Origin of the sequence: Sneathiella sedimenti (assembly GCF_017313765.1) — a bacterium.
Taxonomy (GTDB): domain Bacteria; phylum Pseudomonadota; class Alphaproteobacteria; order Sneathiellales; family Sneathiellaceae; genus Sneathiella; species Sneathiella sedimenti.
The window spans coordinates 1,026,333-1,075,515 of record NZ_JAFLNC010000001.1 but is presented as its reverse complement, the minus strand read 5'-3'; the positions used below and the strand labels follow the sequence as shown (position 1 = coordinate 1,075,515).

The following is a 49,183-nucleotide window of genomic DNA, read 5'->3' as shown; positions in this document are numbered from 1 at the left end:
GTCGCTTCTTTCGGATCTCGCGCGCAAACAGGGGGCCAAATCTATTCCACCGATAGCGGACCGTTTCATGACAAATGTCGATGCCTCGTTCATGAAGAAGGTCTTCAACATTGCGGAGTGAAAGGGGAAACCTGACATACATCTTCACCGCAAGGCGGATGATCTCGGGTGAGGTTTTGAAATAGCGAAACGAGTTCTGTTTTGTCATACCCGGACGCTAGTCGACGAGCAAATGCCCATCAACCAATTTTTCTTCTGACAGTGCCGAGAGCAGGGAAATACTGCGCCGCGACGTGTTTCTGCGACAGCGCTTGAAGGACGATTGATTAACACACTGACCCGTCTTCTCCCAAACTCGCAGGAGGGGACACTCGATCTTATAAATCGTATCGAGATTCATGCAAAGCATGTCGATGTGTTTTTGCCACTCAAGCTTGTTGGCAAGATCAGGGAAAGCCATCATGCTGGGGAAAAGGCAGCGCCCGATCTGGCGGAACCGGGCCAGATGCGGCTGACCCTGCCCTGGCGAATGCAGACGCGCGGCGGAAAGACCGACATCCTCGCTGGCGACAGAAACACACCGCAACCGGATCCCTCCCTGATCCGGGCCTTGCGCAGCGCTCAGGCGATGCTGGAGCGCGGGCCAAAGAATAGACCAGTCCTGCAATCGGCGCCTACCTCTCCCTGGCGGCGCAATCTTGTCCGGCTCGCCTTTCTGGCTCCTGATATCCAGCACATCATTCTGAACGGGCGTCAGCCGGACCCTCTGACCCTGGCGCTTCTGATGAAGGACGAGATTCCGCTGATGTGGTCCGACTAGCGGCGTAAATACGGGATCGAAACAGCGGGTTGAAATCAGATTAAGCCGCAAAAGAGATTTCCTTACATCACCTGTTAACAGGCTTAAAACGCCCTGTTAATCGCAATAACAGGCCCTGTTATCTCGTTAAATCACCCTGTTATGACGAATAACAGGAAAGTGGTAAAACTGACCCGTAAGGCATTATTTTTACGTCATAAAATATTTTCTTTCCCGTGAGCCAGTAGAGAATTTACCCTGTTAACAGGTGTTTTTATAAAAAATTCCCTGTTAACACTCTGTTCGAGTAAAACTCACCCTACCATCAGACCGCCGAAGACTGGCCAGCAATTTGCCCCTGAGGAACCGCCATCTGACGGTCCGGAGACGATGCCAGGATTGAGATTGGCCGCGAATAAGCGCCCTGTTACGGGCGGTTGCGCAGCCAGATAGAAAGAGAGACAGATTGTCAGGGGTGGGTGGCGGAGGGAGGGGGATTCGAACCCCCGATACGGTTCCCCGTATACACACTTTCCAGGCGTGCGCCTTCAGCCACTCGGCCACCCCTCCGCAGGGTGCGCCCTGTACAATCGAAGGCGCGCGGCGAATATACTTGAGAGTCGCGAGAATGCAAGGGTGCAAACCGCATTCGCGCCAATTAAATTACGCCCCAATGACTTTCTGGTGAAGAGCCGAGAGAAACTTTGAACTCGCCGCGCTTTATCCGTAACATGGCCCAGTCAAGCAACGGAGTAGGCGATAACGTGATCATTGGACGTATTCTCGGCTGGATCCTGACGGGCGGCGCTTTTCTGGTGCTGGGCCATGATTTTCTGCAGTATCTGGATAGCCAGACCTGGCATTCCATCCTGCTCGGAGAGCTCTGGTTCACGATCAATCCCGAGGGGCTGAACCTGACCCAGGCTATTGTCCAGCGCTATATATGGCCGACACTTTGGGATCCGGTCATTCTCAGCCTCTTGCTCTGGCCAGCCTGCCTGGTATTTCTGGCACCCGGCCTGCTACTGCTTCTCCTTTTCCGCAAAAGGCGCAAGCCAGAGGGACGCGGCCTCTCCTCCTAGTCGTCACCCATTTTAAGCGCGGCCAGAAAGGCTTCCTGCGGGATATCCACATTGCCAACGGACCGCATCCGCTTCTTGCCCTTCTTCTGCTTTTCCAGAAGTTTTTTCTTGCGGGTGATATCACCACCGTAACATTTAGCCGTCACGTCTTTTCGAAGCGCAGAGATTGTTTCGCGCGCCACGACCTTGCCGCCGATGGCCGCCTGCAGCGCGATCTTAAACAGCTGACGCGGGATGAGGTCTTTCAACCGCTCACACAGCTGACGCCCGCGGGCTTCCGCCTGATCACGATGAACAATCATGGCCAGCGCATCGACGGGTTCGGAATTAACAAGAATGGAAAGCTTGACGAGGTCACTCTCGATATAGCTGTCCATTTCATAGTCAAAGCTGGCATAGCCGCGCGTCACCGATTTGAGACGGTCATAGAAATCAAACACGACTTCGTTAAGTGGCAGTTTATATACAACCATCGCCCGAGACCCGGCGTAGGTCAGGTCCGCCTGCACCCCGCGCTTATCCTCGCAGAGTTTCAGGACCTGACCGAGATATTCATCCGGCACCATGATCGTCGCCTTGATCCAGGGCTCTTCAATGCGGTCAATCTGCATCACATCCGGCATATCAGCCGGGTTATGCATTTCAACCATATTACCGTTACGCATATGGAGATGATAGACAACCGAAGGCGCTGTGGTGATCAGATCAAGATCAAATTCCCGCTCCAGCCGTTCCTGAACAATCTCAAGATGCAGGAGACCGAGAAAACCGCAGCGGAATCCAAATCCCAGCGCGGCGGAAGTCTCCGCTTCGAAAGAGAAGCTTGCATCATTCAGGCGCAGCTTGCCAAGGCTCGACTTCAATTCTGTAAAATCGGCGGCATCAATTGGAAAGAGACCGCAGAAAACAACCGGCTGGTTTGGCTTGAACCCAGGAAGCGGTTCCGTTGCTGGCTTACGATCGTCTGTGATGGTATCTCCGACTTTCGTGTCCGCAACTTCCTTGATCGCGGCGGTCATGAAGCCGATTTCACCGGGGCCAAGTTCGTCGACGATCAGTCCTTTTGGTGTGAACACACCGACACGATCGACAAGATAGCTTGCCCCCGTCTCCATCATGCGGATCTTCTGCCCCTTCTTGATAACGCCTTCACGCACCCGGAACAGAACCACAACACCGAGATAGGCATCATACCAGCTATCAATGAGAAGGCCGCGCAACGGGGCGTTGCGATCTCCCTTCGGGGGTGGAATATGGGCGACCACCGCCTCCAGTACTTCATCCACGCCCTTGCCGGTTTTTGCAGAAATCGGGATTGCGCCGCTGGCGTTGATGCCGATAACTTCTTCAATCTGCTCCACAACGCGATCCACGTCGGCCGCCGGCAAGTCGACCTTGTTCAGAACAGGAACAATCTCGTGATTCACCTCGATCGCCTGATAGACATTGGCAAGCGTCTGGGCTTCCACACCCTGACTGGCGTCGACAACAAGCACCGACCCTTCGCAGGCGGAAAGAGAGCGGTTCACCTCATAGGCAAAGTCCACATGACCAGGCGTATCAATCAGGTTTAAAGTATAGGTTTCCCCGTCCTTCGCGGTATAGAGCAATCGGACTGTCTGGGCCTTGATCGTGATCCCGCGCTCGCGCTCGATATCCATGCTGTCCAGCACCTGCTGATGCATTTCGCGGTCATCCAAACCACCACACATCTGGATCAGGCGATCAGCCAGCGTCGACTTCCCATGGTCGATATGGGCGATAATCGAAAAGTTGCGGATTTTATCGAGTTCGGTCATTGAAACACTTTTCATTGCGGAAATCTGCTCATCCAACTAGCAGGTTTGCCGGTAAATTCAATTGCTATCTTTGCTGCGGGAGTGCGACGTCAGAATAACTACCCTTATCCGACGGAATTTTCATGATCCCCGAACCGCTGAACGCGTTTTTGCCGTCTGCTGTCAGGATACAGGTTGCAAACATCAGGTTTCGGGTCTGTTTAATAAGCTGCGTACGCCCTTCCAGCCACGCGCCATTTGACACCGGAGATACAAAATCGCATGACATCTGGACCGTCGGAAGAAACTTCCGAACCTCTGACGCCGCCTGCGCCCCGACGCCAAGTTGCATATCGGCAAGATACATCAGCACACCACCATGGCAAATGCCGCCAATATTGCAATGTTTATCTTCAACCCTGAGGCCAAGATAGGCACCATCATCCGTCCTGTTTATCCACAGCGGTCCTGTTAATTCGACAAAGCCGACATGCCCCTCAAATTTCTTAAATCCTTCCGGTACATTTACTGTCATTTTAACTTCTCCAGAAACAGAACAAGGGGAGCATCTGATGCTCCCCTTTCTAGCCGAGATTTCCGTCACTTATTGTCGTAAGCTACCGCCCGTCGCTTTCTCGATGTTGCCGATGACCTTTGCGGCCACCGCATCAATCTCTTCTTCGGTCAAAGTCCGATCTGTCGGCTGCAAGCGGACAGAAAAGGCGACGGACTTCTTGCCCGCGGTGATCTTCTCCCCTTGGTAAATATCGAAGACGGACACATCCGTTATCAGTTTCTTGTCACTCCCGCGTGCTGCGCGGATAATCGTCTCAGCGGGTATTTCAACATCCACTTCAAACGCGAAATCACGCTCAACAAACTGATAGTCGGAAACGACCAGAGGCGGACGCGCTGTTTCTTTCGTCTTGGGAAGCGGTATGTTATCGAGGTAAATCTCGAAACCGACGATTGGCCCCTTCACTTTCATCGCTTCCAGCACGCGGGGATGAATTTCCCCGAAAGCGGCAAGCCGGTTTTTAGGACCAAGCTGCATCACACCGGACCGGCCGGGGTGATACCATTCCGGCGCTCCTGTCACGACTTGAACAGAACTGGCCGGGCCTCCCACGGCCTCCAGCAACACAAGAACATCCGCCTTCGCATCATAAGCGTCAAACTTGCGACCACCTCCGGCCCAATGCCGCGAAGACGTTTGCCCTCCGCGAATGCCGCCAGCCACCATGACCTGCCCTTCGGGCTGGTCGGAATGATACTCGGAACCTACCTCGAAAAGGGAAATATCGGTAAATCCGCGTGCATGGTTTCGTCCTGCCGCAGCGATCAGGTTCGGTAGCAATGACGGACGCATCGCATCAAGATCCGCGCTGATCGGATTGACGAGAACGATGTCATCCGGCACGCCGCCAAACAGGTCCGCATGGGCGCGCGGCAGGAAGGACCAGGTCACGGCCTCCATCATGCTACGAACTGCAAGCGCTCTTTTCGCGATCCGGACCCGGCGCTGCTTTGCGTTCACAGCTGGTTTTGCGACGACATTCTCAATCGGCAGCGGCACTGGTTCGATATTATCATATCCATAAATTCGGAGCACCTCTTCGACCAGGTCCGCTTCACCGGCCACATCCATCCGCCAAGACGGCACTGTGGTCCGGAGCACCTCACCGGCCTCTTGAGGGGCAAACCCGAGCCTATCGAGAATCGTCACCATTTCTTGCACGGGAACGTCAATACCGCCGAGTTCCTTGACACGGGATTTGCGAAGCTCAACCGTTTTGTACCAGTTCGGCCCTTCCCCGGCGATCACAACCTCACTCGGCTCCCCGCCGCACAAATCAAGGATTAGGCGCGTCGCAATTTCAACAGCCGGCTCTACAAAGGCCGGATCTACTCCCCGCTCAAAACGATAACGGGCATCCGATTCAATCCCGAGTTTGCGCCCGGTCGTCGCAATCCGCACCGGATCGAATAGAGCCGTCTCGATGAAGACATTGACCGTATCTTCAGAGCAACCGCTCAACTCACCGCCCATAATACCGCCAAGACCAAGCGCATGTGTATCATCCGCAATGACACAAGCGTCGCTATCAAGCTTGTATTCCTCGCCATCAAGCGCCAGCAGCGTTTCCCCGTCCTTTGCAAGACGGGCCTGAATATCGCCATTGATCTTGTCCGCATCGAACACATGGAGCGGGCGGGCAAGGTCAAATGTGACCAGGTTTGTGATATCGACTAGCGCAGAAATAGGCCGCAATCCGATGGCGAGCAGCTTTTTCTGCAGCCATTTCGGGCTTGGTCCGTTCTTGACGCCGCGTATATAGCGCCCGGCGAATTTCGAGCAGGGCATCGGGTCAACATCGGTGAAATTCAGGCGAACCGAAATCGGGCTTTCAAATGCTCCGGCAATAGCGGTGGTATTGAGTGGTTTCAGTTTGCCGAACCCACTTGCCGCCAGGTCGCGTGCAATACCATAGACACCGAGGGCATCCTGGTGATTGGGGGTGATCGCAATCTCGATCATCGGGTCATCGAGCCCGGCGAGATGAACGAAGGAAGCCCCGATCTCCGCATCCTCTGGCATCTCGATAATACCGTCATGCTCGTCCGAGATCCCCATCTCCCTTTCGGAGACCAGCATGCCGTTACTTTCGACACCGCGAATTTTTGTCGGCTTCAACAGCAGGTCCGTGCCCGGCACATATGCGCCAGATGGGGCAAAGACGCCCTTCATACCGGTCCGCGCATTCGGCGCACCACAGACGACCTGCACCACTTCCTTGCCCGTATCGACCTTGCAGACACGCAGCCGGTCCGCATCCGGATGCGGCACTGCTTCGATCACGTGAGCAACACGAAAGGCGTCCAGCTTTTTCGAGTGATCGAGTATGTCTTCAACTTCGAGACCGATCGAAGTGAGTTTATCTGACAGCTCGTCAAGCGAGGCGTCAAACTCAAGATGTTCTTTCAGCCAGGATACCGTGAATTTCATCGTGACAACCCTCCGCCCAGTGTCGGGACATCCAGCGGGACAAATCCATAATGTTTAAGCCAGCGTAAATCTGAGTCAAAGAAGGCGCGCAAGTCCGGAATGCCATATTTCAGCATGGCAATCCGGTCAATGCCCATGCCCCAGGCAAACCCCTGATACTCAGTCGGGTCAAGACCACAATGCTCCAGAACCCGCGGATTGACCATGCCGCAGCCAAGAATCTCCAGCCAGTCGTCGCCCTCGCCGACCTTCACGTGGTCTCCTGCGAAGGTACAGCGGATATCCATCTCCGCCGATGGTTCTGTAAATGGGAAATAGGAAGGGCGGAAACGCATGGTGACTTCATCAAGTTCGAAAAACGCCTTGCAGAATTCCGCCAGCACGCCTTTCAGATGTCCCATATGGCTCGTCTTGTCGATGACCAGCCCCTCAATCTGGTGGAACATAGGGGTATGGGTCTGGTCGGAATCACTCCGGAAGGTCCGCCCGGGCACAACAATGCGATGCGGTGGTTTCTTCGACTGCATCGTGCGAATCTGTACCGTTGACGTATGGGTCCTGAGGAGTTGTCTCGAGCCATCCTCCTTTTCCGGAAGATAGAAGGTATCATGCATTTGCCGGGCCGGGTGTTCCGGGGGAATATTCAGCGCCGTAAAGTTATTGAAATCATTTTCGATGTCGGGACCTTCCGCGACATCGAAGCCCATACCGGCAAAAATTTCCGTAATTTCATCCATCACCTGGCTTATCGGATGTATCCGGCCGGTCGTCTCATGCCGCACCGGCAAGGTGATATCAATCCGTTCTTCTGCAAGCTTTGCATCCAGCGCCGCCGCATGAAGCGCTGCCTTTGCACGTTCAATTGCTTCACCAACGGTGTTTTTCAACTTGTTGAGCTTCGGCGCAACTGTCTGGCGCTCCGCCGGGTCCATCTGGCCCAGACCGCGCATCATCAGGCTGACACTGCCTTTCTTGCCGAGCGCGGAAATCCGAAGCGACTCCAGCGCGTCCAGGTCACTCACTTCGCCGATCTGCGCTAGCAAATCCTGTTCAAGCTTTTCAATATCCTGCATCACAACTCGCAAATAAAAAGGGGGCCACAAAATGGGCCCCCTTTTAATAAAGTGGTCTACGAAAATGTCTAGGTTTTCGAGGGCCCGGATTATCAGGCTTTGGCGGCAGCCTGTTGTGCTGCATCAACCAATGCCTTGAAGGCCTCAGGCTCGCGTACGGCAATATCAGCAAGAACCTTGCGGTCCACTTCGATGCCGGCCAGCTTGAGGCCGTGCATAAAGTTTCCGTAGGTCATGCCCAGCTCACGCGAAGCTGCGTTAATGCGCTGGATCCAAAGGCCACGGAAATTCCGCTTTTTGGTCCGGCGATCGCGGTAAGCGTACTGGCCGGCTTTTTCAACTGCCTGTACTGCTGCGCGGAAGGTATTCTTGCGGCGGCCGTAGTAACCCTTGGCTGCCTTGATAACTTTTCTGTGGCGGGCGTGCGTTGTGACGCCGCGTTTTACACGTGCCATGGATCTCTCTCCTTAGCCGTAAGGCATGAATTTTTTGACGATGCGGGCATCCTGATCTGCAAGAATGGTCGTACCACGCTGATTGCGGATCTGCTTGTTGGTTCGCTTGATCATACCATGCTGCTTGTTAGCCTGGTTGGCGCGAACCTTCCCGGACGCCGTGAGAGAGAAACGCTTTTTCACGCTGCTCTTTGTTTTTAACTTGGGCATTTTGGCTTCCTCTAAAATAACCGTTGAAGCGATTGAGCAAACTCGGCAGCCCCAATTGGCCGGAATGCTCAGCGAAGCGAGGGTTATACCTTTGCTTTCCGGCAAATTCAAGCCCTTTACACGGCTTTATTTACCGCCCTGCAATAAATACTCTTAACCCCCGCCACTCCTATATTCGAGCCATCCATTTACGCCGCGGATAAACTGCCAAACAGCTGGGATTTTAGGTTTGACTACAGGAAGTTAGACAACAAGACCTGGAAAAATAAAAGCCTGCAACTTCCAGCGAAGGATTGCAGGCTTTTCAATATTACTTCACCGTCCGGTTGCCGGACTCACTTGACCGGAGCAATAACCATCGTCATCTGACGGCCTTCCATTTTCGGATGCTGCTCAACTTTCGCCAACTCTTCCGTCTCATCACGAACTTTATGCAGCAGTTTCATGCCGAGTTCCTGATGGGCCATTTCCCGGCCACGAAAGCGCATGGTGACCTTTACCTTGTCGCCTGCGTCCAAAAACTTGTTAACCGCCCGCATTTTGACTTCATAGTCATGCTGATCGATATTCGGACGCATCTTGATTTCTTTAATTTCAAAGGTTTTCTGTTTCTTGCGGGCCTTGGCGGCTTTTTTCTGAGCCTCGAACCGGGCACGCCCGAAATCCATAAGCTTGCAAACCGGCGTTTCACCAGGGGAAACCTCCACCAGATCCAGACCGGCTTCATCTGCCAAACCAAACGCGGCCTGAATGCTCACCAGGCCAATATTGTCACCCTCGTCATTGATTAATCGAACGCTGGCGACATTGATATCTTCGTTTGTACGCGGCCCATCCTTCGTGGGCATCGTATTTCTTTGTGGTCGAGCTATTTACTTTCTCCTTGAATGATTGATCCAATTCCCCTCCGCCAAGAAGGGTTTAGGCACGATATATTATATTTTTTAATGCTTTATTGCCACAGCTAGTTTCACTGTCCGGGACAAATCATTGTCCGGGCACCCTTGCTTCCTCTACAAGCGCGGCAATAGCATCGTCAAGTGTCAGCACTTTCTGATGCTTTTCCCCCAGTCGGCGAACGGAGATCGTCTTTTCCTCCGCTTCGCGTTTTCCGGCGACCAGCAAAGCAGGCACCTTCGCAAGACTGTGTTCTCGAACCTTATAATTAATTTTCTCATTGCGCAAATCAAGGCTCGCACGAATCCCCTTCGCCTTGAGGGCCGCGAGCACTTCGCGGGCGTACTCATCGGCTTCATCGGTGATGGTGGCAACCACGACCTGTTCCGGCGCGAGCCAGAGCGGGAAGCGACCCGCATATTCCTCAATCAGGATGCCGATAAATCTCTCCATGGAGCCAAATATGGCCCGATGCAGCATCACCGGGCGGTGTTTTGCCCCGTCCTCACCGATATAGTTGGCATTGAGCCGTTCCGGCAACACGAAATCAACTTGCAGCGTCCCACATTGCCAGTCGCGGCCAATGGCATCAGTCAGCACAAATTCCAGCTTGGGACCGTAGAACGCGCCTTCGCCAGGATTCATGGTATAGGCAATATTGGTCGCCTCGATCGCTTCCCGAAGGGCTCCTTCCGCCTTGTCCCAGATCGCATCTTCCCCCGCGCGCACATCCGGACGGTCGGAGAATTTGACCTTCACTTCAGTAAAGCCGAAGTCCTTGTATACCTCCAGGAGCAGTTCGCAGAAAACCTCGGTTTCCGACATGATCTGATCTTCGGTACAGAAGATATGCGCATCGTCCTGGGTAAATCCCCTTACTCGCATGATGCCATGCAAAGCGCCGGACGGCTCATAACGGTGGCAGGAACCAAACTCTGCCATCCGGAGCGGCAAATCACGATAGCTGGTGATGCCCTGATTAAAAATCTGTACATGGCACGGACAATTCATTGGCTTGAGCGCAAAAGTCCGCTCTTCCGATTCGGTGGTGTACATATGCTCGCCGAATTTTTCCCAATGGCCCGACGCCTCCCATAGCTTGCGATCAACAAGCTGAGGAGTTTTCACTTCCTTGTAGTCTGCGTTTTCCAGTTTATGGCGAAGATAATGTTCCAGGGTCCGATAAAGGGTCCAGCCTTTCTCATGCCAGAAAACCATGCCAACGGCCTCTTCCTGCAAATGGAAGAGATCCATTTCACGGCCGAGCTTGCGATGATCGCGTCGCTCCGCCTCCTCCAGCCGATGGAGGTAGGCTTTGAGTTCCTTTTCATTGCGCCAGGCGGTGCCGTAGATTCGTTGCAGCATTTCATTTCGTGAATCGCCACGCCAGTAGGCGCCTGCCAGCTTCATTAGCTTAAAGGCATGGCCGAGCTTCTTTGTCGAGGGCAGGTGAGGCCCCCGGCACAAGTCCTGGAAATCGCCCTGACGGTAAATGCCGATCGGCTGGTCTTCGGGAATCGCGTGGATAATGTCCGCCTTGTAATGTTCGCCCCTGTTTTTGAAAAATTCAACAGCTTCGCTGCGGGACCATTCCTCGCGGATAATCTCTTCGTCCCGATCAACGATCTCGTGCATCCGCTTTTCGATCTTTGCAAGATCGTCAGGTGTAAATGGCTCCTTGCGAGCGAAATCGTAGTAAAATCCATTCTCAATGGCCGGCCCGATCGTCACCTGGGTTTCGGGATAAAGCTCTTTCACGGCTTCCGCCATTACATGGGCGGCGTCATGACGCAGAAGTTCAAGGACGCTCTCATCCTCATCGCGCGACGTGACAATTTCTATCGCCGTGTCCTGATCCAGGACCGTTTTCAGGTCCTTCATCTCGCCGTTTATTCGTAGGGCGAGGGCCGCCTTTGCGAGGCCCGGGCCGATATCCTGCGCCAACTCCGCGCCTGAAACCGGCTTATCGAAAACCCGCTTACTCCCATCGGGGAGCAAAATTTCTACTTGTCCGTTTACCATTGAGTACCATCCATTCCATGACCGCTCCCGAACAACACCCTGTCCTGGATCCGCAATCATGCGGGGAATGTAGAAAACTGGAGGGTCATGTCAAGCGATAGACGCAGATGGCGACGATTTAGCGTGATGCGCGTTGTATTTAATAACGATCTAGCGGCCTAGAATGTCGTTGTAGAGCGCAATTGTCGCATTGCACATATGCTCCACGGCAAAGTGGGTCATGACATGCTCGCGCGCCTGAATTGCGACCGCTTCCCGCTCTTCAGAGGAAAGATCAATTGCCGCGGCCAGCGCCGCCGCCATTGCATCAACATCCCCCACTGGGATAAGCCAACCTGTCTCGCCGTCGATAATCGTCTCCATGGACCCACCATGAGCCGTTGCAATGACCGGGCGACCCATCGCCTGTGCCTCTACCGCGATACGGCCGAAACCTTCAGGTACTGTCGTTGCGGAGACCACAACATCAGAGAGCATCAGCGCCACCGCCATATCTTCGCAATGCCCCTTGATCTGAACCCTGCCTTCAAGGCCGTGAGATTTCACGAGGGAATTAAGCTCATTGCAATAGGCCTCCCGGCCTTCCGTACTGCCGACAAGTAGAGCCAGAAAATCCCGATCCTTTATCTGCGCCAGCGCGTTGATGAAGGTTGTGTGACCCTTTAATCGCGTGAGGCGTCCGGGCAGCATGATGACGGGCACGCCATCGGGCAGGTCCCAGCTCCGTGCCATATCAATGATACGTTCCGCATGGATGGCGGCAGGATTGAATTTGCGGCAGTCTACACCGCGCGGGATAGTGACGACCTTTTCGGGCGCAATATCATAATTCTTCAAAATATGATCAGCGATAAAATCCGAAATCGCGATCACCCGTTCCCCCTTGGTCATGATCGAGTTGTAGGCATTCTTGAAAAATCCGCCGCGAGTATAAGCCGCGTGAAAAGTCGTGAGGAAATGCGCGCCAGTCTTTCTGGCTGCGAAATAGGCACTCCAAGCAGGTGCCCGGCTGCGCGCATGCAGGATATCAACATTGAATTCGCGAACGATCGCCGCAAGTCGTACGACATTCCGTCGCATTACAAAGGGATTCTTGGAATCCACCGGCAGAGTGATATGGCGAACGCCTATCCGTTTAAGCTCCTGGGTCATGATGCCGCCGGAAGAAACAACGATCGGCATCCCCCCGCTTTCCTTCAACGCTGACGCCATTTCAATCGTGCCGCGCTCTACACCGCCGCCATTCAAGCCCGGCAAGATTTGCAAAACTGTCGGATGACGTCTTTCGCCCTCAGGGGAAGGAGTGCTATGCTCTAATTCAATTTCGTTCATCAACGGCTTATACTACTCACAAAATGACTATGATAGACACACCTAGTATGCTCGCCCGTCCCGACGGTCAATCCCTAGCCTATCATCATACGCCCGGCTTTTCTCCAGGTGTGATTTTCTGCTCTGGGTTCATGTCCGATATGGAAGGCACCAAGGCGACTGCCCTCGAAAAGGCAATGACGGCCCTTCACCGTAGCTATACACGATTCGACTACCTTGGGCACGGGCAATCAACAGGCAATTTCACGGACGGCACAATCAGCCGCTGGACGGACGATGCCTTGGCCATACTGGATGATTGTACGGCAGGCCCGCAAATTATTGTCGGGTCATCCATGGGGGGATGGATTGGCCTGCGAATGGCGCTGCTTCGCCCGGAACGCATTGCCGGCTTCGTTGGCATAGCTGCAGCCCCGGATTTTACCACGCGTATGTGGAAAGACATGCCTCAAGAGGGGAAGGACGCGATCAACTCGCAAGGATATTGGGAGCAGCCTTCCGAATATTCCGACGAACCCTATATAATTACCAAGAAACTGCTGGATGACGGACCACGAAATTTTATACTTGATGGCCCGATAGATGTGACTTGTCCCGTTCACCTGCTGCAGGGCATGAAAGATGACAGTGTGCCCTGGGAAACCGCCCTGAAAATTCAGGAGGCCCTTGTGAGTGAGGATGTAACCATTTCGCTGATCAAAAGCGGGGATCATCGCCTTTCCGAGCCTGATGACATCGCGCGCCTGATCCTGGCAACAGAGCGAATTGGCAATATGTCGTAGTTTTTCCGAAATTGATCGCAAAAAGCCGTAAATCGGTCATATTTTTCGGCTATTTATACAATATTGACCAAACAATTGATAAATAGCTAATCCATTTTTATGTAACAAGTATTTCAACTACCTGCGCCTCGATCCGAAAGGCAAGGGGCGTGCATGTAAAAAGAGTGATATTGATCACTGGAAATTCATAATTAAAGCACCAAATAGGGTGTATAGCACAGTACAGACGCTATCTAACTTTTGCTGATCCTTGGGAAAGTCCCCCTCTCCCATTGAAAGGCAATGTAAAGCCGGATCGATCCCCCCTCTCGATCCGGCTTTTTTATTGTTCCTGTTCCGGGTCTATCGGGGTCTGCATCCACCTGATAATTTTCGCCGCAGGAAAAATCCAGATGACGCCCACAACGGGATAGAAAATAAGTTCCGCAAGCTTATTTTCGGGCAGAAACTGGACGGCAATATAAACGCATATCGCGCAGTAAATCACCAAAAGGAACAGCAAGCCGAACAGGCCGATTAATTTTCGTGAGGACGTCATAATTCCACATAATTTACAGTTTTTGTTTCACCGGATATGCTAATGTTAGCGGCAACCAGCATAAAAAAGAACACTTGGTTATTGCCATACTTTTGACAAAATACCAACGCATGCCGGACACTATTCTATGACCAACTCTGGCATATTACGACTTTAGTACTATTGGGGAAAAATATGTTTCAAAAGAAACCGAAATTAACCGATACACCTGAAACCAAAAAGGATACTTCAGCTCCTTCTGAACAGAAACTTGAAAGCAGAGTAAAACCGATGACGACAACTGGCGGAACAAGAAGCTTTGGCACTGATAACAGCTTGCGGACGAAACCTGCACCTTATGGCACGACAGCAGAGCCCAAAAAGGAAGGTAGCAAGCTTCATGTTGGCGCGGATATCCACCTAAAAGGCGAGATTACTGCCTGCGACCGGCTTATCGTCGAAGGCAAAGTCGAAGCATCGATGACCAGCAAGGAAATCGAAATCAGTGAAAGTGGCACGTTCAGCGGCACCGTCGATATTGATACAGCTGATATTTCCGGCAAATTCGATGGCACGATGAAAGCACGGAAACGCCTGGTTATCCGCAAAACCGGGTGCGTATCCGGCACAATCAGCTATGGCGAGATAGAGATCGAGCCCGGCGGGGAAATTGGCGGTACCATGAAGAAAATTGTTGGCGACCAGCCAAACCTGCTCACTGAAATGGAAAAAGAGAAGGAAAAGGAAAAGACGGAAAACAGCGAATCTGAAAAAGCATCCGCCTAGCATCCGCCCCTTTCATCTCTAAAAGTCGTAAAACAGTTTTCTTGCGACGGATTTAGTCCTGCCCGCCGTTTAATGAGTAGTTGTGGCGGGCGGCGGACTGCCGTTCCTGAGGAACCGTCAGATGATGATGCATAAAATGAGCGAGATTGAAAAAGACGCGAAGCTTATGCAGGAAGTCGCCGACGGGAACACTTCCGCAAGCCGGATGGTTGCCGATCTACATCTTGGTCGCGCCTATCGTATGGCGCTGCGTATCCTGGGGGACAATAGCCTTGCCGAAGATATGGCCCAGGAGGCCTTTATCAAGCTTTGGAAGCAAGCACCTACTTGGCAGGCAAAAGCTCAGATAAAAACCTGGCTGCATCGTGTCACACATAATCTATGTATTGACTATTTACGTGCACAAAAGCGGTATAGTGATGACGAAGCCCCAGATTTGGAGGATCCAAGACCCGGTGTCCTGGAACTGAAAGCGCAACAGCAACTTGGTGACAAGGTAAATGAAGCACTGCAAAAACTCCCGGTCCGGCAGCGCATAGCAATTTCGTTGGTGCATTTTGAGGAATGTGGAAATATAGAAGCAGCAGCCATTATGGAGATTTCCGTCGATGCGCTTGAATCGCTCCTTGCACGGGGGAGGCGCAAATTGAAGGAATTACTGTTACCCGCCCGGCGGCTAATGGATGGAGAGGAGAAATGAAAAAGGATCTGTCGGCAGAGCTTGAACGATTCAAGGCGATAGTGGAAACCTATGGCGCTCGGGAAAATGCCTGGCCAAAAGACGAACTGCCCTTGATGGAAAAGCTACTTTCTTCTTCCGACGTGGCCCGCAGCCTGTTACGGCAGGAGCAGAAATTTGATCGGCTTCTTCAGGACCTCTCTCGGCCGGAAGCACCTTCATCCGACCTGCTGGGACGCGTAATGGTGAATGCAGAAGAAATCAATCCCGGCTCCCTTCTCAAGAGTCTCTGGCCTTTCGGATCAATCTGGCAACCCGCCGCTGGAATGGCAATGGCGGCTTGTCTTGGCATTCTACTCGGGTTCACCAGCCCTAATATTCTCGCCAGTGGCGACGACTATGCGCAAAACGACACTTTTTTCAGCGGCGACACCATGAGTGATTTGGAAATCGATTATGAAAATCTCTAGGCAAAAGCTCCTATCCGCTGCCTTGATCTTGTCGGTAGCCGTCAATATCCTCATCGGCGGCTTTGTCATAACGCAATGGATTGACCACGGACCCGGAAAGCGGCACGGCGGCAAATTCCATTTTGACCGTCATGCGGCCGTTTCCGTCCTTGACGAAAGTCAGCGGGAGGAACTTGAGGAATTTTGGAAGGAACGCCGACGGAATATTCGTCCTTATTTCAAGGAATTTCGCGACTATCGCCAAAATCTGGCAAAGCTCTTTAGTGCCGAAGAACTGGACCTTGTTGCCATCAATCAGACTTATTCCGACATGATTGCGAAACAACTTCAAATCGAAAGCTATATGCAGGCTGCTATGCTGGAATTGGTGAAGAAGCTTCCAGGCGACAAACGTGCCGCTTTCTTTGAAAAGGGATTCCAATCGCCCATGAAGGGCCGTAAGTACAAGAAATCTGAAGAAGACTAATGGATCGACGTCAATTCGCACCCGCGACAGAGCGTAACCGTGAGCCCATTTTCGACGCATTGAAAGGCTGGTTGCCGTCTCTAGGAACAGTCTTGGAAATTGCGAGCGGCAGCGGTGAACATGCTGTCTTTTTTGCCCCCAAGGTCAAGCCGCTCAAATGGCAGCCCAGCAATTTTGACCGTGAACAAATCGACAGTGTCACGGATTGGCGTGCGTATAAACCATCGGACAATTTGCTGCCTCCTGTAAAGCTGGACGTGACGGGCAAAAAATGGCCGGTGGAATCAGAGACATACGAAAACCTGCCGATTACCGCAATTTTCAACGCCAACATGATCCATATCTCGCCCTGGCAAACATGCGAAGGGCTAATGGCCGGTGCCGGACGAATACTGCCCACGGGTGGGCGGTTGTTTCTTTACGGCCCCTTCAAATTCAATGGGCGGCATACCGCCGCCAGCAACGAAAAATTCGAGAGTTGGCTAAAGTCCCTCGATCCGGGATATGGCGTCAGGGATGTTGAAGCCGTTCTTAAAGAAGCGTCGAAGAACGACCTTCGCCATCTCCTCGCGAGGCCAATGCCGGCAAATAACTTCCTTCATCTGTTCGAGAAAAATTAACACCCACATTTCTCGTCGATTTCATTGGCCACAAAAAAGGGCTGCCCCGAAAGGCAGCCCAATTTTCGATTTGTATGAGGTATCAGGACTAGAAGCCCATGCCGCCCATACCGCCCATGCCACCCATGTCGGGCATAGCAGGCGCGCCGCCAGAGTCTTTCGCCGGCAGGTCTGCAATCATGGCTTCCGTTGTGATCAGCAGGCTGGCGATAGACGCAGCATCTTCCAACGCAGCGCGGACAACCTTGGCCGGATCGATAACACCGTCTTTCGGCAAATCAGTGTACTTGCCAGTCTGGGCATTAAAGCCGAAGGTGACGCTTTTCTGTTCCAGCAACTTGCCAACAACAACCGCTCCGTCTGAACCAGCGTTTTCAGCAATCTGACGGCACGGAGCCTGAAGAGCGCGACGAACGATCTTGATACCAACATTCTGGTCTTCGTTATCGCCTGTGAGACCGTCCAGAGCACGTGATGCATAAAGAAGAGCAACACCACCACCGGCAACGATACCTTCTTCAACAGCGGCACGGGTTGCGTGCAATGCATCATCAACGCGGTCTTTGCGTTCCTTCACTTCAGTTTCCGTTGCGCCGCCAACCTTGATCACGGCAACACCACCTGCCAACTTGGCAAGACGTTCCTGAAGTTTTTCACGATCATAGTCCGAAGATGTTTCTTCGACCTGAGCGCGAATCTGGTTGCAACGAGCTTCGATATCGGCTTTCTCGCCGGCACCGTCGATGATTGTCGTTTCTTCCTTGGAGATGGAAACGGATTTCGCTGTACCCAGCATGTCGAGGCCAACATTTTCAAGCTTGATACCCAAATCATCGGAGATCACCTGGCCACCGGTCAGGATCGCGATATCTTCGAGCATTGCCTTGCGGCGATCACCAAAGCCCGGAGCCTTAACAGCAGCAATCTTCAGACCACCGCGGAGCTTGTTGACAACGAGGGTTGCGAGAGCTTCACCTTCAATGTCCTCAGCGATAATAAGCAGCGGCTTGCCGGCCTGAACCACAGCTTCGAGAAGCGGCAGCATCGGCTGCAGGTTGGTCAGTTTCTTTTCGTGAAGCAGGATGTAAGGGTTGTCCATATCGGCAACCATTTTTTCTGCATTTGTCACGAAGTAAGGGGAGAGATAACCGCGGTCGAACTGCATACCTTCAACAACGTCAAGTTCGGTTGCGAGGCCCTTGGCTTCTTCAACAGTGATGACGCCTTCATTGCCAACGCGCTGCATAGCTTCGGAAATGATGTTGCCAATTTCAGCTTCACCGTTTGCAGAGATCGTACCGACCTGAGCGATTTCTTCCTGGCCGGAAACCGGCTTGGACATATCTTTAATGGATGCAACAGCTTTTGCGACCGCAAGGTCAATACCGCGCTTCAGGTCCATCGGGTTCATTGCAGCCGCAACAGCCTTCAGGCCTTCCTGAATGATGGACTGAGCCAGAACAGTAGCCGTTGTCGTACCATCACCAGCGACATCATTGGTCTTGGAAGCAACTTCCTTGACCATCTGTGCGCCCATATTCTCAAACTTATCTTCAAGTTCGATTTCCTTGGCAACGCTTACACCGTCTTTGGTGATGCGCGGAGAGCCGAAAGATTTGTCGATAACGACATTACGACCTTTGGGTCCAAGAGTTACTTTTACAGCGTCAGCCAGAATGTTCACGCCTTTCAGCATGCGCCGGCGAGCGTCTGTATTAAATTTGACTTCTTTTGCCATATCTATTTTTCCTCAATCACAAATGTGCGGGTTAGGCCAAAATGCCCATAATGTCGGATTCTTTCATGATCAAGACTTCTTCACCATCGACCTTGATCTCGGTTCCGGACCATTTACCGAAAACAACCTTGTCCCCGACTTTTACGTCAAGCGGACGAACAGAACCATCTTCGGCGATTGCGCCGTTACCAACGGCAAGAACGTCGCCCTGCGACGGTTTTTCCTGCGCGCTGTCCACCAGAATAATGCCGCCAGCTGTTTTTTCTTCAGCTTCAATGCGCTTGACCACTACGCGGTCATGCAAAGGACGAAATTTCATTAAAGTCTCCCTCATCTTTGGATAGGTACTAATATTTGTCATTGTTAGCACTCATGCAGATAGAGTGCTAACAAATTCGGTATGGATGTAATAAAATGCCCGTTGAGTGTCAAGGGAAGAGAAAAATTTCCTTAAGATTATCAGTCGCGACGTGAATAATTGGACCGATCGAGGAAGACGGGACCCCAAATCCCTTGGCCCCATCCAGATTTTCCATTAGATAGAGCAACATTGCTTGCACCGCAGATAAGAAAGCGGCGACGTATATACAAGTGAAGATTCTCAATAAGGCCAGGAAATTTTTGTGACAACATCGCTTCTCAATCAATTAAGCCAGATCGTCGGTCAGGCATTTTCGACCATTGGCATTGATGATTCATTTGGCAAGACGTCTCCATCCCAGCGGCGGGATCTTGGCCAGTTTCAGTGCAATGGCGCCCTGGCTGCCGCGAAGCAAATCGGACGCAATCCGCGGGAAATTGCGCAGGAAGTTGTCGCGGAACTTGAAAAAACAGGCCTCTTTACAGAATTGACCCTTGCCGGACCCGGTTTCATAAACTTGCGCTTGAATGACGATTTCCTGCTCGGTCATATAAGTGACCTGGCGGAAGATTCGCATTTCGGCTGTCGTAGCGAGCACCCTTCTCAAAAAGTGATTCTCGATTACGGGGGGCCGAATGTCGCAAAAGCGATGCATGTCGGTCACCTGCGCGCCACCATTATCGGCGAGAGCCTCCGCCGTCTGCGCGAGTTCTTAGGTGACGATGTAATCAGCGATGTGCATTTTGGCGACTGGGGCCTTCCCATGGGCCTCCTGATCAAGGAGATTGAGCGGGAGCAACCGGACCTACCCTATTTCGATTCCGACTTCACCGGCCCCTATCCAGAAACCTCTCCCGTCTCTGTCGAGCAATTGCAAGATCTTTATCCCGCCGCGTCCACCCGCTCTAAGGAAGACCCGGCGTTTCTAGAAAGTGCCCGCATCGCCACTTTCGAATTGCAGAAAGGCCGCGCAGGCTACCGCGCCCTCTGGCAACATATGCGCGATATCTCAATCGACGAAACACGCACTGACTTCGATCTTCTGGGCGCGCAATTTACCGAATGGAACGGAGAGGCTGATACTAACGATCATATCCCCGAAATGATGTCCCGTCTTAAGAAGGAGGGTTTTTCGCGGATATCCGAAGGTGCCATTGTTGTTGATGTGGCGGAAGAGGGTGACAAGAAAAAGATGCCCCCTCTCATCCTGGAAAAATCGGATGGAGCCGTGATGTATGGCACTACCGACCTCGCAACGATTGAAATGCGGCAGGGACAACATGATCCCGACGTTATCCTCTATGTAGTGGATGCGAGGCAGAGCCTACATTTTGAACAAGTCTTTCGGGCGGCCCGCAAGTGCCACAGCATCAAGCCGGGTTGCCATTTGGAACATATCGGTTTTGGCACCGTCAATGGCAAGGACGGCAAGCCTCTCAAAACACGGGATGGCGGCGTTGTCCGTTTGCGCAGCCTAATCGAAGATGCAATCGCGGAAGCCCGGAAAACAGTCAAAGAATCGGGCATGTCGGAGCGGTTAGACGCTGAGGAGTTGGACGACATTGCCACAAAGGTCGGCATTGCCGCCATCAAATATGCGGATCTTTCCAACCAGCGTATGTCGAACTATGTTTTTGACTTGGAGAGATTTACTAAGTTTGAAGGCCGCACCGGTCCTTACCAGATGTATGCCGCAGTCCGCATCAAGTCCATGTTACGTAAAGCCATGGATCAGGGTCTAACCGAAGGTCTTCTGCAGGCAACACATGATACGGAACGGAACCTGATTCTGGCGCTCGCGGCCTTGCCCGAAGCGGTGAAAGGGGCGACAGAGAAAAACGCGCCGAATATCCTCTGCGATCATGTTTACACTTTGAGCCAGGAATTCAACGCCTTCTATCACGAATGCCAGGTGCTCGGCGAGACAGATGCCGCAATCCGCGCGTCACGTTTACGCCTTTGCGCCATCACACTTCGACAGATGGAACAGGTCCTTTATATTCTGGGTATTGACGTCCCAGAGCGGATGTAAAGAATTTTAAATGTTTGTCTCCTATCTTTTCGCGCAAAACACGAAAACAGTCATTAAGAGGAATTAAACCGTGCAAGACGAAATCAAGAAACTGAAACCGGGTGTTGTGACAGGTAGCGATTACCTGACCCTTGTCAAAAACTGCAAGGCGCAGGGATTTGCCCTGCCCGCAATCAATGTCACCAGCACCAATACCCTCAATGCCGCGCTGGAAGGGGCAATGCTCAGCAAGTCCGACATTATTATTCAGCTCTCCAACGGTGGGGCACAATTCTTCGCTGGCAAGGGCATCAAAGATGTCGACGAGGCCCGTGTCATCGGTGCAGTCTCAGCCGCCCGCCATGCACATACGGTTGCCAAGGCCTACGGTATCTGCGTCGTCCTGCACACAGACCATGCGAACAAAGGGCTTATCCCCTGGGTTGAGAGCATGATCGACGCCAGCGAAGATGAGTATAACGCAACTGGTAAGCCACTTTTCAGCTCTCACATGCTCGACCTTTCAGAAGAGCCGATTGAAGAAAACCTTGCTGAATGTGAACGGATATTGAGTCGCCTTGCGAAAATTGACATGAGCCTTGAAATTGAGCTGGGTGTTACCGGCGGCGAGGAAGACGGCGTTGGCAGTGACATAGATGTCATGGATAACAGCAAGCTCTATACCCAACCTGAAGAAGTCCTGCAGGCCTACGAACGCCTTTCCCCAATCGGACACTTCTCTGTGGCCGCCGCGTTTGGCAACGTTCACGGCGTCTATAAACCCGGCAATGTCCAGCTTCGCCCTGAGATACTTCAGGCGTCGCAAAAACATGTGCAGGGCATTTATGACACCAAGGAAAAACCGCTTGATTTTGTATTCCATGGCGGATCCGGATCCAGCCCGGAAGAAATTGCCGAGGCCGTCAGCTACGGCGTCTTCAAGATGAACGTGGACACCGATACGCAATTCGCCTTTTCCAAACCTGTTGGCGCATATGTAGACGCTCATCCAAAAGCCTTCAAATACCAAATTGACCCGGAAGACGGTACGCCGTTCAAGAAGCATTATGATCCGCGCGCCTGGTTACGAGAATGCGAAAAATCCATGGCAGAGCGTGTTCAGCAGGCCTGCAACGAACTCGGAGCAACAGGTAAGTCCATTGCAGAAGCTTAAAGCTCGTTAAAAAAAACTCCTAAAAGGCCGTATTTTTGATGCGGCCTTTTTTTGTTGCCTTGCCAACTATTGCCATAGCAACTATAATGAGCTCATTATGTTAAGCAAAAAAGACAATACACTTGGTACGCTGGTCCATGAAGTCGCCCATCTGCTCAGGATCCATATTGATCGGCGGGTCGAGCCTTATAACCTCACGCGAGCCAAATGGCTTGCGCTCGGCGTGCTTGATCGCCGAGAAGGAATTACACAAACCGAACTGGCTGACTATCTCGAACTCGACAAGTCGACTATCGGCCGTCTTCTTGACCGGCTGGAGGAGAGAGGGTTTATCCGGCGCGAGAAAGATCCAAAAGACCGGCGGATATTCCGGATATATATTGCCAAGACCGCCCACCCGATTCTATCCGAACTTGAGCAGGTCGGGGACGATGTCCGAGCGCAGGCGATTTCCGGCATCTCAAAGGAAGATCAGGAAAAACTGCTGACCTTACTCGACCAGGTAAAGAAGAACCTGATTATCGCCCGCGAGGATTCGTGAAACACGCGGATGTATAATCGCGACCTCCATATCAAGAGTTCCACGTCGCGCCCGCCTGAATGGCACCTATTTGTACCCAAACTATATACAGTTCTTAGACAGGGATATTCTTGGGCCGACTTAAGGCACGATACGGTTGCCGGCCTGACGGTTGCCATCGTTGCCCTTCCCCTCGCCATGGCATTGGCAATCGCATCCGGTGCCACGCCTGATAAAGGGCTGATCACGGCCATCATCGCCGGATTCCTGATTTCCGCCCTTGGTGGTAGCCGCTTCCAGATTGGTGGCCCGACAGGTGCATTTGTTGTTGTCGTGTTCGATGTCATTAGCCGCCATGGGTATGACGGCCTGATCATGGCGACAATATTGGCGGGGTTCATGCTCATCATCGCCGGAATATTTCGGCTTGGGACCTTCATTAAATACATCCCCCAACCGGTTGTGACCGGATTCACAACGGGGATCGCTGTCATTATTTTCTCCAGTCAGATGAACGCATTCTTCGGCTTTGGAATTGACGGCCTGTCAGCAGATGTTTTGGGACAATGGCAAACTTATTTTTCTCAACTTCATAAAATTAGCCCTGTCACTCTTTTGCTGGCGGCAGGTACGCTTGCCCTGATTATTCTGCTGCGAAATTATGCACCAAAGGCACCCGGCTTCCTGATCGCGCTGACAGTGGGTGCGGCGATTGCCCCTCTCCTGGGTCTGTCCGTTTCAACCATTGGATCGCAGTTTGGCGATCTACCGCATTTTTTGCCAGCTCCCAGCATTCCTACTTTTAATATCGCAGATATTCCGGACCTGCTGCCGAGCGCTGCAACAATCGCTTTTCTTGCCGGCGTGGAATCCCTTCTCTCTGCGGTGGTTGCCGACGGCATGACGGGTCGACGCCATCGCTCCAATTGCGAGCTTGTTGCGCAAGGGGTGGCCAATATGGCGTCAGGGTTTTTCGGCGGCCTGCCCGCAACCGGTGCGATTGCGCGGACAGCAACCAACATCAAATCCGGAGGCCGAACGCCAGTATCGGGCATGTTGCACGCCGCTTTCCTGCTCCTCATCATGTTTCTGTTTGCGCCGCTTGCGGGTTATGTTCCGCTTGCCTGCCTAGCCGCTGTGTTGGTGATTGTTGCCTGGAACATGAGTGAAATAGGCAGGTTCGCACAGTTTATGTCCGCGCCGATTGGCGACCGGCTGGTATTAATCAGCACCTTTTTGCTGACGGTCCTTGTGGATTTGACAGTCGCCATAGAAGTTGGCGTGGTTATGTCCGCGCTCGTCTTTATGCATCGAATGGCCGGCGCAGTGGAAGTGGCGACCCATGTCTCCCTGATTGAGGAGGACCATGATGATTTGAACGGCTTCCCGGCAAAAGCCTATATTCCAGGTCATGGGCTGCCAGATGGAGTTGAGACCTATGAAATTACCGGTCCGTTCTTTTTTGGAACGGTCTCGCTTCTTGTCGATGTGCTCGAGCGAATAGACGCGAACACGAAGATTATTATATTGCGCCTGCGGAATGTCCCCCTAATTGACGCAACCGGCACCTCCGCTCTTGCAGATTTCATATCCAGGAGCCAGAGCAAGGGCAGGGTTGTCATTCTGTCCGAACCACAACCCTCAACACGCGAGCTGCTTCATCGGCTGCAGAATGAGAATGCAGGCGCACATCTTCATCTCGCCGCCAGCTTTGACGAGGCAAAAAAGATTGCTTTGGCCGGCCTCGCGGAAGAACCTGAATAAGCTATATACTCTCAGCAGCCGTTAATAGGCAATTGCGCAACCATCTTTTCGAGATTCGGAACCAGCGGAGAGAACACCAGTATTGGCATCGATTGCGATCATCTGACCACCGCCGAGCGGCATTGACGTATCCGCCAGCTGATATCCCATAGCGGTCAGTTCAGCCCGAACAGACGCAGGAACACCTTCCTCGACTTCGAGGATACCGCCATCGTAAAATGCGCGCGGGCTATCGATGGCTTCCTGCACATCCATGCCGTAATTCCAGATGTTGGTAAGAACATGCGCGTGCCCTACAGGCTGATATCCACCACCCATGACGCCATAGCTGAGAACTGCCTTTCCGCCTTTCGTAACCATCCCAGGAATGATCGTATGCATTGGACGCTTGCCCGGAGCAACACAGTTCGGGTGATCGGGATCGACGACAAAACCAAATCCCCTGTTCTGGAAAAGAACTCCCGTTTTCGGGCAGGCAATCCCCGACCCGAAGCCCTGGAATAGTGAGTTGATGAAGGAGACGGCGTTCCTGTCCTTATCGACCACTGTCAAATAGACAGTGTCCCGATGCCGCTCAAGCGCGTTGGCACCAGTCGGATCGCCTGCTTTGCCAACCTCGATATACTTGCAAAGATGATCCGCGAATTCGTCTGACAGCAGCATCTCGGTCGGGACATCAGCTTTGGTCGGGTCCGCGACATACTTGTTACGTGTGAGATAGGCAAGCCGCGCAGCCTCCGCCTCAAGATGCAGCCGCTGGGCGCCGTTTGGATCGAGACCATCAAGATCAAACCGTTTCAGGATATTGAGCATGATCAGAGCAGTAATGCCCTGTCCATTTGGCGGTATCTGATGCACCTGGTGACCCTGGTACTCGCTATGAATAGGCGCCACAAAGTCTGCTCCGGTCGCCGCAAAATCCTCTGCCTCATGGAGTCCCCCTGCCGCTTTCAGGCTGTCTGCCATCTGAGCGGCAAGATCGCCTTCATAGAATGCCGCGCGCCCTTTTTTCGCGATCGCCTTCAAGGTCGCTGCCAGTTTCGGCAAGCGCCAGATTGTCCCTGCCGCCGGTGGCTTTCCGTTATTCAGATACATATCGCTCGCGGCTGGGTTCTTCAGCAGCTTCGCAACCCCCATCTCCCAGTCAACAGACGTACGCTGGGTCACGACAAAACCATTTTCCGCGCAATCAATGGCAGGAGCCAGTAAGTCGGCGAAGTCCATGCTGCCATATTTTTCGTGAAGTCTTGTCCAGGCGTCTATCGCTCCCGGAACGGTGATCGCATGAGGGCTAGTCGGATCCATTTTATCGAAGCCGTTTGACAGCAGGTAATCCGCCGTCAATGCCATTGGGGCCTTGCCGGAACCATTCAGACCCTCAACCTGGCTCCCGCCCCCCATGGCGACCAGGGCAAAGCAGTCCCCGCCAATACCGGTCTGCATCGGATCTACAACGCATTGTATTGCGCAGGCTGCAATCGCAGCATCCATTGCGTTCCCGCCTGCTTTCAGGATACTCAAAGCCGCCTGAGAGGCGTGCGGACTGGAAGAAGCGACGGCACCTGTTAACCCATATGTTACGGAACGGCCAGCTTTATAGAAATTGCGCACAGGATACCCTCTTTTTCTTGCGTGATTGGAGAAATGGGACAATAGGCCAAGTTGAACCGTTGTGTAAAATCACAACATCTCATATCGGAAAGTTTTCCACCCTGTGGAAAGAAGGCGCGGCTTTACCAAAGACGAACAATCACATATTTGGTGAATGCGTCGTCGACCTTCATCTGACTCGCAGCCCGCCAGGCAGCAAGCGCGTCGTCATAATTGCTATAAAAACCTCGGACATCCATGGCCTCCGGATCCACAAAATCCTTGCCTCTGGTATCTGTTACCTTGCCGCCGAAGACAACGAACAGGTCCTTCGTTAACTTTGATTTTGCCTCTGGCATAGCATTCCTTCATCAAAATGTTTGGACGCACTTAATATATTGCCCGGATATAGCGACATTGCCCAAAATTGCAGTATATTTCAACGCAATATATTAATGGTTTATTCCCAGCTATCACGGGATGCTGATAGTCCGAAGGAAACCACCGCGAGCGAAACCAGTATGTGATAAATATTCAGCGGGTCCATGCCTGTATTCAACGCCAGCCATTTTACCGCGACATCTGAAAGTCCAAGACAGATAACGCCCAAAATCAGGTATATTGCAAGCATCCCTGACGAAAGGAGCCGAACCAGCCCGACCAGAAAAATGATGCCGACCAGACCTACCTGTATGGTCGGTGAAAAACGCCAATGTCCAAGCAGCAAGGATGCACAAAGCACAACAAGTAGCGCCAACAGTATCCACCAGTAAAAGCGGATGAAAAAATCAGCAAAAAGACCGGCCAGGGCCCCAAGTGCAAAGGCCGCAATGCCAATTGACGCGGCAAAATGTTTCGCCGTTATGTGATAGGGTTCTACTCCGCCATATCCGGCGAATTTGAAGCCACCAAGGGTCGCCGTTACACCTATGGTGACCACCCCGAATGCCCAGAAAAGATTTGCCGGAAAAAAGGCCTGTCGCGCCAAATTGAGTGAAATCAGGCAACATACAACAAGTATTGCTTCGAACGCGACAACCAGATTCATGTGCCGAGTATACTCTTTGTCGCGACTTTAGTCTACAAACCCATAAAGTATTAGTCTTTGATCATTTCGCGGCTTCATGCTATCGGAAACAACCCTAAAATCAGGAGATATCCGATTAAAAAGCCGCCAAATAAGCCTGTCAAATCCCTGCCAATTGCCACTGTTTTGGCTGTCAGCTTTGGCACATTGGTCGTGATAACCGTCGTCATCGTTCTTGGTATCAGCCTTATATCCGGCCTTACCAATACAAGGGATCTTCTGGTTGACAAGGCGAGCGCAGCAATGTCTGCGACGCAAAATGATTTTATTGAACTTCTCAATCCGGCTGCATATGAGGCCGTCTATTTGGCGGAATTGATTAACGCGGACAGGGTTGATGTTAATAATCGCCAACAGCTTATTGATTTTCTCTTGGGGGCTATCTCCGGCACGCCGCAAGTCAACACCCTTGCTTTTGTAACACCGGATTTACAAGTAACAGGCGTACATCGACAAAGCAAAGAAATCCTTTCATTCGATGAAAGCAAAGACCCTGTTGCGCAAACAAGCATTGCCGACCTTGCAACCCGTAGTAAAGGCAGTTGGGGACCCCTTGTCTATGTACCGACGCTCCGTCAAACAGTTCTGAACTTCAGGGAGCCGGTATTTAAAGACGGAAAATTTATAGGTGCGTTAATCGCGTCAATTACTGTGTCCACTGTAAACACACGAATGAATGCGGCGCCTGCGCTGAAAAACAGCAAGCGGTTTATTTTGTATGGCGATGACCGCGTTATGATGGAACAAGGGGTAACCGCCTCACAAGCAACGATGGGCCTCAATATCACGGAAGCGGTTCCAAAACTCGATGAGATAGAGGACCCCGTGTTGCGGGCGATCTGGTCCGACAAAGCAAAAAAACTGAAGCTGCTGGCTGATCAGACCGCATTCAACAGTCATTATCTGGAGGTGAACGGACAAGGCTATATCTATGTTTACAAAGAAATTACAGGATATGCTGACAAACCTTTCACTGTTGGTTACTGGCTCCTTAATGACGAGGTTTCCACTGAAATGCGGCGACTATTGATTGCGGGCCTTGCTGGTCTAGGCATCATGTTGTTGAGCACCGTTGTCGCCATAGTTATCGGACGAAAGATTTCGCGTCCTGTGCTCGCCCTATCCAAAGCGTCACGGCAAATTTCCAAACTTGACTTCAACGCCGTAAACGCCCTCCCCGCCAGTCGCTTCACCGAAGTGAATGAAGCGAACAACGCCTACAACAGCATGCTCCGAGGTCTCTCCTGGTTCGAGACTTATGTTCCGAAAACTCTTGTCCACAAACTAATGGAAAGTGGGGAAGCCCGTTTGGAGCAGCGGGTCATTACTGTTATGTTTACAGATATCGCGGGATTTACGCCACAGGCGGAAAGCATGAAAACAAACGAGGTTGCGGACTTCCTCAATCATCATTTTGAGCTTGTCACTGCCTGTATCGAAGCAGAAGGCGGAACCGTAGATAAGTTTATCGGAGATGCGGTAATGGCATTCTGGGGGGCGCCCGAGCGGCAGGATGATCATGCAGCTCGCGCCTGTCGTGCGGCCACGGCGATAAGAAAAACCATAATGGCCGACAATGAAAAACGCCGGAATGCGGGCCTTCGCGAGGTTCATATGCGCATTGGCATCCACACAGGTCCGCTGGTTGTCGGCAATATCGGCTCCGCCGGACGGCTAAACTATACGGTGGTCGGTGACACGGTGAATATCGCCCAACGCATGGAACAATACGGCAAGACATTGTCACCAGACCAGGCAGATGAAGTGTTCATCCTGTTGACGGACGCCACCGTTGACGCCAGCCCCGGCATCGGCGCGATAAAAATTGGGGCCTACCAGCTAAAAGGCCGGCAAGACCCGGTAACAATCTATCAATTGGTAGACTAGAACGCTATCAGGAGGGTTGATAGTAAGGGTTGGTTCCGTCCGCATGGTCCGTCACATCCAGCACTTCCGTAATGGAAGGCACCAGATTCTGGATTTCCACGGCAACGCCCTGCTTCAGCGTTACATCGGCCATACCGCACCCCTGGCAACCGCCGTCAAGACGGACATAGGCACGATCTTTCTGTAAATCTACTAGCGTAATTCGCCCGCCATGTGCGGCAATGGAGGGGTTGACCTTCTCCTCCAGCAGCTTCCGTATGGCAATGCCTTCCGGCGTTTTCAGCCCTGGTTTCGGAAGTGACTCCCGATAATCAAGGACGGCGGTGATTTCCGGGATATAGTGACGCAGCATATTCTGGATACCGGTCAGCATGGAAAAGGCAGGGCCCTGGAATTTCAGAAAAAGTTTCCCGTTCTTGTAGCTGTGGAACGAAACGTCGCCCCCCGACTGGGTCACAGCCGGCACAATCCGCGTTGAAAGCAGGTCCTTGATCTGGTCAATAACCTCTGCGTCAAATTCTCCCGGCTCTTCGCCCTCGGCATCGTCGTTCACTGCCGGGTCGCCACTGTTAAAATGCGCCACAATCGCGCTGAAAATTTCCGTCCGAATTGAGGTCCAGTCTCGTACATCCGTCTTCACGATGACAATGCTGTCAGCCGTCAAAGTGACCGCCGCGACACCCTCAATCTCGTAAAGGCGCGCTGCAAGCGGTGATATCTTGGCTGCTTCTTCCCGTGCGACCGCGAGAGGACCATTTTCATGAACCTTTTCAGTGGGAAAGAATTCAAGCTCGGTTGCTGTGTCGCCTGGCTTCGTCTGGATAAACATGTTTATGTCTCTATTCTCACTTATGTGAAGATTGACTACAGTGATAATGTCACAAAGTTCGCTTTCACCTAGTCCTAAATTAATAATAAAAACGGAGAAAACAATGGCGAAGTTTATCATCACCGAAATAGAGGATAAACCGGAAGGCAAGGTCGCGCGCGCGACAATCGACAATCAGCGTAAACTCAACACGCTGAACTCCTCTGTGATTGGCGAGTTGAATGAAACACTCACGCGCCTCGATAATGATAAGGACATTGCCATTCTCATTCTGACAGGCGCTGGAAACAAGAGCTTTATCGGTGGGGCTGATATCTCCGAAATGGCTGGGCTCACCCCCGATTCCGCCCGTAGTTTTATTACGAATTTGCACCATGCCTGCCATAAAGTGCGGCATTTCCATGCGCCGGTTGTCGCCCGGGTCAACGGACTCTCCCTCGGGGCCGGCATGGAACTTGCGGCGGCCTGTGACATCATCATTGCCTGCAAGAGCGCCCAATTTGCCATGCCCGAAGTGCGAGTTGGCATCCCTTCGGTTATTGATGCCGCGCTTCTGCCGAGAATTCTGGGTTTCAATCTCGCGCGTGATCTGGTGCTGACGGGCCGGAGCCTGGATGCGACAGAAGCAAAACAAGCGGGATTCGTGCAGCGGCTCGTCGAAGACAATGCCCTTGATGATGAAACCGACAGGGTCATTGAGGAGATTCTTGAAGGCGGCAGAAATGCAATATCCATCCAGAAACAGCTTTGCAACGACTGGGAGAATAATACGCTACGCGACGGCATCCAGCTCGGGATTGACGCATTTTCCCTTGCCTACGAAAGTACAGAGCCGCGGCAAATGATGGAAGCATTCCTGAACAGACCCCGCTAGCACTATAAGTCCCGCCCAACAGATTCACGGAAATTCAGTACCTTAAACGGCAATAATTTGTTATGAAGGGGCCATATTTCTTGCCGCGTCGGGGGTGGGCAGTCAGTGTTGGTTTATTTATATGATGTGTTTTCTGGAGGCGGCCGCCAATCGCTGTCGGTTGAGGGGCTGGATCGCCTTTTTTCTAATGAAAGCCATTCCCCCCTATTAAGGCGTCGCAGGGCGCGTGTTATCCTGTCGCGGGTTCGCTTTTTAAGCCTACTGTGTATGGTTGCCTTTCCTCTCGGTTTCCTGCTCGATCTGGTAACGTTTGATTTCGAAAGCTATGTCACTCTCGGAATCACACGTATCCTGATGGCCGTTCTTTTTCTCTCGCTTTTCTTCGGGATAAGCAGCGGGGAAACTATGCGGGACGCGTATCGGGCGCTAGGCATTTTCTTTGCGATCCTGCTGACCTTTCAGACGATGTACCAGCCGCTACTGGAAATTACCGATATTTTCGCGGTTACCAACTTCGCCGCCGCGGGGTATCTGTTGTTCCCGTTCCTGATTGTTGGCTGCATCGCCATTTTCCCGCTTACCGTCAAGGAAGCAGTTCTCACGCTGGTTCTGTTTTTCGTCGTGCAGATGCTGATCCTCATTCTGATGCCCGAGAACGCCGATCCGCACCAGCGCCTCGGCATCCTGCTCGTTTTGACGGTTACCGGGTTGCTCTGTACATTCGCCGCCATCAGCCAGCTCCTTTACATGTCGCTGCTGATCGACCAGGCATCTATCGACTCGCTGACCCGTTGCTACAGTCGAAATAGTGGCGAGGAGATTATCGACGTACAGTTCAAGATATCGAAGCGCCAGAACATGCCCTTCTCCCTGGTATTTATTGATCTGGACAGCTTCAAGTCCATAAATGACCGCTACGGTCATGAAGCCGGTGATCGGGTTCTTGCCAATGCCGCGGCGAACATCCGCCGCAACGCACGTGGATCGGATGTTATCGTCCGATGGGGCGGGGAGGAGTTTGTAATCCTTTTGCCGAATACGGATGCCAAAGGGGCACTCAAATCCATCCGAAGACTCCGCAATATCGGCCTTGGAACTCGTCCGGACGGCAAGATGGTAACGGCCAGCTTCGGCATCGTTGATCGACAAGATGTCAATGTCGGGGACTGGTCTGCGCTGGTTGATATAGCGGACAACCAGATGTATGAGGCAAAATCGCGGGGCGGAAATGATATAGCCGTCTATCGCCCAACCGATGATAACGGAAAAGACCCGGAGCAAGAAGATCTGGTGGCGGCCGGATGATTCTTAAAATCCTCTCGGTTGTTTTTATAATCCTGTTTATCGCAAGAATATTATTCGCCCGAAAGCTAAAGGAAATGGGGAAGGCTGCCGACCGCACCCTTAATCTTTTTCTGATCGCCATCGCAATTTATCTCGGACTACAGGCACTGTTTGTATATGCGATGGCATGATACCAGATAGTTAGGCAAGCTGGTGATACAACAGGAGCTCGAATATGTGTGCCACACGAATAGAAACGGATACGATGGGGGAAATCTCGGTCCCCGACGATCGCTACTGGGGAGCACAGACTGAACGATCCCTCAAGAATTTCGAGATCGGAACGGAGCACCTGCCTACCCCCCTTATTCGTGCGCTCGGCCTCCAGAAAAAAGCGGCGACGCTCAGCAATCAAAAGCTGGGACGGCTTGACAACCGGCTCGCGGATGCCATTCTCATGGCCGCCGATGCCGTGATCACCGGAGATCTTCTGGATCATTTCCCATTGGTCATCTGGCAGACAGGATCCGGCACGCAAAGTAATATGAACGCCAACGAGGTGATCGCCAACCGGGCCAACGAAATTCTGGGCGCGCCGCTCGGTTCCAGGAACCCGGTTCACCCCAATGATCATGTCAATATGAGTCAAAGCTCTAACGACAGCTTTCCGACGGCCATGTCCATTGCCGCGGCCGAGCAGGTTACACATCATTTGCTACCTGTGCTCGCTCATCTCCATCAGGCACTACAACAAAAAAGCGAGGCCTTTGCCGATATCATCAAGATCGGCAGGACGCATGCTCAGGACGCGGTCCCCATCACACTCGGCCAAGAGTTTTCGGGTTACGCCAGACAAGTGGAACTCGGCATGGCGCGCCTGAAAGATACACTCCCTCGGGTGATGGAGCTCGCGCAAGGCGGTACTGCTGTCGGCACCGGGTTAAACGCCGCCCCGGGGTTCGCGGACATGTTTGTTTCGACCCTCCGCGAGTTGACCGACCTTCCCTTTACCAGCGCGGAAAACAAGTTTGAGGCGATTGCCGCGCATGATGCCCTGGTGGAGCTTTCCGGTGTTCTGAATGTAATCGCGACAAGCGCCATGAAGATCGCCAATGATATCCGTTTCCTCGCAAGCGGCCCGCGAAGCGGTCTTGGCGAGTTGATCCTGCCAGCGAACGAGCCCGGCTCCTCCATCATGCCGGGCAAGATCAATCCGACCCAGTGCGAGGCCGTCACGCAGGTTTGTGCACAAGTCATGGGCAATCATGTTACCGTCACCATCGCCGGTTCCAACGGTCATTTCGAATTGAATGCCTTTAAGCCGGTAATAATCTTTAATGTCCTGCAATCCATACGGCTTCTGGGCGACGCGCTGCGTAGCTTTACAGATAATTGTGTCGTCGGGATCGAGGCGAACAAAGGCCGCATTGACGATCTCATGGCGCAATCACTGATGCTTGTGACCGCCTTAAATCCACATATCGGCTACGACAATGCCGCCAGGATTGCCAAAAAGGCCTATGCGGACAACAGCAGCCTGAAAGAAGCCGCCCTCGCCCTGGATCTCCTCACCGAGGACCAGTTCAACAACTGGGTCCGACCTGAAGATATGGTGGGGAAATAGTTGGGAGAAAATTGGAGCGGGCGAAGGGAATCGAACCCTCGTCGTAAGCTTGGGAAGCTTCTGCTCTGCCATTGAGCTACGCCCGCGTTCCTTCAGTAAGTACAGAAAGTACAGTTTTTCCGCAACAGAAATTCTTGACAGCCCGTAACCGTCTCGATAAAGATTTTGCCGTGGTGATTTGTGCCGACCGGCTTGCGGCCACGTAAAAGAAACGCTAAAAAGTCGGGGCTCGCAGGAACCCTGATCGATGGTCGGGGTTTTTTTGTGCCTCGAGGATAACATGACTGTTGAAAAAGAAACGGCGCCGGATCGCGCCAGAAACTACCGAACCGCTACAAATCTTGTTCGTGGTGGCACCAAACGCTCCAAGTTTAACGAAACATCCGAAGCGATCTTCATGAATTCGGGCTTTGTCTATGACAGCGCGGAGCAGGCGGCAGGTCGCTTCAAGGGTGAAAACGACGGATTTATCTACTCCCGCTATGCCAATCCGACCCTTTCAATGTTCGAGGAACGCATGATCCTCCTCGAAGACGGCGCGGAGGCTGCGCGCGCGACGGCAAGCGGTATGGCCGCAGTAAATGGCGCGTTGATGTCGCAGCTCAAGGCCGGCGATCATGTGGTGGCGCCCAAGGCGCTCTTTGGTTCCTGCCTCTATATTATCGAGACGATCCTGCCGAGGTTCGGGATTGAAGTCACCTTGATTGACGGGACCGATATTGATCAGTGGAAGCACGCCCTGAATAAAAAAACAGCCTGTGTTTTCTTTGAAACCCCTTCCAATCCTGCCCTCGAGATCATGGATATCGCGGCCATTTCCGACCTTGCCCACAAGGTCGGCGCAAAGGTCATTGTCGATAATGTTTTTGCAACACCGGTGTTGCAGCATCCCCTCACCCTTGGTGCCGATATTGTGGTTTATTCAGCCACCAAGCATATAGATGGGCAAGGGCGGTGCCTGGGCGGTATTGTTCTGGGGTCTGAGGAATTTGTCGAGGACACCCTCGCGCCTTACCTGAAACACACCGGTCCGGCGCTCAGCCCGTTTAATGCCTGGAACCTGCTGAAAGGCCTCGAAACGCTGGAACTGCGCGTCGAAAAACAATGCGACAACGCGGAGAAGGTCGCCACCTTCCTGGAAGGGCATCCGGCCGTCAGCCGCGTCATTTTTCCCGGGAGCGAGTCCCACCGGCAACATGCCCTCGCCAAACAACAAATGGCGCGCGGCGGCACGCTTGTCGCTTTTGAAGTTGCGGGTGGACAGGATGCAGCCTTCGAGGCCCTTAACCGTCTTTCATTGATTGATATCAGTAATAACCTTGGCGATGCAAAATCTCTGATCACGCATCCGACGACGACGACCCATTCCAGCGTAGATGACGCCACCAAACAGGAGCTCGGTATCACGGAAGGGTTATTGAGACTATCCGTCGGACTTGAAGATGCGGACGACCTGATAGACGATCTGGGCTATGCGCTCAGCAGCCAAAAGGATTGAAAATCCGGGCGGCGGAACTAATCACACCGCCGTTCCTTTTTACCCTTTTTTACCGATTTACTGGACAAAGCTGTCCTATGGCGCAATATTCAGGGGACTAAAACCAATCTGATAATCGAGGCAAATGGTGTAGGATATGACGGAGGCTGGCTCCTATAGCAAGATCACGGAAAATGTCCTCGTCTCGGTGACACCTATCTATCTGAGCGATCGCTCCCGCCCGGAAGACGGACTTTATGTCTGGGCCTATCAGGTGAGGATTGAGAATCAGGGAACGCGGACGATTACCCTTAGGCACCGCCATTGGCGCATCACCAACGCAGAAGGACATACGGAAACAGTGGACGGCGAAGGCGTTGTCGGTGAGCAACCTGTTCTTGCGCCTGGCGATATTTATGAATATACCAGCGGAACGCCGCTAACGACGCCATCCGGCATCATGGTCGGCTCTTACGATATGGAATCGGAAGAAGGAACCTTGTTCGCAGTCGACATTCCGGCGTTCTCACTGGATAGCCCGGACGCCATGTCTTCCCTTCACTAAGAGGCGGCGCAGCCCATCCCAGGAAATAATTCAGATATGAACAAACATAGCCACCCAAAAAAACCGACAAAAGATCAGGCAGAAGAGGCCGTGCGGACCCTGATCCGCTGGGCAGGGGATGATCCGGCTCGCGAAGGGTTACTAGGAACGCCGGACCGGGTGACACGATCATATATGGAGTTTTTTGCAGGCTACAACGAAGACCCGGACGCATATCTTTCCCGTACCTTTGAGGAGGTAAACGGATATGATGAAATGGTGGTCCTGAAAGATATCCGGGTCGAGAGCTATTGCGAGCATCACATGGTGCCTATTATCGGTGTAGCCCATGTCGCCTATATGCCCAGCAACCGGGTCGTCGGCATATCAAAGCTGGCGCGTGTCGTGGACGCCTACGCGAAACGCTTGCAAATTCAGGAAAAATTGACTCGGCAGATTGCGGAAACGATCGAGAGGACGCTGCAGCCGAAAGGGGTCGCCGTCATCATCGAAAGCGCCCATCAATGCATGACGACGCGGGGCGTCCATAAAGATGGCGTCACGATGATAACGAGCACGATGCTCGGCATATTCCGCCGATCCGATATTACACGCCGCGAGCTGCTTTCTTTCATCGATAAAGGCTGAGTGCGGCAACGCCGTGTTTAATTTTCGCCTGATTTTCGCCATTAACGGAATTCTTCTCGTATTTATCGGACTCGCCATGCTCGTGCCTGCAGTGGTGGACCTTGCGGACGGAAATAAGGACTGGCAGGTTTTCCTTGTCTCGGCGACAGTAGCGATATTTTTCGGGGGCGGGCTGTTTCTTTCCAACCGAAGTAGCGGCTTGGAACTCGGCAGGCGCCAAGCGTTCATTCTGACCACGGCTGTCTGGATCATCCTGCCTGCGGCCGCGGCCATGCCCTTCGCCTTCAGCGAGATGGACATTCCCTATACGGATGCTTTTTTTGAGGCCATGTCCGGCCTGACGACGACCGGCTCAACGGTTCTGACCGGCCTCGATACGGCGCCGCCCGGCATATTGATGTGGCGGGCGTTGCTCCAGTGGTTCGGTGGCATTGGCATTATCGTCATGGCCATTGCCATCATGCCCTTGCTCCGTGTCGGCGGTATGCAGCTTTTCCGGATGGAAGCCTCGGAAGCCACCTCTGAAAAAGCTTTGCCACGGGTTGCCGATATCGTCAAGGCTATCGGATATATATATCTGGTGCTTAGCCTGATTTGCACGCTTGCCCTTTGGATGACTGGGATGTCGTTGTTCGACGCTGTTACCCATGCGATGACGACAATCTCAACAGGCGGATTTTCCACATCAGATCAATCCGCGGGGGATTTCGAAAGTCCCCTCGTTGAAAGCATCATGGTCGTTTTCATGATTATGGGGGCGCTGCCCTTCCTGATGTACCTGCAGATAGTCAAGGGAAAGCCTGGCAGTTTTCTGACGGACAGCCAGGTCAGGTGGTTTCTATCGATCGTATTGCTCGGCATTCTGGCGATGACTTTCTGGCAAATACGGCATGACGGGATCTCTTTCTGGCTTGCCTTGAGGCATGCCACCTTCAACGTGACGTCGATTATCACCGGCACGGGTTATGCGACGGCCGATTACAGCAGCTGGGGAGGCTTCGGGACGGCGGCCTTTTTCTTTTTCATGTTCGTCGGGGGATGTGCGGGATCGGCATCCTGCAGCATCAAAGTCTTCAGGGTTCAGATTCTTGTTGAAACCGCGCGCTGTCAGCTGATGCAGATGATCCGACCGAGCGCAATCTATAAGCCACGTTATAACGGTCGGGCACTTCCTGAAGAAACCATTGGCTCCGTAACGAGCTTTGTCTTTCTTTTTCTCGTTATATTTGCCCTGCTGACCATCGCCCTGGGTCTTACCGGCTTGGACTTTCTGACGGCACTTTCCAGCGCAGCAACGTCCATCACGAATGTCGGGCCCGGCCTTGGGGAAACAGTCGGGCCTTCGGGGACCTTTAAATCGCTCTCCGATCCGGCGAAATGGCTGATGTCTCTCGGCATGTTACTCGGTCGGCTTGAGCTTTTCACGGTGCTCGTATTGTTTTCGAGGCGGTTCTGGCAGCGCTAACCTGTCAGGCTTTTTCTTTCGGCAAATAGAGCGCCTTCACCCAGTTTGTCATGCGACCAAAATCCTCCTGAATTATCAGCAAAGCCGGTACCAGGAAAAGGACAAGGAACGTCGCGGCCATTAATCCGAACACCAGGGTAATGGCCATGGGAATCAGGAACTGTGCCTGCAGGCTGGTCTCGAATAGCAAGGGAGTCAGGCCGCCGATCGTCGTCAGCGAGGTTAGCAGTACCGCCCGCAAGCGATCGCATGTTCCATCGATCACTGCCTCCAAATAGGCTTGGCCCTTGGTCAGCCGCTCTTCAATAACGCTGACCAAAATAATGGAGTTATTGACCAATATCCCGGAGAGGCCGAGCAGCGCAATCATGGAAAGGATCGTGAGATTGAACCCAAGCAAATAGTGACCAAGGATAGCACCCACCAAACCGAATGGAATGATCGACATCACAACAACAGGCCGCCAATAAGACGAAAACACCCAGGCCAGGATGAGATAGATCGCGGAGAGCCCGATTATCGCGCCGAACTGTATATCCGCAATAGTCTCCGCCTGCTCTTCCGATTTACCGGCAAAACGGTATTTCAGATCATTTGTCACGGCAATCGCGTCTAGACCGCCTTGGGGCAGAGCGGCCAGTACCTGATCTGATGATGTAAGATTCTCATCTATTTCTGCTGTTATGGCGACTTCTCGCACCCCGTCTTCGCGCTTGATCCGGGCAAAACCGGCCTGGGTACGTTCGGTAACAACTGCAGACAGCGGCACCTCTATGCCCGCTGCGCTTTTCAGGTAGAAATCACGCAGGGCACTTGCGGAAATCTGGTCACGGGGTAATTGTACCCGTACCGTTACTTCTTCATCACCACGCGCAAATTTTCGGGCGATCACACCTTCAAACCCGGCCCGTACCTGGGAGGCAATATCCTCGGTCGAAAACCCGAGAGCCCGGCCACGCGGCGTGAGATCAAGAATAATTTCCTGCTTGCCATGTGGCAGGTCATCCTCGATATCCGAGATCCCGCGAAATTGCCTAAGAAGATCTTTTACCTCCTCCGCTGCGTCTTTCAACGCGTCGACGTCATCGCCCTTCAATCGTATATCCAGTTCACGACCTGGCGGGCCACCAATCCTTTCAGTCAGAGCAATTCGTTGCAGTCCGGGCATTTCCCTGATTTCCTTTCGCCAGGCCTTGACGAAATCCGCGGTTCTTACATCCCGAAGATCCGCTGAGATGAGTTCCGCCATCAGGCCGCCGCGATTGTCTCCGGAAACGGAGCTGAACTGATCGCCTGTACTGATGCCAATCTTGCCCAGCGCCATGACAATCAGGCCCCCGTCTCCATCCGTCAGGTCTTTCTCGGCCTTATACAGCGCGCGCTCCAACTCCCGCACCATGTCTTCTGTATTGCTACGGGCGCTGCCGGGGGCGAAAACAATATTGGCATTGACCACATTGGCCTCTGGGGACGGGAAGAAGTTAAACCCGATCCGCCCGCCGAGGAAAAAGCCGAATGCAATGATCAGCATGGCAATAGCGGTTGCGAGTGTCGCATACCGCCAATTCACCGCGAGTTCCACAAGGCGCCTGAACATGTGGGTCTGGAAATAGTGGAATTTTTTATCCAAGCTCAGGCGCAGCTTGCTAGCGCCTTTTCCGCCAGAGCGGAGCGCATGTCGCATATGGCCCGGCAGGATCAGGAAGCACTCGATCAGGCTGGCAATCAACACCGACACAACAACAGCCGGAATGGCCCGGATAATTTGGCCGATAACGTCCCCGATCAGGAATATCGGTAGAAAGGCAGCGATCGTTGTCAGGCTGGAGGCAAGTACCGGGGTCAGCATCCGAAGTGCTCCTCGCTCCGCCGCTTCAGCCGCAGATAGACCGGACGACCGCAGATAGGACGCATGCTCCCCGACGACAATTGCGTCATCAACAATAATTCCGAGTGACATAATGATCGCGAACAGGCTGATCATATTGATTGATTGCCCTGTCAGGAGCATGACACCTGCAGTCGCAAATATCGCAACCGGAATTCCCGCCGCGACCCAAAATGCAACCCGAACATTGAGGAAGATAAACAAGATGATCAAGACTAGCGCCAAGCCACTTGCGCCGTTGTTCAGCAATAGCCATATCCGGTCTTCAATCAGGCTTGCCTGCACGTCGTACTGCTTTATTTCAAGTTCAGCCGGCCAGCGCCCTTTTTCCCTCTCGAAATAGTCGGAAACTATTTTCGCCGCTTTCAAAGCATCCGTAGACTGGGCCCGTTGAATACTAATCTCGATCGCGGTTCGGCCGTGATGCAGGCCGGTTGCCCCCTTTTCTGCAAAGCGGTCACGGACGTTGGCAAAGTCCCGCAAATAAACTTTCTGCCCATCATCAAAGGACTTGATCTCCAGCGCCCCAAGCGACTTCGCGTTGGTTTTTTGCTCGAGCGATCTTAATTGCCGTTCAAAACTGCCGGACACGGTACCGAGCGGGACATCCTGGGAATTTTCTCGAATGATGGCGGCAATATCCGTGAGACTGAGATTAAGTCTGCGCAAGTCCCGCTTATCGACATCAACCCAGATTTCCTCATCTCGCGCGCCAAACAGGGTAATCTTGTCAATTCCGAGATCCAGAAGATCATCGCGCATGGTTTTAGCGATCTGCTTGAGGGCTTCCTCGGAATACGGGCCAGAGACCGAAAGCCGGGCAATGGGATCATAGATAACGAAACGCTTTATAATGGGAGTCTCGATAGTGTCAGGAAAGGTTGTGATTTGTCCAACCCCTTGCTCGACATCCGAAAGTGCCGCCTGCATGTCCGTTCCGGGTTCAAACTCCACAACGATCACGCTGCTGCCCTCAACGGAGTAGGATGTGACACGCTTGACCCCATTGAGAAAGCGAACCTCTGGCAGTATCGCCGTCGTAATGTTACTGTCGACATCCTCCGCGCTCGCACCGGGCCAGACAATGCTGGTGGTGATCACCTCGGTACCGAAGTCCGGAAAAAACTGCGTGTTGAGCCGATAGATTGACGCGACCCCGATGACGATCATCATGATCATCAGAAGATTGGCGGCATTCTTGTGACGGACAAATATCTTAACGAGGCGGCTAAGATCCATCAGCGTATTTCCACCTTCAGATTAGGTCCGATCTCGGGCAGCCTGCTCGTCACGACAAGCTCTCCCTCATTGATATCTCCCCTGACAAACACCTCGCCGCCGTTTCGCGCAACGATGTCAATCATGCGGGGCTCTAATCGACCCTCTTTCACAACATACACTTTGGCGTCTTCATAAATGCCACTGTCGGGAAGCTTGGCGACACTGGAATAGCGATTGCCGGACAAAACCACCTCGACGAAGGCCCCCGGGCGGAGAAGCGGCGTATATTCGTTCGCCTCCAGAACGGCAAATACCTCCACTCCGCCGGTCTCAGAACTTATTTCCGGGCTGAGACGGGCCACCTGCCCATTAAAGACAAGCTCGCTATCTCCGGATAGCCAAGACACGGTGACTGGGCGGCCGACTATGCCGGCGCTGCTGCCCAGAAGTAGGCCAAACTGGCTGTCAGAGAGTAAAAAGCGCGCTTCCATCTGGGCGGCATCTATCAGCCTCGCCACCTTATCGCTCGCCCCGATATTCTTGCCAAATTCTGCACTTACTTCCGTGAGATAGCCTCTAAAGGGTGCGCGGAGGCTGGTATTCGTCACGTCACGTTCGGCGCGCCTGACCCCCACCTCAATCCGGTCAATGACAGCACGCTGCTGACTAATACGGGGCTTAATGATATCAAGCTGCGCTTCGCGCAATTCAACTGTCAGACGCTGACGGCTAAGCGCCGATCTGGCATCATCCAGAGATTTTATCGAGATGTTGCCCCTTTTGGCGAGGCTATCCGATCTTTCGACATTACGTATTTCCCGTTCCAGCACTTCGCGTTCGCGCTCCAGTGCCGTCACCTCCGACTTTTGCAACGCCAACAGTTCATTAAGGCGCGCCTGTGCTTCGAGTAGGGAAGCCTTGCTCTCATTGAGCTTTGCCTCAAACTCAAATGAATCAACACGGACGAGCAAATCCCCCTTATTAAGAAGTGCCCCTTCACGGAAATTATCGCTGACCTCGATCACCTCGCCACCGACCAGCGATCTCAATTCGACATCACGCACGGCTTTCAATGAACCATAGAGATTTAGGTCGACGGATTGATCCTTTATCACAATGGGGATCGCCGCAACTGTCCAGATCCGCTCTTCCACGATTTCTGGTTCGATTACAGGCTTTGTCGCAACAAGATAAGCGGTCAACGCCGCCCCTGCACCCAAAATAAGAAGCGGCAACAGTATCTTGAGCACAAGCTTCACGCCTTTATCCTTTTGTTGTCAGGCCGCTATATTCTCCAAGGTTAACGGACCGCAATATCATTTCCGTCGTAATATTCTTAATTTTCTGAATTTCGGAGGGCCCGATCGACGTCCATCCCAAGCGCGCCTTCACCAATTCCTCATTCAGCGCGTACTGCAAACAGAGTGATAAGATAGCATTGGCTTCGAGTTTGACTTTCTCGCTCGTCGGCGAGTCCCCGGAAATCTTGGCAATCAGAATTCCCAACAAGTCATGAATAACATCAACATGCCCTTCCATAAGAATCTGGAAGCATTCCGTCGGCATTTCCGTTTCCCGCTTTAGTAGCCGCATTTTCCACCTTGTGGACGGAGAAAACGCGCTATCCACAACTCGGGAAACAAAAATTGCTATAAAATCGGCATAGGCTTTTCGATCATCCCGCGCCGCCGTCAACTGGTTTTCCAACAATATGGCCAGCCCGACGCGAACGGGTTTCAGGTCCTGGATGATTTTGCGGAATATCGCGCGGTGAAGCCCTTCCTTGTTTTCGAAATGATAGGAAATTGCGGAAAGATTAACGCCCGCGGCAGACGCAATTTCGCGCGTCGAAACTGCATCAAATGGCCGCTCCGAAAATAGCCGTCCTGCTGCTTCTATCATCCGGTCGGATGCTGTTTGTGTTGTTTCTGGCATAGGATTAGGTCAGTCGTTTGAACTCAAGATAACGCTACGGCAAGCAATTCGCAAATACAAGTGCGATCAGTCGGCAGGAGCAGAAATCAGCGTTGCTTCTCAGGGCAAAGGACAAGGCCCTAGCGCAAATATTCTCCCATGAAGGTCCGGATATTCTTTTCCATTTCCTTATCGAACGCCCGCATCAAAGCTTCAACCTGGTTGAAATAGGTTTTTTCCCGCTCATTCAGCGAGATCCCTTCAGGTACCGATTTCGAGCGCGTCGCCTCCGCCGTGACAAAAGCGGAAGAGCCGGAGATTTCGGTGATTTTTAGCTCCACGAGAAGATGAAACACATAGAGTTCCGACTGGTCCTTCGTGATCAGCCCTTTCAGGCCGGTATCCTTTTCAAGACCCTTTTCAATCGCGCTGGCATCCTTGATGGTAATCGTCGCGACCGCGCCACTGTTTCCCGTCGTACGCAACCGGTCCCGCACCCAGTTACGCACCGACTGGTCAATGGACACAGGGAGTTCATGCTCTACGTGAGGATGCTTCAACGGCGGTGTGAATTCATCGACAATCTTGATTTCACCGACATTCAGGTAAAGCGGATTCAAATGCTGAAAAGTGATTTCAGGGTACACCGGATTGGGTGGCGCATCCACGCACCCAAACAGAGCGGTCGTCATGAGAAGGGATAGGGTTGTCAGAAAGCGACGGAGGCCGGTCATTTTACTCTCACCTTTTCAAAGGATTGAACCGTCCCCACTCTATTACGGTCCTTCAACCAAATTCAAGCCTCTGATTGGGACAAGAAGCGTAATCCCACGTCAACTGATATCTTCAACCCGGATTTCATATTTACTGGAGCAGAACTGGCAATCCGCAGTGATCACACCGTCATCTGCCATGTCCTCCAGATCCTCACCGGCGAAGGTTTTCAGGGTATTCATCACCCGTTCGGCACTGCAGCTGCACTGATCAACAAGTTGCAGTGGGTCGTAGAGCCAAACTCCATCTTCATGAAACAGCTTGTAAAGCAATTCTGCCGATTTGAGAATCGGGCTCGTCAGCTCCTCCGGCGTGATCGTTCCGGCGAGGGCCTGGGCATTTCGCCAGTTTTCTTCCTCCCGGTCCTGATTGAACTCTGTCGCATTTTCATCCGGCAACCGCTGGATCATCAGTCCGCCGGCGCGCCAGTTTCCATCGACCTTTTCGACCGCAACGCGTAGGAGTGTGTCTATCTGCTCGGATTTATCGAAATAGTTTTCCATGCAGTCGGCAAGGTTTTCCCCTTCCAGATCAACAATGCCCTGATATCTTTTATGTTCTTCGCCCGCGTCGATGGTAAAGGCGGCATAACCTTTGCCAAGATAGTTCTCAACATTCATCGGGGTATTTCCCGAGGTAAGGAGGTCAAGCTTTTCCTGCTCAAAGGAGGCATAGCCACGCATATTTCCCGGGGTCGTCATATCCGCCGCGACCATACTTATGGCCCCATCGCCCTTGGTCTGGACCGTGAATATGCCATCGAACTTGAGAGCACCGCCCAACATCGCAGCCAGTACGATCCCCTCCCCTAGGAACTTTGCCACCTCATCCGGATAACCATGCCGCTTCAGGATAGAATCAACGACATTCCCCATTCGCACAATCCGTCCGCGCACGCCCGCCTTTGCCATTTGAAAAGGCTGGATGAGATCGTCGGTAATTATTTTCTGACCATCATGGGCCATGTGTTGTCTCTCACAAATTTACAGGAATGTCAGGCGCCGAGGCACCAACGAAGAACCGCTTTTTGCGCATGCAGGCGATTTTCCGCCTCATCAAAAATCACTGACTGCGGGCCATCCATAACACCGGCCGTTGCCTCCTCGTCACGATGGGCAGGCAGGCAGTGCATAAAGATCGCATCGGACGACGCACGCGCCATCAGATTTTCATCCACCTGATAAGGCATCAACAGGTTATGGCGATTGGCGACATCATCCCCCATGGAAACCCAGGTATCCGCAACTATGCAATGGGCGCCCGACGCCGCTTCCGCCGCATCCCGGGTGACATGGACCTTCGCGCCGACATCTTTTGCCCAGGCGAGCGCCTTCAGGTCCGGAGACAATTCTTCGGGGCAGGCAATGCGAAACTCGAAATCAAACAGGCCGGCCGCATGGATCCAGGACGTCACCATATTGTTGCCATCGCCACACCAGGTGACAATCTTGTCCTTGATCGGGCCACGCTGTTCTTCAAAGGTCATGACATCGGCCATGAGCTGGCAAGGATGGCTTCCGTTGGTCAGGCCATTAATGACCGGCACAGTCGCATTTTCCGCAAGCTCAAGCAGTTTCGCATGCTCATCAGTCCGAAGCATGATCGCGTCGACATAGCGCGACAATACACGCGCGGTATCGGCAATCGTTTCCCCGCGCCCAAGCTGCATATCATTGCCGTTAAGAACAATGGTATGGCCGCCGAGCTGACGCATTGCCATATCGAAAGAGACTCGGGTTCGGGTCGAGGGAAACTCAAAAATTGCCGCAAGCGTCAATCCCGCAAGCGGTGTTACCTTATCTTCCGTCCCCTTCGGCAAGCCTGCACGCTGTTGCTTCAGCGTAATACCGTCATCAATAATATGCCGTAAATCGGTCTTCGATAACTCATTCAAATCCAGAAAATGTTGTGGCTTAGCCATTTTCAAGCTCCGTACAGGCTTCATCCAGAAGACCAATAAATTCAGATATCTGCGCATCCTCGACAATAAGTGGCGGCAGCAGGCGAACCACATTGTCGCCCCCTTTCGCCGTTAGCACGCCAAGCTCAAGCAGCTTGCTGCCAACTTGCGTGTTCTCGACTTTACATTTCAGCCCGAGATGCAGGCCAATGCCACGTATTTCCTCTAGAATGTCGGGATGGCGGTCAACAACGCCGGCAAGCCCCTGCTTGAGGTGATTTCCCATCTGTTGGACATGATCAAGGAAACCTTCTTCCGTCATCACATCGACAACAGCACCCGCCACAGCCATGGCAAGTGGATTGCCGCCATAAGTAGACCCATGGCTGCCAACCGTCATGGCCTTCGCGACCTTTTCGACCGCCAGGCAGGCGCCAACAGGAAACCCGCCCCCAAGCGCCTTTGCGGACGTCAGGATATCCGGGGTGATTCCCGCATGCTCATGAGCGAACAGCTTGCCCGTCCGCCCCATACCGGTCTGGATTTCATCCAGCATCAACAGCAGGTCATGTTCGTCACACAGCTCACGAAGGGCACGCATGAACTCGACCTCCACTACCTGAATACCGCCCTCACCGAGAACAGGCTCTATCAGGATAGCCGCCGTTTCATCTGTTATCGCTGCCTTGACCTTTTCAATATCACCAACGGGGACATGATCAAAGCCCTCTACCGCTGGGCCAAAACCGTCCAGCAGCTTTTGCTGACCGGCCGCGGCGATGGTTGCAAGCGTCCGCCCGTGAAAGGAGTTTTCAAAAGCGATAACACGGTATTTTTCAGGATGCCCATTCGCGCTGAAGTACTTCCGCACCATCTTGAGGCCGCATTCGTTCGCTTCCGCCCCCGAGTTACAGAAATAGGCGGCATCGGCAAAAGTCGCCTTAACCAGCTTCTCGGCAAGCTCCTCCTGTCCCGGAATGCGAAACAGATTGGAGACGTGCCACACTTTGGATGCCTGATCGGTCAATGCCGCAACAAGCTTCGGATGGGCATGACCCAGCGCGCACACGGCTACGCCGGCCGCGAAATCCAGGTATCGTCGCCCGTCATTCCCATAGAGATACATGCCTTCCCCTTTTTCAAAGGAAAGGTCAGCAGGTGCATAGTTTGATAACAACGCAGGAATCATATGCTTTCTCCACGAAACGACAGGGCATACGGCCAAATTCCGCTGCCAGAAAGCGCGAAAGTATTGACAGGAGAGCGGTTTCTGTCAATCAAACTCTTGTGCTTGAGACAATATTTTCAGGCTTTCAGGCGATATCCACTTTTTATCAGCGCCCAGACCGCAATATAGAGCAGAATATCAAGCACAGCGATCGATACGGCGCCAACCAAAATGCTGCTGTCGGACGTTCCAATAAAGCCATATCGGAACCCGTCAATCATGTAGAAAAAGGGGTTGAGATGGCTGATTTGGTACCAGACGCCCGTGAGCCGGTCGATGGAGTAAAAGGTGCCCGAGAGAAACGATAGGGGCATGATAATAAAGTTTGTCATCGCGGCCATATGATCGAACTTCTCCGACACGATCCCCGCAATCATTCCAAGCAAGGAGAGCATCAGGCCCGCCCCGACGAGGTAAAAGATGATAGCGGCCCAGGAATGAACCGAAAAATCAATTAGAATCCACATGACAAGGCCGACCACCAGGGCGACCGTCAATCCCCTCGCAAGACCGGACAAAACGAATGCCAGCGTTAATTCAGCAGCGGAAAGCGGCGGCATCAGTATGTCGACTATATTTCCCTGAATTTTTGAAATCAGGATAGAGGAAGAAGTGTTGGCGAAGGAATTCTGGATCACCGCCATCATAATCAGCCCGGGGGCCAGAAAATTCGCGTATGAAACCTCGCCCACATACCGCTCTCCGCTCCCAAAGGCGAGGGTGAAGATCGCCAGAAACAGAATTGTCGTCATCATCGGTGCCAGCACGGTTTGCAACGGCACTTTGAGGAAACGGCGTACTTCCTTCCAAAGCAGGGTGGAGAGCCCCTGCCAGTTTGCAAGGCCAATCCTGGAACCCATCCGGGATAGGGCCCCGGGGTTACGTACGTCTTTATGAGTAGTCGTTTCAAATGTCATGGAGCCTAGATATTCAATTGCCAGCGTACAGGCAAGCTTTCAATTGCGAAGTCGACTGCCACGCAATCAACGGCTAGCATCCCAATCCCCCTTACGCTAAATTTGTTGTCGTTAAGATGACCCCCAATAAATTCCGGAGAATAACAAAAAATGCCTGTCGAGATTTTCCATAACCCGCGTTGCAGCAAATCCAGACAAACCCTCGCACTCCTGCAGGAAAAAGGTATCGAGCCCGTTATAATCGAGTATCTCTCATCTCCGCCGACAAAGGAACGACTGGTGGCAACTCTGAAACTGCTGGATATGAAACCTCGCGATCTCATGCGCAAAGGGGAAGCGGAATACAAGGACAATAACCTTGGAGATCCATCACTCAGCGATGACGCTCTCCTTCAGGCCATGGTGGATTTTCCGAAGTTGATTGAGCGTCCCATCGTCTTCGCCAATGGCAAGGCACGAATTGGCCGGCCACCAGAATCGGTCCTTGAAATCCTGTAAGCTGGAATATGTTCCCGTATTTTGACTGAAATGATACCGCGGTCACGATCCTATGCAGATTCAGCCTTTCCATCAGGAGGCTCTCTATATAGAATTGATGCCAATTCCCGTCTTAGTCTGGTAGTCCGGGGCGCATAAAAAATAACAATTGAGGAGAAAATTCATGGCCGACGCCGTTATCGTTTCCACCGCCAGAACCCCGATCGGCAAAGCCTATCGCGGTGCTTTCAACAATACCCATGGTGCCGATATGGGGGGACATGTTATCAAGCATGCGGTTGAACGCGCCGGGATAGACCCAGCAGAGGTTGAAGATGTGATCTTCGGCGTCGCGAACCCGGAAGGGGCAACCGGCGGAAATATTGCCCGCCAGGCCCTGCTCAGAGCGGGCTTGCCCATCACAACATCGGGCACCACGGTTAACCGTTTCTGTTCATCCGGCCTGCAGACCATCTCCATGGCCGCACAGCGGGTCATCGTCGATAAGGTTCCTGTCATGGCCGCCGGCGGGATGGACAGCATCAGCCTTGTGCAAAATGAACATATGAACCGTTTTCGCGCGCAGAATGAATGGCTGCTGGAAAACAAGCCGTCCATTTATGATCCCATGCTGAAAACCGCGGAAACAGTCGCGACACGCTATGGCATTACCCGCGAGGCAATGGACGAATACAGCTATCAAAGCCAGATGCGGACCGCGGCGGCACAGGAAGCAGGCCGGTTCGATCAGGAAATCGTCCCCATGACCACGATCAAGGTGATGGAGAACAAGGAAACCGGCGAGGTCCTGCATGAGGAAGTTACGCTGACCCAGGATGAAGGCAACCGCCCGAGCACGACACTGGAAGGGCTTTCCAGCCTGAAGCCGGTGCTGGGTGAGGATTGCTTCATCACGGCAGGCAACGCGAGCCAGCTGTCCGACGGAGCGTCTGCCTGTGTTGTCATGGATAGCAAGCTAGCCGAACAGCGGAATATTGAACCGCTTGGCATC

Annotated in this window: 47 protein-coding genes, 2 tRNA genes, 1 pseudogene and 1 riboswitch (1 of these 51 running past the window's edge); of the genes and pseudogenes, 23 read left to right on the top strand and 27 right to left on the bottom strand. The window is 52.7% G+C overall.

Annotated elements, in window-relative coordinates:
- A pseudogene (locus tag J0X12_RS17330) lies at positions 1 to 208 on the bottom strand (IS6 family transposase); the annotation flags it as partial.
- Between the two features lie 114 nt (positions 209 to 322).
- Here J0X12_RS17330 and J0X12_RS05145 point away from each other — a divergent pair.
- The gene (locus J0X12_RS05145; protein WP_207042906.1) at positions 323 to 820 is read left to right on the top strand and encodes a hypothetical protein; all 498 of its coding nucleotides are present in this window, start codon (positions 323 to 325) and stop codon (positions 818 to 820) included.
- A 459-nt stretch (positions 821 to 1,279) separates the two neighbouring features.
- Here the strand turns inward: J0X12_RS05145 and J0X12_RS05140 are convergent.
- Positions 1,280 to 1,369: transfer RNA gene (locus tag J0X12_RS05140), tRNA-Ser, on the bottom strand.
- 194 nt (positions 1,370 to 1,563) lie between these two features.
- Here J0X12_RS05140 and J0X12_RS05135 point away from each other — a divergent pair.
- The gene (locus tag J0X12_RS05135) at positions 1,564 to 1,881 is read left to right on the top strand and encodes a hypothetical protein (protein ID WP_207042905.1); all 318 of its coding nucleotides are present in this window, start codon (positions 1,564 to 1,566) and stop codon (positions 1,879 to 1,881) included.
- Here J0X12_RS05135 and lepA read toward each other — a convergent pair.
- From lepA to J0X12_RS05090, 9 genes are all read right to left on the bottom strand, one after another.
- Complete coding sequence (gene lepA, locus J0X12_RS05130; protein WP_273543386.1) at positions 1,878 to 3,680, bottom strand: translation elongation factor 4; 1,803 nt, start codon at positions 3,678 to 3,680, stop codon at positions 1,878 to 1,880. The two genes, J0X12_RS05135 and lepA, sit on opposite strands and share 4 nt — an antisense overlap.
- A 64-nt stretch (positions 3,681 to 3,744) precedes the next feature.
- On the bottom strand, positions 3,745 to 4,194 hold the full coding sequence (locus J0X12_RS05125) for a PaaI family thioesterase (protein ID WP_207042902.1): 450 nt from the start codon (positions 4,192 to 4,194) through the stop codon (positions 3,745 to 3,747).
- 69 nt (positions 4,195 to 4,263) lie between these two features.
- The gene (gene pheT / locus J0X12_RS05120) at positions 4,264 to 6,666 is read right to left on the bottom strand and encodes a phenylalanine--tRNA ligase subunit beta (RefSeq protein WP_207042901.1); all 2,403 of its coding nucleotides are present in this window, start codon (positions 6,664 to 6,666) and stop codon (positions 4,264 to 4,266) included.
- Positions 6,663 to 7,739, bottom strand: coding sequence for a phenylalanine--tRNA ligase subunit alpha (pheS, locus tag J0X12_RS05115; protein WP_207042900.1), 1,077 nt, complete (start codon positions 7,737 to 7,739; stop codon positions 6,663 to 6,665). The genes pheT and pheS overlap by 4 nt, the downstream gene beginning before the upstream one ends.
- A gap of 92 nt (positions 7,740 to 7,831) precedes the next feature.
- Positions 7,832 to 8,194: a 50S ribosomal protein L20 gene (gene rplT / locus J0X12_RS05110; protein WP_207042899.1), complete on the bottom strand. Its 363-nt coding sequence runs from the start codon at positions 8,192 to 8,194 to the stop codon at positions 7,832 to 7,834.
- A gap of 12 nt (positions 8,195 to 8,206) precedes the next feature.
- On the bottom strand, positions 8,207 to 8,404 hold the full coding sequence (gene rpmI, locus J0X12_RS05105; RefSeq protein WP_161314562.1) for a 50S ribosomal protein L35: 198 nt from the start codon (positions 8,402 to 8,404) through the stop codon (positions 8,207 to 8,209).
- 335 nt (positions 8,405 to 8,739) lie between these two features.
- Positions 8,740 to 9,276: a translation initiation factor IF-3 gene (gene infC / locus J0X12_RS05100; protein WP_420497048.1), complete on the bottom strand. Its 537-nt coding sequence runs from the start codon at positions 9,274 to 9,276 to the stop codon at positions 8,740 to 8,742.
- A 115-nt stretch (positions 9,277 to 9,391) separates the two neighbouring features.
- Positions 9,392 to 11,323, bottom strand: a complete 1,932-nt coding sequence (gene thrS, locus J0X12_RS05095) for a threonine--tRNA ligase (RefSeq protein WP_207042897.1) — start codon at positions 11,321 to 11,323, stop codon at positions 9,392 to 9,394.
- Positions 11,324 to 11,473: 150 nt separating this feature from the next.
- Entirely contained in the window at positions 11,474 to 12,655 is a 1,182-nt protein-coding gene (locus tag J0X12_RS05090; protein WP_207042896.1) for a glycosyltransferase family 4 protein, read from the bottom strand.
- Between the two features lie 29 nt (positions 12,656 to 12,684).
- On the opposite strand from J0X12_RS05090, the gene J0X12_RS05085 reads away from it, so the two are divergent.
- The gene (locus tag J0X12_RS05085) at positions 12,685 to 13,437 is read left to right on the top strand and encodes an alpha/beta fold hydrolase (protein ID WP_207042894.1); all 753 of its coding nucleotides are present in this window, start codon (positions 12,685 to 12,687) and stop codon (positions 13,435 to 13,437) included.
- 322 nt (positions 13,438 to 13,759) lie between these two features.
- On the opposite strand, the gene J0X12_RS05080 is transcribed toward J0X12_RS05085, so the two are convergent.
- Entirely contained in the window at positions 13,760 to 13,975 is a 216-nt protein-coding gene (locus J0X12_RS05080; RefSeq protein ID WP_207042892.1) for a DUF2842 domain-containing protein, read from the bottom strand.
- A 270-nt stretch (positions 13,976 to 14,245) separates the two neighbouring features.
- Between J0X12_RS05080 and J0X12_RS05075 the strand changes: the two genes are divergently transcribed.
- The 5 genes from J0X12_RS05075 (at position 14,246) to J0X12_RS05055 (ending at position 16,975) form a co-directional block, all read left to right on the top strand.
- Complete coding sequence (locus tag J0X12_RS05075; protein ID WP_207042890.1) at positions 14,246 to 14,740, top strand: bactofilin family protein; 495 nt, start codon at positions 14,246 to 14,248, stop codon at positions 14,738 to 14,740.
- 121 nt (positions 14,741 to 14,861) lie between these two features.
- Positions 14,862 to 15,440, top strand: coding sequence for a sigma-70 family RNA polymerase sigma factor (locus tag J0X12_RS05070; protein ID WP_207042889.1), 579 nt, complete (start codon positions 14,862 to 14,864; stop codon positions 15,438 to 15,440).
- The gene (locus tag J0X12_RS05065; RefSeq protein ID WP_207042888.1) at positions 15,437 to 15,889 is read left to right on the top strand and encodes a hypothetical protein; all 453 of its coding nucleotides are present in this window, start codon (positions 15,437 to 15,439) and stop codon (positions 15,887 to 15,889) included. Before J0X12_RS05070 ends, J0X12_RS05065 begins: the two co-directional genes overlap by 4 nt.
- Positions 15,876 to 16,355, top strand: coding sequence for a periplasmic heavy metal sensor (locus J0X12_RS05060; RefSeq protein ID WP_207042887.1), 480 nt, complete (start codon positions 15,876 to 15,878; stop codon positions 16,353 to 16,355). The genes J0X12_RS05065 and J0X12_RS05060 overlap by 14 nt, the downstream gene beginning before the upstream one ends.
- Positions 16,355 to 16,975, top strand: coding sequence for a DUF938 domain-containing protein (locus J0X12_RS05055; protein ID WP_207042886.1), 621 nt, complete (start codon positions 16,355 to 16,357; stop codon positions 16,973 to 16,975). Before J0X12_RS05060 ends, J0X12_RS05055 begins: the two co-directional genes overlap by 1 nt.
- A gap of 88 nt (positions 16,976 to 17,063) precedes the next feature.
- Here the strand turns inward: J0X12_RS05055 and groL are convergent, their stop codons facing one another.
- Both groL and groES read right to left on the bottom strand, forming a co-directional pair.
- On the bottom strand, positions 17,064 to 18,713 hold the full coding sequence (groL, locus tag J0X12_RS05050; RefSeq protein ID WP_207042885.1) for a chaperonin GroEL: 1,650 nt from the start codon (positions 18,711 to 18,713) through the stop codon (positions 17,064 to 17,066).
- Positions 18,714 to 18,744: 31 nt separating this feature from the next.
- Positions 18,745 to 19,032: a co-chaperone GroES gene (gene groES, locus J0X12_RS05045; RefSeq protein WP_207042884.1), complete on the bottom strand. Its 288-nt coding sequence runs from the start codon at positions 19,030 to 19,032 to the stop codon at positions 18,745 to 18,747.
- A gap of 304 nt (positions 19,033 to 19,336) precedes the next feature.
- Here groES and argS point away from each other — a divergent pair, with 304 nt between their 5' ends.
- The 4 genes from argS to J0X12_RS05025 all read left to right on the top strand — a co-directional run bounded on the left by argS (position 19,337) and on the right by J0X12_RS05025 (position 24,543).
- On the top strand, positions 19,337 to 21,106 hold the full coding sequence (gene argS / locus J0X12_RS05040) for an arginine--tRNA ligase (protein WP_207042883.1): 1,770 nt from the start codon (positions 19,337 to 19,339) through the stop codon (positions 21,104 to 21,106).
- Between the two features lie 82 nt (positions 21,107 to 21,188).
- Positions 21,189 to 22,259: a class II fructose-bisphosphate aldolase gene (gene fbaA / locus J0X12_RS05035; RefSeq protein ID WP_353890874.1), complete on the top strand. Its 1,071-nt coding sequence runs from the start codon at positions 21,189 to 21,191 to the stop codon at positions 22,257 to 22,259.
- A gap of 97 nt (positions 22,260 to 22,356) precedes the next feature.
- Complete coding sequence (locus tag J0X12_RS05030; protein ID WP_207042879.1) at positions 22,357 to 22,800, top strand: MarR family winged helix-turn-helix transcriptional regulator; 444 nt, start codon at positions 22,357 to 22,359, stop codon at positions 22,798 to 22,800.
- Positions 22,801 to 22,809: 9 nt separating this feature from the next.
- A complete protein-coding gene (locus J0X12_RS05025) occupies positions 22,810 to 24,543 on the top strand; it encodes a SulP family inorganic anion transporter (protein WP_207042877.1) in 1,734 nt (577 codons plus the stop codon).
- A gap of 21 nt (positions 24,544 to 24,564) precedes the next feature.
- Here J0X12_RS05025 and ggt read toward each other — a convergent pair whose 3' ends face one another.
- The 3 genes from ggt to J0X12_RS05010 form a co-directional block, all read right to left on the bottom strand.
- Positions 24,565 to 26,154, bottom strand: a complete 1,590-nt coding sequence (ggt, locus tag J0X12_RS05020; protein ID WP_207042876.1) for a gamma-glutamyltransferase — start codon at positions 26,152 to 26,154, stop codon at positions 24,565 to 24,567.
- A gap of 122 nt (positions 26,155 to 26,276) precedes the next feature.
- Positions 26,277 to 26,492: a DUF4170 domain-containing protein gene (locus tag J0X12_RS05015; protein ID WP_207042875.1), complete on the bottom strand. Its 216-nt coding sequence runs from the start codon at positions 26,490 to 26,492 to the stop codon at positions 26,277 to 26,279.
- A gap of 101 nt (positions 26,493 to 26,593) precedes the next feature.
- The gene (locus J0X12_RS05010; RefSeq protein ID WP_207042874.1) at positions 26,594 to 27,181 is read right to left on the bottom strand and encodes a hypothetical protein; all 588 of its coding nucleotides are present in this window, start codon (positions 27,179 to 27,181) and stop codon (positions 26,594 to 26,596) included.
- A 165-nt stretch (positions 27,182 to 27,346) separates the two neighbouring features.
- Here J0X12_RS05010 and J0X12_RS05005 point away from each other — a divergent pair, with 165 nt between their 5' ends.
- Positions 27,347 to 29,107 carry an adenylate/guanylate cyclase domain-containing protein gene (locus J0X12_RS05005; RefSeq protein ID WP_207042873.1) on the top strand — a complete coding sequence of 587 codons (1,761 nt, stop codon included), beginning with the start codon at positions 27,347 to 27,349 and terminating at the stop codon, positions 29,105 to 29,107.
- 7 nt (positions 29,108 to 29,114) lie between these two features.
- Here J0X12_RS05005 and J0X12_RS05000 read toward each other — a convergent pair whose 3' ends face one another.
- On the bottom strand, positions 29,115 to 29,936 hold the full coding sequence (locus J0X12_RS05000) for a NifU family protein (RefSeq protein ID WP_207042872.1): 822 nt from the start codon (positions 29,934 to 29,936) through the stop codon (positions 29,115 to 29,117).
- A gap of 103 nt (positions 29,937 to 30,039) precedes the next feature.
- Between J0X12_RS05000 and J0X12_RS04995 the strand changes: the two genes are divergently transcribed.
- From J0X12_RS04995 to fumC, 4 genes are all read left to right on the top strand, one after another.
- On the top strand, positions 30,040 to 30,810 hold the full coding sequence (locus tag J0X12_RS04995; RefSeq protein WP_207042871.1) for an enoyl-CoA hydratase: 771 nt from the start codon (positions 30,040 to 30,042) through the stop codon (positions 30,808 to 30,810).
- Between the two features lie 267 nt (positions 30,811 to 31,077).
- The gene (locus J0X12_RS04990; protein WP_207042869.1) at positions 31,078 to 32,115 is read left to right on the top strand and encodes a GGDEF domain-containing protein; all 1,038 of its coding nucleotides are present in this window, start codon (positions 31,078 to 31,080) and stop codon (positions 32,113 to 32,115) included.
- Positions 32,112 to 32,285, top strand: coding sequence for a hypothetical protein (locus J0X12_RS04985; RefSeq protein ID WP_207042867.1), 174 nt, complete (start codon positions 32,112 to 32,114; stop codon positions 32,283 to 32,285). Before J0X12_RS04990 ends, J0X12_RS04985 begins: the two co-directional genes overlap by 4 nt.
- Before the next feature lie 44 nt (positions 32,286 to 32,329).
- The gene (gene fumC / locus J0X12_RS04980) at positions 32,330 to 33,718 is read left to right on the top strand and encodes a class II fumarate hydratase (protein WP_207042863.1); all 1,389 of its coding nucleotides are present in this window, start codon (positions 32,330 to 32,332) and stop codon (positions 33,716 to 33,718) included.
- A gap of 12 nt (positions 33,719 to 33,730) precedes the next feature.
- Here the strand turns inward: fumC and J0X12_RS04975 are convergent.
- Positions 33,731 to 33,804: transfer RNA gene (locus tag J0X12_RS04975), tRNA-Gly, on the bottom strand.
- A 74-nt stretch (positions 33,805 to 33,878) separates the two neighbouring features.
- Positions 33,879 to 33,956: riboswitch (SAM riboswitch) on the top strand.
- A gap of 42 nt (positions 33,957 to 33,998) precedes the next feature.
- Here J0X12_RS04975 and metZ point away from each other — a divergent pair.
- The 4 genes from metZ (at position 33,999) to J0X12_RS04955 (ending at position 37,852) form a co-directional block, all read left to right on the top strand.
- Positions 33,999 to 35,216, top strand: coding sequence for an O-succinylhomoserine sulfhydrylase (gene metZ, locus J0X12_RS04970; protein WP_207042862.1), 1,218 nt, complete (start codon positions 33,999 to 34,001; stop codon positions 35,214 to 35,216).
- Positions 35,217 to 35,352: 136 nt separating this feature from the next.
- Positions 35,353 to 35,760: a Co2+/Mg2+ efflux protein ApaG gene (gene apaG, locus J0X12_RS04965; protein WP_207042861.1), complete on the top strand. Its 408-nt coding sequence runs from the start codon at positions 35,353 to 35,355 to the stop codon at positions 35,758 to 35,760.
- Between the two features lie 36 nt (positions 35,761 to 35,796).
- Positions 35,797 to 36,387 (top strand): GTP cyclohydrolase I FolE, encoded by a 591-nt coding sequence (folE, locus tag J0X12_RS04960; protein WP_207042859.1) that lies wholly within the window; start codon positions 35,797 to 35,799, stop codon positions 36,385 to 36,387.
- A gap of 13 nt (positions 36,388 to 36,400) precedes the next feature.
- The gene (locus J0X12_RS04955; protein ID WP_207042857.1) at positions 36,401 to 37,852 is read left to right on the top strand and encodes a potassium transporter TrkG; all 1,452 of its coding nucleotides are present in this window, start codon (positions 36,401 to 36,403) and stop codon (positions 37,850 to 37,852) included.
- Between the two features lie 4 nt (positions 37,853 to 37,856).
- On the opposite strand, the gene J0X12_RS04950 is transcribed toward J0X12_RS04955, so the two are convergent.
- From J0X12_RS04950 to J0X12_RS04915, 8 genes are all read right to left on the bottom strand, one after another.
- Positions 37,857 to 40,979, bottom strand: a complete 3,123-nt coding sequence (locus J0X12_RS04950; protein WP_207042855.1) for an efflux RND transporter permease subunit — start codon at positions 40,977 to 40,979, stop codon at positions 37,857 to 37,859.
- Entirely contained in the window at positions 40,979 to 42,220 is a 1,242-nt protein-coding gene (locus tag J0X12_RS17565) for an efflux RND transporter periplasmic adaptor subunit (RefSeq protein ID WP_207042852.1), read from the bottom strand. Before J0X12_RS17565 ends, J0X12_RS04950 begins: the two co-directional genes overlap by 1 nt.
- Positions 42,221 to 42,224: 4 nt before the next feature.
- Positions 42,225 to 42,896, bottom strand: a complete 672-nt coding sequence (locus tag J0X12_RS04940; RefSeq protein WP_207042850.1) for a CerR family C-terminal domain-containing protein — start codon at positions 42,894 to 42,896, stop codon at positions 42,225 to 42,227.
- A gap of 119 nt (positions 42,897 to 43,015) precedes the next feature.
- Positions 43,016 to 43,609, bottom strand: a complete 594-nt coding sequence (locus J0X12_RS04935) for a hypothetical protein (RefSeq protein WP_207042849.1) — start codon at positions 43,607 to 43,609, stop codon at positions 43,016 to 43,018.
- Positions 43,610 to 43,708: 99 nt separating this feature from the next.
- A complete protein-coding gene (locus J0X12_RS04930) occupies positions 43,709 to 44,614 on the bottom strand; it encodes an Hsp33 family molecular chaperone HslO (protein ID WP_207042848.1) in 906 nt (301 codons plus the stop codon).
- Between the two features lie 29 nt (positions 44,615 to 44,643).
- A complete protein-coding gene (argF, locus tag J0X12_RS04925) occupies positions 44,644 to 45,570 on the bottom strand; it encodes an ornithine carbamoyltransferase (RefSeq protein WP_207042847.1) in 927 nt (308 codons plus the stop codon).
- Positions 45,563 to 46,738 carry an aspartate aminotransferase family protein gene (locus J0X12_RS04920; RefSeq protein WP_207042846.1) on the bottom strand — a complete coding sequence of 392 codons (1,176 nt, stop codon included), beginning with the start codon at positions 46,736 to 46,738 and terminating at the stop codon, positions 45,563 to 45,565. The genes argF and J0X12_RS04920 overlap by 8 nt, the downstream gene beginning before the upstream one ends.
- 116 nt (positions 46,739 to 46,854) lie before the next feature.
- Positions 46,855 to 47,694, bottom strand: coding sequence for an ABC transporter permease (locus tag J0X12_RS04915; RefSeq protein WP_207042845.1), 840 nt, complete (start codon positions 47,692 to 47,694; stop codon positions 46,855 to 46,857).
- Positions 47,695 to 47,844: 150 nt separating this feature from the next.
- On the opposite strand from J0X12_RS04915, the gene arsC reads away from it, so the two are divergent.
- Together arsC and J0X12_RS04905 are read left to right on the top strand one after the other, a co-directional pair.
- The gene (gene arsC, locus J0X12_RS04910) at positions 47,845 to 48,192 is read left to right on the top strand and encodes an arsenate reductase (glutaredoxin) (protein ID WP_207042844.1); all 348 of its coding nucleotides are present in this window, start codon (positions 47,845 to 47,847) and stop codon (positions 48,190 to 48,192) included.
- A gap of 163 nt (positions 48,193 to 48,355) precedes the next feature.
- Positions 48,356 to 49,183: the 5' portion of an acetyl-CoA C-acyltransferase gene (locus J0X12_RS04905; RefSeq protein WP_207042843.1), read on the top strand. The gene runs 357 nt beyond the window's last position; the window shows 828 of its 1,185 coding nt (coding positions 1-828); the start codon lies at positions 48,356 to 48,358; its stop codon lies off the right edge, out of view.

Excerpts from the sequence above, each read along its gene's own strand:
- lepA (WP_273543386.1), bottom strand. The coding sequence starts at position 3,680 with ATGACCGAACTCGATAAAATCCGCAACTTTTCGATTATCGCCCATATC.
- J0X12_RS05125 (WP_207042902.1), bottom strand. The coding sequence starts at position 4,194 with ATGACAGTAAATGTACCGGAAGGATTTAAGAAATTTGAGGGGCATGTC.
- pheT (WP_207042901.1), bottom strand. The coding sequence starts at position 6,666 with ATGAAATTCACGGTATCCTGGCTGAAAGAACATCTTGAGTTTGACGCC.
- pheS (WP_207042900.1), bottom strand. The coding sequence starts at position 7,739 with ATGCAGGATATTGAAAAGCTTGAACAGGATTTGCTAGCGCAGATCGGC.
- rplT (WP_207042899.1), bottom strand. The coding sequence starts at position 8,194 with ATGGCACGTGTAAAACGCGGCGTCACAACGCACGCCCGCCACAGAAAA.
- rpmI (WP_161314562.1), bottom strand. The coding sequence starts at position 8,404 with ATGCCCAAGTTAAAAACAAAGAGCAGCGTGAAAAAGCGTTTCTCTCTC.
- thrS (WP_207042897.1), bottom strand. The coding sequence starts at position 11,323 with ATGGTAAACGGACAAGTAGAAATTTTGCTCCCCGATGGGAGTAAGCGG.
- J0X12_RS05090 (WP_207042896.1), bottom strand. The coding sequence starts at position 12,655 with ATGAACGAAATTGAATTAGAGCATAGCACTCCTTCCCCTGAGGGCGAA.
- J0X12_RS05085 (WP_207042894.1), top strand. The coding sequence starts at position 12,685 with ATGATAGACACACCTAGTATGCTCGCCCGTCCCGACGGTCAATCCCTA.
- J0X12_RS05080 (WP_207042892.1), bottom strand. The coding sequence starts at position 13,975 with ATGACGTCCTCACGAAAATTAATCGGCCTGTTCGGCTTGCTGTTCCTT.
- J0X12_RS05075 (WP_207042890.1), top strand. The coding sequence starts at position 14,246 with ATGACGACAACTGGCGGAACAAGAAGCTTTGGCACTGATAACAGCTTG.
- J0X12_RS05070 (WP_207042889.1), top strand. The coding sequence starts at position 14,862 with ATGATGATGCATAAAATGAGCGAGATTGAAAAAGACGCGAAGCTTATG.
- J0X12_RS05065 (WP_207042888.1), top strand. The coding sequence starts at position 15,437 with ATGAAAAAGGATCTGTCGGCAGAGCTTGAACGATTCAAGGCGATAGTG.
- J0X12_RS05060 (WP_207042887.1), top strand. The coding sequence starts at position 15,876 with ATGAAAATCTCTAGGCAAAAGCTCCTATCCGCTGCCTTGATCTTGTCG.
- J0X12_RS05055 (WP_207042886.1), top strand. The coding sequence starts at position 16,355 with ATGGATCGACGTCAATTCGCACCCGCGACAGAGCGTAACCGTGAGCCC.
- groL (WP_207042885.1), bottom strand. The coding sequence starts at position 18,713 with ATGGCAAAAGAAGTCAAATTTAATACAGACGCTCGCCGGCGCATGCTG.
- groES (WP_207042884.1), bottom strand. The coding sequence starts at position 19,032 with ATGAAATTTCGTCCTTTGCATGACCGCGTAGTGGTCAAGCGCATTGAA.
- J0X12_RS05030 (WP_207042879.1), top strand. The coding sequence starts at position 22,357 with ATGTTAAGCAAAAAAGACAATACACTTGGTACGCTGGTCCATGAAGTC.
- J0X12_RS05025 (WP_207042877.1), top strand. The coding sequence starts at position 22,810 with ATGTATAATCGCGACCTCCATATCAAGAGTTCCACGTCGCGCCCGCCT.
- J0X12_RS05015 (WP_207042875.1), bottom strand. The coding sequence starts at position 26,492 with ATGCCAGAGGCAAAATCAAAGTTAACGAAGGACCTGTTCGTTGTCTTC.
- J0X12_RS05010 (WP_207042874.1), bottom strand. The coding sequence starts at position 27,181 with ATGAATCTGGTTGTCGCGTTCGAAGCAATACTTGTTGTATGTTGCCTG.
- J0X12_RS05000 (WP_207042872.1), bottom strand. The coding sequence starts at position 29,936 with ATGTTTATCCAGACGAAGCCAGGCGACACAGCAACCGAGCTTGAATTC.
- J0X12_RS04995 (WP_207042871.1), top strand. The coding sequence starts at position 30,040 with ATGGCGAAGTTTATCATCACCGAAATAGAGGATAAACCGGAAGGCAAG.
- J0X12_RS04990 (WP_207042869.1), top strand. The coding sequence starts at position 31,078 with ATGGTTGCCTTTCCTCTCGGTTTCCTGCTCGATCTGGTAACGTTTGAT.
- J0X12_RS04985 (WP_207042867.1), top strand. The coding sequence starts at position 32,112 with ATGATTCTTAAAATCCTCTCGGTTGTTTTTATAATCCTGTTTATCGCA.
- fumC (WP_207042863.1), top strand. The coding sequence starts at position 32,330 with ATGTGTGCCACACGAATAGAAACGGATACGATGGGGGAAATCTCGGTC.
- metZ (WP_207042862.1), top strand. The coding sequence starts at position 33,999 with ATGACTGTTGAAAAAGAAACGGCGCCGGATCGCGCCAGAAACTACCGA.
- apaG (WP_207042861.1), top strand. The coding sequence starts at position 35,353 with ATGACGGAGGCTGGCTCCTATAGCAAGATCACGGAAAATGTCCTCGTC.
- folE (WP_207042859.1), top strand. The coding sequence starts at position 35,797 with ATGAACAAACATAGCCACCCAAAAAAACCGACAAAAGATCAGGCAGAA.
- J0X12_RS04950 (WP_207042855.1), bottom strand. The coding sequence starts at position 40,979 with ATGGATCTTAGCCGCCTCGTTAAGATATTTGTCCGTCACAAGAATGCC.
- J0X12_RS04940 (WP_207042850.1), bottom strand. The coding sequence starts at position 42,896 with ATGCCAGAAACAACACAAACAGCATCCGACCGGATGATAGAAGCAGCA.
- J0X12_RS04935 (WP_207042849.1), bottom strand. The coding sequence starts at position 43,609 with ATGACCGGCCTCCGTCGCTTTCTGACAACCCTATCCCTTCTCATGACG.
- J0X12_RS04930 (WP_207042848.1), bottom strand. The coding sequence starts at position 44,614 with ATGGCCCATGATGGTCAGAAAATAATTACCGACGATCTCATCCAGCCT.
- argF (WP_207042847.1), bottom strand. The coding sequence starts at position 45,570 with ATGGCTAAGCCACAACATTTTCTGGATTTGAATGAGTTATCGAAGACC.
- J0X12_RS04920 (WP_207042846.1), bottom strand. The coding sequence starts at position 46,738 with ATGATTCCTGCGTTGTTATCAAACTATGCACCTGCTGACCTTTCCTTT.
- J0X12_RS04915 (WP_207042845.1), bottom strand. The coding sequence starts at position 47,694 with ATGACATTTGAAACGACTACTCATAAAGACGTACGTAACCCCGGGGCC.
- arsC (WP_207042844.1), top strand. The coding sequence starts at position 47,845 with ATGCCTGTCGAGATTTTCCATAACCCGCGTTGCAGCAAATCCAGACAA.